The 53,356-nt window shown below is 45.2% G+C and carries 39 protein-coding genes and 1 tRNA gene; 34 read left to right on the top strand and 6 right to left on the bottom strand.

From position 1 onward, the window contains the following. Positions 1–49: 49 nt before the first annotated feature. The 28 genes from AABW11_RS12550 (at position 50) to AABW11_RS12685 (ending at position 42,262) form a co-directional block, all read left to right on the top strand. The gene (locus AABW11_RS12550) at positions 50–301 is read left to right on the top strand and encodes a hypothetical protein (RefSeq protein WP_340105454.1); all 252 of its coding nucleotides are present in this window, start codon (positions 50–52) and stop codon (positions 299–301) included. A gap of 314 nt (positions 302–615) precedes the next feature. Continuing rightward, positions 616–2,235 (top strand): sulfatase family protein, encoded by a 1,620-nt coding sequence (locus AABW11_RS12555; RefSeq protein ID WP_340105455.1) that lies wholly within the window; start codon positions 616–618, stop codon positions 2,233–2,235. Between the two features lie 594 nt (positions 2,236–2,829). Then, positions 2,830–4,083, top strand: a complete 1,254-nt coding sequence (locus tag AABW11_RS12560; RefSeq protein ID WP_340105456.1) for a Gfo/Idh/MocA family oxidoreductase — start codon at positions 2,830–2,832, stop codon at positions 4,081–4,083. Between the two features lie 58 nt (positions 4,084–4,141). After that, complete coding sequence (locus tag AABW11_RS12565) at positions 4,142–8,104, top strand: family 16 glycoside hydrolase (RefSeq protein ID WP_340105457.1); 3,963 nt, start codon at positions 4,142–4,144, stop codon at positions 8,102–8,104. A 176-nt stretch (positions 8,105–8,280) separates the two neighbouring features. After that, positions 8,281–9,231, top strand: a complete 951-nt coding sequence (locus tag AABW11_RS12570; protein ID WP_340105458.1) for a 3-keto-disaccharide hydrolase — start codon at positions 8,281–8,283, stop codon at positions 9,229–9,231. Between the two features lie 868 nt (positions 9,232–10,099). Continuing rightward, on the top strand, positions 10,100–10,987 hold the full coding sequence (locus AABW11_RS12575; protein ID WP_340105459.1) for a sugar phosphate isomerase/epimerase family protein: 888 nt from the start codon (positions 10,100–10,102) through the stop codon (positions 10,985–10,987). A gap of 238 nt (positions 10,988–11,225) precedes the next feature. Continuing rightward, on the top strand, positions 11,226–12,392 hold the full coding sequence (locus AABW11_RS12580; protein ID WP_340105460.1) for a mandelate racemase/muconate lactonizing enzyme family protein: 1,167 nt from the start codon (positions 11,226–11,228) through the stop codon (positions 12,390–12,392). Between the two features lie 158 nt (positions 12,393–12,550). Next, the gene (locus AABW11_RS12585; protein ID WP_340105461.1) at positions 12,551–13,051 is read left to right on the top strand and encodes a VOC family protein; all 501 of its coding nucleotides are present in this window, start codon (positions 12,551–12,553) and stop codon (positions 13,049–13,051) included. A gap of 87 nt (positions 13,052–13,138) precedes the next feature. Further along, positions 13,139–14,101 carry a hydroxyacid dehydrogenase gene (locus AABW11_RS12590; protein WP_340105462.1) on the top strand — a complete coding sequence of 321 codons (963 nt, stop codon included), beginning with the start codon at positions 13,139–13,141 and terminating at the stop codon, positions 14,099–14,101. 398 nt (positions 14,102–14,499) lie between these two features. Beyond that, positions 14,500–15,537 carry a ThuA domain-containing protein gene (locus tag AABW11_RS12595; protein WP_340105463.1) on the top strand — a complete coding sequence of 346 codons (1,038 nt, stop codon included), beginning with the start codon at positions 14,500–14,502 and terminating at the stop codon, positions 15,535–15,537. A 261-nt stretch (positions 15,538–15,798) separates the two neighbouring features. Continuing rightward, the gene (locus tag AABW11_RS12600) at positions 15,799–18,990 is read left to right on the top strand and encodes a PVC-type heme-binding CxxCH protein (RefSeq protein WP_445263772.1); all 3,192 of its coding nucleotides are present in this window, start codon (positions 15,799–15,801) and stop codon (positions 18,988–18,990) included. Between the two features lie 293 nt (positions 18,991–19,283). Beyond that, positions 19,284–20,015 (top strand): (Fe-S)-binding protein, encoded by a 732-nt coding sequence (locus tag AABW11_RS12605; RefSeq protein ID WP_340105465.1) that lies wholly within the window; start codon positions 19,284–19,286, stop codon positions 20,013–20,015. Positions 20,016–20,215: 200 nt separating this feature from the next. Further along, the gene (locus AABW11_RS12610; protein WP_340105466.1) at positions 20,216–21,652 is read left to right on the top strand and encodes a LutB/LldF family L-lactate oxidation iron-sulfur protein; all 1,437 of its coding nucleotides are present in this window, start codon (positions 20,216–20,218) and stop codon (positions 21,650–21,652) included. Further along, positions 21,645–22,301 carry a LutC/YkgG family protein gene (locus AABW11_RS12615; RefSeq protein ID WP_340105467.1) on the top strand — a complete coding sequence of 219 codons (657 nt, stop codon included), beginning with the start codon at positions 21,645–21,647 and terminating at the stop codon, positions 22,299–22,301. Before AABW11_RS12610 ends, AABW11_RS12615 begins: the two co-directional genes overlap by 8 nt. A 630-nt stretch (positions 22,302–22,931) precedes the next feature. Beyond that, positions 22,932–25,550, top strand: coding sequence for a c-type cytochrome (locus AABW11_RS12620; protein WP_340105468.1), 2,619 nt, complete (start codon positions 22,932–22,934; stop codon positions 25,548–25,550). A 341-nt stretch (positions 25,551–25,891) separates the two neighbouring features. Beyond that, positions 25,892–27,496, top strand: coding sequence for a sulfatase (locus AABW11_RS12625; RefSeq protein ID WP_340105469.1), 1,605 nt, complete (start codon positions 25,892–25,894; stop codon positions 27,494–27,496). A 301-nt stretch (positions 27,497–27,797) separates the two neighbouring features. Then, positions 27,798–29,174, top strand: a complete 1,377-nt coding sequence (locus AABW11_RS12630; RefSeq protein WP_340105470.1) for a 3-keto-disaccharide hydrolase — start codon at positions 27,798–27,800, stop codon at positions 29,172–29,174. A 33-nt stretch (positions 29,175–29,207) separates the two neighbouring features. Next, on the top strand, positions 29,208–30,536 hold the full coding sequence (locus AABW11_RS12635; protein WP_340105471.1) for a Gfo/Idh/MocA family protein: 1,329 nt from the start codon (positions 29,208–29,210) through the stop codon (positions 30,534–30,536). A 260-nt stretch (positions 30,537–30,796) separates the two neighbouring features. Beyond that, positions 30,797–32,224, top strand: a complete 1,428-nt coding sequence (locus tag AABW11_RS12640) for a sulfatase family protein (RefSeq protein ID WP_340105472.1) — start codon at positions 30,797–30,799, stop codon at positions 32,222–32,224. Between the two features lie 7 nt (positions 32,225–32,231). Further along, entirely contained in the window at positions 32,232–33,782 is a 1,551-nt protein-coding gene (locus AABW11_RS12645) for an arylsulfatase (protein ID WP_340105473.1), read from the top strand. Between the two features lie 100 nt (positions 33,783–33,882). Then, positions 33,883–35,772 (top strand): sulfatase-like hydrolase/transferase, encoded by a 1,890-nt coding sequence (locus AABW11_RS12650; RefSeq protein WP_340105474.1) that lies wholly within the window; start codon positions 33,883–33,885, stop codon positions 35,770–35,772. A gap of 433 nt (positions 35,773–36,205) precedes the next feature. Next, positions 36,206–36,919 carry a sugar phosphate isomerase/epimerase family protein gene (locus AABW11_RS12655; RefSeq protein ID WP_340105475.1) on the top strand — a complete coding sequence of 238 codons (714 nt, stop codon included), beginning with the start codon at positions 36,206–36,208 and terminating at the stop codon, positions 36,917–36,919. 11 nt (positions 36,920–36,930) lie between these two features. Beyond that, positions 36,931–38,325 (top strand): sulfatase family protein, encoded by a 1,395-nt coding sequence (locus AABW11_RS12660; protein ID WP_340105476.1) that lies wholly within the window; start codon positions 36,931–36,933, stop codon positions 38,323–38,325. Between the two features lie 41 nt (positions 38,326–38,366). Beyond that, positions 38,367–38,960, top strand: a complete 594-nt coding sequence (locus tag AABW11_RS12665) for an ankyrin repeat domain-containing protein (RefSeq protein WP_340105477.1) — start codon at positions 38,367–38,369, stop codon at positions 38,958–38,960. Between the two features lie 67 nt (positions 38,961–39,027). Beyond that, complete coding sequence (locus tag AABW11_RS12670) at positions 39,028–40,629, top strand: sulfatase family protein (protein WP_340105478.1); 1,602 nt, start codon at positions 39,028–39,030, stop codon at positions 40,627–40,629. Positions 40,630–40,666: 37 nt separating this feature from the next. Continuing rightward, complete coding sequence (locus AABW11_RS12675; RefSeq protein ID WP_340105493.1) at positions 40,667–40,894, top strand: ankyrin repeat domain-containing protein; 228 nt, start codon at positions 40,667–40,669, stop codon at positions 40,892–40,894. A gap of 246 nt (positions 40,895–41,140) precedes the next feature. Further along, positions 41,141–41,770 (top strand): multiheme c-type cytochrome, encoded by a 630-nt coding sequence (locus tag AABW11_RS12680; RefSeq protein WP_340105479.1) that lies wholly within the window; start codon positions 41,141–41,143, stop codon positions 41,768–41,770. 201 nt (positions 41,771–41,971) lie between these two features. Next, the gene (locus AABW11_RS12685) at positions 41,972–42,262 is read left to right on the top strand and encodes a hypothetical protein (protein ID WP_340105480.1); all 291 of its coding nucleotides are present in this window, start codon (positions 41,972–41,974) and stop codon (positions 42,260–42,262) included. An 897-nt stretch (positions 42,263–43,159) separates the two neighbouring features. Here the strand turns inward: AABW11_RS12685 and AABW11_RS12690 are convergent. Beyond that, on the bottom strand, positions 43,160–43,879 hold the full coding sequence (locus tag AABW11_RS12690) for an MBL fold metallo-hydrolase (RefSeq protein ID WP_340105481.1): 720 nt from the start codon (positions 43,877–43,879) through the stop codon (positions 43,160–43,162). A gap of 763 nt (positions 43,880–44,642) precedes the next feature. Here AABW11_RS12690 and AABW11_RS12695 point away from each other — a divergent pair. Continuing rightward, positions 44,643–44,716, top strand: a tRNA-Arg gene (locus tag AABW11_RS12695). 766 nt (positions 44,717–45,482) lie between these two features. Continuing rightward, positions 45,483–46,151 (top strand): hypothetical protein, encoded by a 669-nt coding sequence (locus AABW11_RS12700; RefSeq protein ID WP_340105482.1) that lies wholly within the window; start codon positions 45,483–45,485, stop codon positions 46,149–46,151. 280 nt (positions 46,152–46,431) lie between these two features. Here AABW11_RS12700 and AABW11_RS12705 read toward each other — a convergent pair whose 3' ends face one another. The 3 genes from AABW11_RS12705 to AABW11_RS12715 all read right to left on the bottom strand — a co-directional run bounded on the left by AABW11_RS12705 (position 46,432) and on the right by AABW11_RS12715 (position 47,442). Then, positions 46,432–46,608, bottom strand: coding sequence for a hypothetical protein (locus AABW11_RS12705; protein WP_340105483.1), 177 nt, complete (start codon positions 46,606–46,608; stop codon positions 46,432–46,434). Positions 46,609–46,673: 65 nt separating this feature from the next. Next, positions 46,674–46,877, bottom strand: coding sequence for a hypothetical protein (locus AABW11_RS12710; protein WP_340105484.1), 204 nt, complete (start codon positions 46,875–46,877; stop codon positions 46,674–46,676). 250 nt (positions 46,878–47,127) lie between these two features. Then, positions 47,128–47,442 (bottom strand): hypothetical protein, encoded by a 315-nt coding sequence (locus AABW11_RS12715; RefSeq protein ID WP_340105485.1) that lies wholly within the window; start codon positions 47,440–47,442, stop codon positions 47,128–47,130. A 267-nt stretch (positions 47,443–47,709) separates the two neighbouring features. Here AABW11_RS12715 and AABW11_RS12720 point away from each other — a divergent pair, with 267 nt between their 5' ends. From AABW11_RS12720 to AABW11_RS12730, 3 genes are all read left to right on the top strand, one after another. Further along, positions 47,710–48,516: a type IV toxin-antitoxin system AbiEi family antitoxin gene (locus tag AABW11_RS12720; protein WP_340105486.1), complete on the top strand. Its 807-nt coding sequence runs from the start codon at positions 47,710–47,712 to the stop codon at positions 48,514–48,516. Positions 48,517–48,896: 380 nt separating this feature from the next. After that, positions 48,897–49,514: a type IV toxin-antitoxin system AbiEi family antitoxin domain-containing protein gene (locus tag AABW11_RS12725; RefSeq protein ID WP_340105487.1), complete on the top strand. Its 618-nt coding sequence runs from the start codon at positions 48,897–48,899 to the stop codon at positions 49,512–49,514. Beyond that, positions 49,507–50,421: a nucleotidyl transferase AbiEii/AbiGii toxin family protein gene (locus tag AABW11_RS12730; protein ID WP_340105488.1), complete on the top strand. Its 915-nt coding sequence runs from the start codon at positions 49,507–49,509 to the stop codon at positions 50,419–50,421. The genes AABW11_RS12725 and AABW11_RS12730 overlap by 8 nt, the downstream gene beginning before the upstream one ends. A 152-nt stretch (positions 50,422–50,573) precedes the next feature. Here the strand turns inward: AABW11_RS12730 and AABW11_RS12735 are convergent, their stop codons facing one another. Beyond that, entirely contained in the window at positions 50,574–51,185 is a 612-nt protein-coding gene (locus AABW11_RS12735; RefSeq protein WP_340105489.1) for a phosphoribosyltransferase, read from the bottom strand. 218 nt (positions 51,186–51,403) lie between these two features. Here AABW11_RS12735 and AABW11_RS12740 point away from each other — a divergent pair, with 218 nt between their 5' ends. After that, a complete protein-coding gene (locus tag AABW11_RS12740; protein WP_340105490.1) occupies positions 51,404–51,694 on the top strand; it encodes a hypothetical protein in 291 nt (96 codons plus the stop codon). A 551-nt stretch (positions 51,695–52,245) separates the two neighbouring features. Here AABW11_RS12740 and AABW11_RS12745 read toward each other — a convergent pair. Next, entirely contained in the window at positions 52,246–53,016 is a 771-nt protein-coding gene (locus AABW11_RS12745) for an SDR family NAD(P)-dependent oxidoreductase (protein ID WP_340105491.1), read from the bottom strand. Between the last annotated feature and the right edge of the window lie 340 nt (positions 53,017–53,356).

Here is a 53,356-nt window from a genome sequence, read left to right on the forward strand (position 1 = left end):
TTTCTCTATGGCAAAAAAGTAATAGGTGAAACGAAATAGAAAAGCTGACATGGGATTATATAAGAGACTTGGATTCCAAACTCCCAAATTCAAGCGTCACGAGTGCATAACTGATAAGAAGGGGCAGTCATTTGAAATTCGTTTTTTCGAATGGGACTTTGAAAGAGAAGAGCACTACTACTATCCCATGCCGGATACTTTTGCCGGCAAAGTCTACGAAGAGGATGCGGAGCTAACTGATCATCCAAAGAGCACCAGTATGCTGGCTTATGAGTTGTTGTTTGGGAGGAGAGAGGGGTAGTTGCTTGACGGGGAAAAGGAGTATCACTGCTTGTAAACCAAGTGTTCAACCGAAAGGCTACATCTTTCAGATTGGGAGTTATGGTGGCAGTTTGATTTTTATAAATTGGAATTAATATCTAACCTAAAAGGTACAAGTAAATTTTAATGAGTAAAATATTATGTAAATCGATTTCACACCTCTAATATGGGATGTACCGAGCGGTAGTATCCCGGATGATTGATTCCGACGGCCGTCAGATTTTTCTGCAGATGAAAAAAAGCGATATTGATTCCGGAGGGCAAATAGTATTTATCACAATTAAGAAGTAATTCATGTTAGAAAAAAACAGACTTTATATTGTCGCGGCTGCACTGGTGTTTCTCGTTTCAGTTTCAATAACGGGTTGTCAATCAGAAGACAAAATCAGTAACAAGCCGAATATTGTTTTTGTATTTACGGATGATCACGCAAGTCATGCGATTAGTGCCTATGGGTCGGATATCATTGAAACTCCGAATATGGATCGCCTGGCAAATGAAGGTATACTTTTTCGTAATGCTTTTGTAACAAATTCGATTTGTGCCCCAAGCCGTGCAGTATTGCTTACCGGGAAACACAGTCATGTTAACGGTCAGCTTACAAACGGTCAGGAGTTTGATGGAGATCAGTTAACGTTCCCGAAAATTTTACAAGAGGCCGGTTATCAGACAGCCTTGATAGGGAAATGGCATCTGCAAAGTAACCCCACCGGGTATGATCACTGGGATATATTACCGGGACAGGGACATTACTATAATCCTGAATTTATAACTCAGGAGAGGACACACCAGATTGAGGGATATGTTACCGATATCATCACCGACAAAGTCATCAACTGGATTGATGACAAACAAAATAGTGACCAACCATTTATGGTAAGCTATCACCATAAAGCTCCCCACAGAAACTGGAAGCCACACCCTGATGACCTGGGAATGTTTGATGACGTAAAAATCCCGGAACCTGAGACACTTTTTGCGAATTGGTCCGGTGAGCTAACTGATGAACAAGCCAGTGAGGATGTTATAGATGTAGAATTGAAAAATAGAACCTCTGCAGTGGAAACTCAGGAAATGACGCTAATGAATCATTTTTATAAGGGTTGGGATTTAAAATTCCCACCTGATAGTATAGAAATAGAAACGCGCCACTTAGATCTTTGGAAAAGCAGATACAATAGATTCACTGAAGAACAGAAAGCGGAGTGGGATCAGGTATTCGGTAAGTATTACCAGGAGTATAATGAAAGTGAACTTGAGGGCGCAGAGCGTCTGAGCTGGATTTATCAGCGCTATATAAAAGATTACTTATCCACAATTAAATCTGTTGATGATAATCTGGGCAGATTACTGGATTATCTGGATGAGGAGGGTCTTGCGGATAACACGATTATAATTTATGCATCTGATCAGGGTTTTTTTCTGGGAGATCATGGATGGTATGATAAACGCTGGATGTATGAAGAGTCACTTCGATTTCCATTGATGATGAGATGGCCTGATGGGATTGAAGCTGGAATCGAAAATAACGATTTAGTTCAAAATATTGATTTAGCACCAACCGTAGTTGATTTTTCAGGTCTTGATGCCCCTAAAGAAATGCAGGGAATGAGTTTAGTACCACTCACACAAAATTTGACGCCTGACGACTGGCGCTCGTCTATCTACTATCACTATTACGAGTTTCCGGGCGCTCACGAAGTTCAGCGTCATTACGGAGTTCGGACTGACAGGTATAAACTCATTCACTACTATCAAATTGATGAGTGGGAGCTGTTTGATTTACAGAAGGATCCGAATGAAATTCAAAGCGTATATAATGACTCTGAATACAGCGAGATAGTGAATGAACTAAAAGCAGAATTACAGCTCTTACGCGATCAGTTTCAGGTGCCGGAAGAGGACTCTTTATAGCTGTCGTAGTAATTGTATAAAACTGCGAGTAAGCTTTAGGTTTACACTAAGTAATAAATGAAATTACACTCAATCAACCGTAAACTAATTGTTGATTTATCTCCTAAGGTGGATCATATTACTTACCCTGAAACTACTACATTTTTTTAAGTTGGGATTCGTGTATATACAAAAATAAGGTTCTACCGGAAAGTTTGTGGGTTGATGGCAAAATATGTGAATAATCACTCAGAACATGTTCAAAATTTCCCAAAATTATAGGCCATTGCTTTTGCAGATCCTTCTCTTCGCCATCAACGACAATGGCTCGATCAGGATGACGCGCTCATTTGTTAGCAGGTGGGCAGCGTGGGTGCATTCGTCGTTTTCAATATCGCCTTGTCGTCACGCCGCCCGACACCCCAGACGAATCATTGTCATTCTGAATAAAACGGTGGTTTTCCGTTTTGTGAAGAATCTGAAAAAGCAACAGGTTTTGTGCTATAAAATGACTGGAATAATCTCCTTATTGACCACCTGGCTTAATTAGACCATGTATAGGATTATAACATGTACCCGCAAACTTTACCGGTAGAACCAAAAATAATTTAGAATATGAACCGAAAGAAATTTATTAAAAACTCGATACTGGGCATTGGACTATTTAACATAGTTCCGCGACACGTATTGGGAGGAAACGGCTATACGGCCCCGAGTGACCAGCTGACTAAAGCGGTCATAGGCGTGGGTATGATGGGAAAAGGACATCTCACCTATCCGGGGGCGCGACTGGTTGCCGTTTGTGATGTAGATCAGCATCACCTGCAGCAGGCGCTGGATATCACGGGGCCGGATGTGAAAGGATATACAGATTACCGGGAAGTTTTACAGAGAGATGATATCGATATCGTTCATATCGCAACGCCGCCTCACTGGCACGGTAAAATGGCGGTGGATGCCGCTGAGGCCGGAAAAGACATCTGGTGTGAAAAACCGATGACCCGCACTATCGGCGAGGGTAAAAAAGTAGTTGAGGCCGTTCAGCGCAATGGACGTATATTCCGCCTTAATACCTGGTTCCGGTTTAGAGATAATTTTTACGGTATGGGTACACCGGTCAAGCCGATCAAAAAATTAGTAGCAAATGATGTATTTGGCTGGCCCCTGAAGGTGACTATCAACGAGAGCACCGGCTTTAACTGGAAGTTCAACTGGACCGGCCTGGAAAACCTTCAGCCGGAATGGATACCGGAAGATCTTGATTACGACCGGTGGCTGGGACCTGCCCCGGATAAACCGTACAGCGATCACCGCACACACGTCACGTTCCGCGGATACTGGGATTACGACGGGGGCGGATTGGGTGATATGGGCCAGCACTACCTTGATCCTGTGCAATATATACTCGACAAAGATCATACAAGTCCCGTCGCCATAACGGCGGATGCTCCACAGCAACATCCTGACGCAGTGGGCTCGTGGAGGAGAGTTGAGATGACCTACGAGGATGGCTGCCAGATTATCCTCGACGGTGAGAACAGAGATACCAATGCCGCTTTTATTGAAGGCCCTGAGGGTAAGCTGTTTCGTGGATTTCAGTCAGACATCCCCAACATTCGCCGACTGGCTGCCTCCCTGCCTGACCCCGAACCCCAGGTCACCGATTTCAGTCAGGCTGTAAAAAACCGGCAGACGTTTGCCCTGAATGAAGCCAATGGGCATCGTTCGTGCACGCTTGTTAATCTCGGCAAAATCGCGGTGCGGCTCGGCCGGAATCTCAAATTTGATCCCGAAACACAAGAATTTATCGGGGACGAGGCCGCCAACCGGCTTATCAATCAGCCGATGCGAGCGCCATGGAAAATATAGAACTTCCCTGCTAATGGACATTCAAAGGATATTAAACCACACAGACCTACGACGCAAAATGAGACTTTCTAATTTATCTTGTGTTCTACTAGCGATACTGCTTCTGATCTCCTGCGCACCCTTAAAGAAAGCGACACATAACGGGGAAGAGGATGTAATATCAGCCAACCAGCTCACAGAGCTTAAGGACCTGGTACAACAACTTCCCACAAATAATAGCACCGAAAATGTCTGGATTAATGAGCAAATTCTGGATATGGGTTCTTCGGCTACTCAAGCTCTCGTTGGAATGCTCAAGTCGCCGGGAATCGGTAATGACACCTACGCCCGGTATGCCGTCAACGGGCTTGTGAAGTATGTTTCGCGACCCGGAGCAGAAGCTGAACGATCTTCTTTTGAGCACGTGCTTCTCTCAGAACTTCAATCCTCTCATCCAGTAGCCGTAAAGATATTTCTAATGGAACAGCTCGAGCTGGTTGGCAGCAATGCGTCTTTACCGGTCATTCAGCCTTACCTTGCAGATGAACAGCTTTATACTGCAGCGTCTCAGGTACTGCGGAGCGTTAATACTCCAAAAGCTGAAGCAGCCCTGTTGCAGGCATTACCAAAAGCCACGATTCCCCACCGCGCTGTGTTGATTAAAACCTTAGGTGATATGGAGGCCACGTCATCAGAATTAGTACGTCAAGTTCAGACGATGGCAAATAGCACCAATGAGAATCTAAAGATTAATGCACTTTACGCCCTGGCCAACAGTGGAAATCCTGATGCTTCAGAAACAATTAATAATTATGGATCAGTTCAGGACAAGATCCGATTTGCTCATCGACTTGCAGAAGAGGGTTATACTCAACAAAGTGCGCAGGCAGCCAGGGAGATTTATAATTCCGAACAGCCTGCACATCATCGAATTGCTGCCTTGACATTGTTTCATCAGTCGCAGGACCCGGAATCTCCTGATCTCCTTATGACTGCTGCAATAGATACCCATGCTGAGTTACGGTCGGCAGCGCTGGATTTAATCCGCGATATCGAAGGGACGCAAATCACCAGTGAGCTCACCAATTTGCTGAATCAAGCCAACCCGGAAGTTCGTGCCGATATCATTGAAACACTGGGACAGCGAGGCGACCGGCAAGCCTGGTATATTGTGCAGCAGTACATGCGTGATGATAACAGGGAAGTACGTCTGGCTGCTATTGGCGCTTCCACGGCGCTTGGCAGTACGGGCGCCATCGGTTCACTCCTCCGCGCTTTGGATAATGCGGACGAAGCCAATGAGATCGATGTCGTTAAAAAAGCACTGCTCCAACAACCTTCTCAGGCTCTGTTTTCAACGGCTGAGCAACAGTGGATGAATCTCTCGACACAAAGCAAAGTGACCCTAATTGAGGTGCTTGCCCAGCGTCGTGGACGACAATATATGGATCAACTGCTCAGTGAGCTTAACACCTTTGACGGCGATGTACGCTTAGCAACATTTCAAGCCCTGTCAGCCCTGGGTACGCCAGACGATCTCTCCAGGTTTGTGAATCTGCTTCCCAGAGCACGCAATGAAGAGGAGACCAATGCTATTCAGCAGGCCATAGCTTCGGTTGCGGCAGACATTCCAGATGAACAGTCACGAACGGAGCCTGTTATAAACGCTCTCGGGCAACCCACCACGGAACAGGTCCCTGCGCTGCTGGAAACACTCGGAATAATCGGAGGAGAACAGGCCGTTGAGTCGGTTTCCTCCTACACCAGCCACTCCAATACAGACGTACGAGACAGTGCAATTTCAGAGCTGGCGAACTGGCCGGACGCCCGGGCTATCCAGCCGATCCTGGAAACACTTGAAACCACGGACGCAGAAAAGAGCAGGCGACTACTCGATGGACTCGCTCGAATTGTCCGGAGTTCACACTACTCGGATACTGATAAAGTCCAATTCCTGGCTGAAGCTGCTGATGCTGTTTCTACAGAAGAAGCAAGCATATTGGTACTGGGAGCTTTGTCGGGAATTCACTCTGAGGCTTCACTCCGGACAGTTATATCCTTCTTTGAAAACAGCAGTCAGGAAGTTCAAAACAAGGCCTACCAGGCTGCTGCGGAAATACTGGTGCCCTCCTACCGGTTCTCAGAAGATTTCGATGGGGCAGGCCAGGCACTCTCCGTCCTTGAGGCTGCGACCGATTCAACAACCAGGCAAAAGGTTATCGGCTACATTCAGGAATTTCAATCACAGCAGGAATTATCAGAAGGATTCAACGCCCTCTTCAACGGAACAGACCTGACGGGATGGACCGGTGACAAGGAGGCGTACGAGGTACAAGACGGTCAGCTTATTCACCAGCCCGGGGAGAACGGACATCTTTTCAGCCAACAGGAATACGGTGACTTCATCCTTCGCTTTCAATTTAAATTAACGCCGGGGGCCAACAACGGCCTGGCGATCCGCGCTCCGCTTGAGGGGAATCCGGCCTACCAGGGCATGGAGCTGCAGATCCTGGATAACAGCGCTGAAAAATGGAGCGACCTGGAACCCTACCAATACCACGGATCGATTTATGGTGTTGCCTCCGCTGAACGAGGACACCTAAAACCGGCCGGTGAGTGGAATACCCAGCAGGTGATAGCCAACGGGGCCCAAATCACCGTGACGCTTAACGGCGTAACAATCCTGGGTGTCGATCTTAGTGAGATGGATAACTCAGACACGCCCGATGGTGAGGATCATCCCGGCCTGTCGCGCGACAGTGGACACATTGGCTTTATGGGACATGGTGATGAGGTGGCGTTCCGTAACATCCAGATCCGCGATTTGAATGTGTATTATCCGAATTATATGGGATCTGAACAGCAAGCTGGAATGAATCATCCGCCGGAAGGCTACAAGGCCCTGTTCAACGGAGAAAACCTGGACGGATGGAAGGGACTGGTGGGCAACCCGGATACGCGAGCCGAGATGAGCGATCAAGAACTGGCGGCAGCCCGGGAGAAAGCCGATCGCGTGATGCAGCAGCACTGGTCGGTCCGGGACGGCATCCTTTATTTTGACGGTAATGGAGAAAGCCTGGCAACTGTTGAGGATTTCAAAGATTTTGAAATGCTGCTGGACTGGAAAATAGAGCCGGGCGGAGACAGTGGTGTCTATCTGCGCGGCACCCCACAGGTTCAGATTTGGGATATAACCCAGAACCCGGTGGGATCTGGCGGACTCTATAACAATCAGCAGCACCCGAGTGAACCGCTTGTTCCGGCTGACCGTCCGATCAGAGAGTGGAACCGGATGCGCATCAAGATGGTCGGTGAGCAGGTGACCGTGCATCTCAATAATCAATTGGTGGTGGACGATGTAGTCTTGGAAAACTACTGGAACCGCGATAAACGGATCTATCCTGAGGGACAGATTGAACTGCAGTCCCACAGCACCCCACTGTATTTCAAGAATGTGTTTATTCGTGAGATTCCCCGCCCGGAATCCCTTTTCAACGGGGAAGATCTCACCGGCTGGGAGATTGTTGACGGTGAGTCTGGCAGCTGGCAGGTCTTTGGTGGTATGTTAACTGCCGTCAATCAAAGCAGTGGCTGGCTCTCTTCCGCAACATTGTATGACAATTTTAAACTGGAGCTTGAATACCGGCTGCCTGAAGGCGGTAACAGCGGCATTTTTCTGCGGGCACCCCGCGAGGGTAATCCCGCCTACCAGGGTATGGAGATCCAACTGCTGGATGACTATGCTGAGGAATATGCTGAACTGGAACCATCACAATATACCGGCAGCATTTATGGCGTGAAAGAACCATCCAGCCGTGCCACCAAGCCGGCCGGGCAGTGGCAGGAAATGGTGATCCGGGCCGACGGTCCACATATCAAAATTACCCTGAACGGGGAGATCATTACCAGCACCAGCCTGGTCAATCACATGGAAAAAGTAAATGAGCATCCGGGACTCAAACGGAGAAGAGGCTATATAGGCTTGCAGAACCACGGAACGGTAGTTGAATTCAATAATATCCGGATCACTGAAATTGAGTAAATAGCGATTTTTTTCTTCGAATGCCTTTTATGGTTATAACGCAATGTTTTACAAAGCATGCATAATGGTACGCGACGTAAGGCTTTGTAAAACCTCGTTGTATCTTCACAGAACTTTTTGTAATAGTTTACTCACTATTTTTAAACGCAACACTAATTTCGACTTATTACCTGACCATGACTAAATTATTAAAACATGTTCCGTTTCTACTACTATTTTCATTAGTACTAACTTTGGCTGCGCAGGCACAATCCGGTATTCCGGGAGCTGAAGCGGCTGGCAAATGGGACATTACACTGAACACACCCGACGGCGAATTCCCTTCCTGGCTGGAAATAGAAACATCAGGCTCCCAGGCGCTGGTCGGCCAGTTTGTGGGGCCGGTGGGCAGCGCACGCCCGATTTCTGAGATCAACTATGATCCGGAAAGCCGGGTTTACAGCTTCAGGATTCCAGCCCAGTGGGTTCCCCAGCATCCTGACCCACAATTCGTATTCTCGCTGGAAAATGACAAACTTACCGGCTGGACCATCGACCCCAATGGAAATAAGCTTGACTGGACGGCCGTACGAGCGCCCTCACTGAAGCGTGAACAAGAACCAAACTGGGGGGAGGAGATAAATCTGCTGGATCAAAATCTTTCACATTGGATCACTCCCGAAAACAACCAGTTCCAGATGGAAAATGGCGTGCTGGTAAACAATGAAGCCGGCGGCAATCTCATCACCAAAGAAAAATTTAATGATTTTAAACTGTATGCAGAGTTTCGCTATCCGGAAGGCAGTAACGCCGGCATTTATCTTCGCGGGCGGTACGAAGTACAGATTGCCGACAATTACGGTATGGAACCCGAGAGCCACCTTATCGGCGGTATTTATGGATTTATCGATCCCGCTGTCAATGCTGCTAAGAAGGCCGGCGAATGGCAGACTTATGACATCAAACTCACAGGCAGGATGGTAACCGTGGTATTGAACGGTATTGAAGTGATCAGTAATCGGCCGATTCCCGGCATCACAGGCGGTGCGCTTAATAGCAATGAAGGCCAGCCGGGCCCCATCATGCTCCAGGGAGACCACGGCCCCGTTGAATTTAGAAAAATTGTGATAACGCCGGCGCTTAACTAAGATTTAGATTTTAAAAATCAATTAAAGTCTAATATATGATGAGAAAGGGATAAGCCGGTAAATATCTTAAAACAGAACACCATTATTTCTACCCTAAGTGAATAGCTGTTGAAGTAATCCAAACACTTAAAAAGAATGATAGACTAATAATCGCTTCATCTTCTTTAGCTGGCTGTAATGCGAAAATTTAATCTCTCAAGATCTGCAAAAACCCAACATATTTATCATTTACTCCGATGAATAAACACACCTATGATTAAAAATAAATTTCGCAATCCGAAATGCTTTCTCTCGCGGGCTATTATCTTGACCGGCAGGAACTCCTGGCAGCTTGAGGATTTGGGCGGTCTTTGGCCGTGCTACCCGCTAAAAGTTTTAGGTATCTCCGGTGGTTTGCAATATAGCCGTAATTTCGAGCCCGCACGCCGGCCGGTAAACCAGGGTTTCTGAATACCGACGGGAGTCTCAATAAAACCCTCATTTTCGATCACCGGGTAATTTCAGGTTGGTATCACTACCGGAAACAGAATTTCAGGAAGCCCCTGGCAGAGGAGATATGTGAAGTCGCCAAAGATCCGGAAAGTTTTAAAAATATGGCCGATGATCCGAAATAAAGCGAAACTAAACATTACCTAAAATCAGAGCAGTACCATAAACTCAGGATCGGTGCGATTCAAGAGCTTTGACTCGTGAATATATCTTTGATGCGTATCCTAACATAAATGAGAACGCGGCTATTTTTTTTGATAACCAGATCAAACGTGCATTTTACGAATTCTTTATTAGGCAGAATAATCGGTAAAATATTCGTATAGTTAGAGTTGTGGATCTATAAACGAATACATAATCCTAAAAGAATTCTGTACATATGGAACTTGCAATACATAACTGGATGCGTGCCGAGCCGATTGAAACCACAATCGAACGAATGGCTCGTCTCGGCTACCATAAACTTGAAATTGCCGGTGAACCGGAATCGTACGACACAAAAAAAATCGGTAAACTGTTAAAGGACCATAGTATTGGGTGCTGGGGATCGGTTACCCTGATGATGGAAAAACGTAATTTACTTGCTGCCGATGAAGATCAGCGGGCGATGTCTATCCAGTATGTAAAGGATGTTGTAAAAATGGTTAAAGAGCTGAATGGTACCATGGTATCGGTTGTGCCCGGTACGGTTGGAAAACTGGTTCCGGATGGTCGCCCGGAAGAGGAGTGGGAGTGGGCGGTTTCCTCCATGAAAGAGATCTATGACTATGCAGAATCGCAGGAAATACTGATAGGGATTGAACCTATTAATCGATTTGAAACCTACTTTATCAACAGGGGTGACCAGGCACTTGCTCTGGCAAAAGAGGTAGGAACCAATTGTGGTGTTTGCCTGGATGTGTTTCATATGAATATTGAAGAAGATGATATTTACGACGCGATTCTTCGGGCAAAGGGAAGAATTAACGGGATTCATGTTGCGGATAATAACCGCATGGCACCGGGAATGGGTAAGCTAAACTGGCCTAAGATTATGGACACGGTAAAAGAAGCCGGATTCGACGGGGCAATTTCCGTGGAATTCTGTTCTCCGGTTGACCGCACTCCCGCAAATCCATATATAAACTCTATTGATGAGAAGCCTGAAGGACTGAGCGCAGAACAGAAAAAATTTATAGAGGATCACGGAAGCACCTCTGTTTCTGAAGAATTCTATACAGAACTGACACGCAAATCGGCTGAAAAGCTTTTGCCGTTGATTAAATAATGGAGTGTTATTCAGATCAACTGAAGGGTGATAACTCCCGCTTTCCCCGCAAGGGATTCCTTCGGGAGAATGGGAAAGAACCGACGAAGGAGGTTCAAGGGGGATGACCTTATGAGCACTGACAGAGCTTTTACCAATCATACATTCATTCATCCTTAATTGCTCAGTTTCAATAAACCTTTTTAAGAAGATAAGACAATGACAAAATCTTAACTCAAACCCAACCACTTCACACCACATGATTATAGAAAACGTAGAAGCGTATTGGCTCCGATGTCCTATTGAGGACGTAAAGCAACATCGGTCCGACTACGGGTTGCTTACACATTTTGATATGGCTTTGATCGTGGTAACCACAGAAGAAGGGTTACAAGGGTTTGGTGAGGCCAAAGCAGCTGTGGGCTCATCCGGGGTGTGTGCTTCAATTGTTAGTTGTGTCGAGCAGGAACTGAAACCGGTGTTAATCGGCCAGGATGCCAAAAATATTACACGAATTTGGGAACAGCTTTACAGCGGGTCACGCGATCACTATGCCTTGGCAAGAGGCCGGAAATTTCCAATATTGGGCAGAAGGGGGCTCACAATATCAGCGATCAGCGGTGTGGACATGGCCCTTTGGGATCTAAAGGGAAAATCCCTGGACGTGCCGGTTGTTGAACTGCTTGGAGGTGCCTGTCGGGAACAAATGCCTGCGTATGCAAGCGGCGGGTGGGCGGATGTTGATGGTATCGGCGAACAACTTTCCGGTTATGTATCCAAGGGATTTGATGGTGTAAAAATGCGGGTTGGAGTGATGGACAGTACAGTTGCAAAAAGCGTGGCCAGGGTGAAAGCTGCCCGTGAAGTTCTGGGGCCTGATATTAAGATTATGGCGGACGCGCACGGTACTTACAGTGTACCTGAAGCCAAACAGTTCTGCCGGGGAGTTGAAGATTTTGACCTGTACTGGTTTGAAGAACCCATCAGCCCTGATAACCCGATGGGTACTGCTGAGGTTCGTGCATCAACTTCGATTCCCATTGCCGCAGGCGAAAGCGAATATACCTGCTTTGATGTCCGCGACCTGATTAACCACCGCGCGATCGACGTTATTCAGCCGGATGCGGCAATCATTGGCGGAATATCAGAGGCGATGCGGGTCGGTCACCTCGCACAGGCATGGCAGCTTGAACTTGCACCTCACTGCTGGGGATCCGCATTTTCATTTATGGCAGGAGTTACGGTTGCATTCGCCAGCCCTTCAGCTACAGTTATCGAATTCTCACTGGGAGGCAATCCCATGATCTATGAGCTGATTAATGAAAAAATGGAAGTGGAGAAGGGAATGATTAAAGCTCCCGGCTCGACCGGTTTAGGCGTTACGCCAAACTGGGATTTTGTGAAAGAGTACACACAAAGAGTTTAACCTGAAGCAGGTCCGTGATAAATTTAAATAATGCCAGTCATTCCGCACTTGACCCGGATTCTTCAGAAATTGATTACTATAGGAGATTACGGCTCGGGCCGAAATAACTTTAATGAGAACCTGACAACCTGAACCTTGAACCTCAAAATCTGAAAATTATGGCACGAGCAGTTAAAATTAACCATGTAACACTAATTGTAGATAAACTGGAAGAAGCAGGTGAGTTCTACGAAAAAGAGCTGGGCCTCGATCCCCTGCCTGCGTTTAATTTCGATTACCCTGTAATGTTCTTTGATATCAACGATGAACAACAGCTTCATCTTTCCGAATGGGAAGATACTTCCTCATTCAGAGGTCACGTTTGCATGCAGGTAGATGATTTCAATTCCATCTTTTATCGAATGAAGGAGTTAGAAGCGATTGATATCAAGCCGTGGGGCAAAGTTCGACAGTTACCTGACGGTGCCATGCAGATGTTTGTTCGTGATCCCTCTGGAAACCTGGTAGAGTTATCCTCTCATCCGGACGCTGAAATCGACAACTCTATATTTGAAGATGAATTTTATGAAGAAGGATTATATAAATCTAATCGTGAGGATTACAGAGGATATAAAAGTGATGATGCGTCGCTTTATCACGGCAGCAAAAAAAAGCAATAGAACCAGGTATATGCGTATGAATAGAAATTAGCTGCGCGATTGCTTTGATCTTTAAGTTCCCGTTCAACTGAACCCAGATCGTTTAAAATGAAAAAAAATGTCCTTCTCCTTGAAACCGTAGATACGGAAGCAGATGATCTCTTACGTAAGAATGCCGTGGTGCTTGAGGCCTTGCAGGGTAAGGGGTCAGATCCAATCGAAATGGCAAAGCGAGTAACGGTTCACGCTGTGATTACCAGGGGCAAAGGCCAGGTGAACCGTGAATTGATGGAAACCTGCCCGGATCTTGAAGTTGTGGCCCGCTGTGGTGTTGGACTCGATAATGTGGATGTTGCTGAAGCCACAAAACGGGGGGTCAGGGTAATTAACGCTCCTGGTTCCAACTCCTCAACTATCGCCGAACATGCTCTGACTCTGATGATGATGGGTATTCGGGATGCGTGGCGATCTGTGGAGCGTGTTAAAGAAGGAGACTGGCACTGGCGTAATCAATACAGCGGCGATGAACTCAGAGGCAAAACACTCGGCATTTTAGGTATGGGAAATATAGGGCAGCGGGTTGCTAAACTGGCCGATGCTTTTGGGATGAAAGTGATTTACTGGGATAAATTTCCGGTTCAATCAGAATATGAAAGCTGCTCAATGGAAGATGTTCTTGAACGGTCGGATGTTGTGACTTTACATGTGCCGCTTCTTGAAGAGACCAAACATTTGATAGGTGAAAAACAACTCAACCTGATGAAGCCGGATGCCTGGCTTATCAATACGGCAAGGGGGCCCATTATAGATGAAGCGGCTCTTTTGGATGCGCTGGACAACGAAAGAATATCAGGTTTTGCCGCAGATGTTCTTTCGATAGAGCCACCGGGCAGTAATCACCCGCTTGTGAATCACCTAAAAACCCTGATTACACCTCATACAGGGAGTCTGACAGCTGCCACCTATCGGGATATGTGTGTTTTCACGATTCAAAATGTGATTGCAGTTCTAAGTGAAACAGATCCCGATCCGAAAGCAGTATTTAACAGGAATGAATTGAATAGACGGTAGTGGGCATAAAATGCCGGAACACGGATCCGGAACGTTCCTTTTTAGGGTCAATGAATGAATAATTGCGAGTTCCTTTACGGATTTTTTAATCCAATATGTAGTATGGAAAAGTGGATTGAACAGTTTAAAAGAAACAGCCCTGATTTCTGGCAGGTTTATTTGACAGTGCCGGATAAACATTAATTTTGTGGTTAAGATGAATTATACATCTTTAAATATTGCAAATAAGTAGAATGGTAGAAACAGAGGCTTGTTCGACAGGTTTCACGCATATTTAAAATATGGGTGCATTCAGCCTTGATTTCAATGTTGAATTTGTCAACTTATAGCAGTGTATGTTTTTACGGACCTGGACATTTGACCAGTATAAAATATGGACGTTAATTAAATAGCAGGCAATGGACGGATTACTAAATGGTGCAAAAATTTTCAAGTCTGCTGTGATTCTGGTTTTTGCTGCTCTCTTCTGTATACAGAACATGTATGGCCAGGAAGCTGAACAGTGGATTACATTTGAGCCGGCACACGGCACGGATAACGGCCAACACATTGTACTTGTGAGCGGGGATGATGAATATCGATCTGAAGAAGCGATGCCGTTACTCGCCAAAATTTTATCGAATCATCACGGGTTTAAAACCACAGTTCTATTTGCGATTGAACCTGGAAGTGGAGAGATCAAACCAAATTTTCAAAACAACATTCCAGGGTTGGAAAATCTTGTATCAGCTGATCTTATGGTGCTTTTTACGCGCTTTCGTGAATTGCCGGATGATCAGATGAGATACATTGACGAGTATGTTCAAGCCGGTAAACCTATCGTTGCTTTACGAACCGCAACGCATGCGTTTGCCTACTCAGAAAATTCAGAAAGTGAATATGCAAAGTACTCCTACAATAGCAGTGTTCCCGGCTGGGAGGGCGGATTTGGACGAAAAATATTAGGTGAAACATGGGTAGACCACCATGGAGATCATGGGAATGAGGGAACCCGAGGGTTGATTGATGGAATAAATGAGCGGTATGATCACCCAATAATTCGGGGCGTATACGATATTTGGGGTCCGACGGATGTATATGGAACCCGGGAGCTTGAAGGTGAAGTGGACGTACTTGTCTGGGGCGCTTCAACAAAAGGAATGACACCTGAGACACCTATTAACTGGGAAAAATCGATCATGCCGGTAGCCTGGACAAAAATATATAGATTGGAACAGGGAAATACCGGGAACGTTTTTACGACAACCATGGGCTCGTCGGAGGATATGGAAAGTGAGGGCTTTAGGAGACTTTTGGTCAACGCATGCTACTGGGCGCTTGACATGGGAGAAGAGGTTCCCGAAAAAACCAATGTAGATATTATAGGAGATTATTCGCCAACTAACTTTGGCTTTGGAGATTTTATCGAAGGGCTCAAGCCTGTTGATTATAAATAATATTTTGCGGTTCAGGGACCTTCAAGCGTCCTATTTTTAGAAAGAGCGTGACGCTTAGAGGCCCCGGAAAAGCACCGGTGACGCTTCAAGGTCACTTTTCTACCCGAAAAAATATCACCAAATTTCCACTGTACATTAGATACGAAAGATATTTAAAGTTATGGGGTAAGCCCTCACATTTAATAGCTTGAAAAACTTTAACATATAGTTAAATACTGATCTTTCCCGACAAACCGGATCTCAACAACTTAAAATCTGCAGATGATCATTAACTCGAAAATTAATTTTACTCGGATACTTGCGTTTTTAGCCATTGCTGCAATTTCTTTAAGTGCCGTGCAATGCACTCGAACAGATAACACCCTACAGATCAGTAAGGAATCCCATCTTGCATTAATTGGGAATAACCTGGGGTCAAGAATGATGAATTTTGGCCACTTTGAAACCGAGATGCACCTTCGATACCCTGACAGTTTGCTTTTTATACGAAATATGAGCGACCCGGGTAACAGGCCTGGTTTTCGTCCACATTCATCCCGTAATTCACCGTGGGCATTTCCCGGCGCCGAGCAGTTTTATGATGAGTTAGCCACTAATTCGGGAAGTCAAGGACACTTTGAAACACCAGACGAGTGGCTGACCCGGCTCGAAACAGATATCATCATCGCATTTTTTGGATATAATGAGTCGTTCCAAGGTGAAGACGGTCTGGAAAATTATAAGGCAGAACTGGATGCGTTCATTCGCTATACGTTAGACCAAAATTATAATGGAGAAACATCTCCGCTGCTTGCTATTGTTTCTCCCATAGCGTTTGAAGATCTATCAGAGGCACATGATTTACCCGATGGAAGTACAGAAAATGGAAATCTGAGTCTCTATACAGAGGCAATGGAAGAGGTTGTTGAAGAGCACAATGCACTTTCCAAAGGGCAAAAAGTGCTTTTTGTTGATGCATTTTCATCATCAAAAGATTGGTTTGAATCGGGTGATGAACCGTTAACCATTGATGGTTCACAACTCACTGACGAAGGATATTCTAAGTTCGCAAAATTACTGGCTGATCGTGTTTTCGGTGAGGTTGATACGGAAGCCGAAAAATATCGAGATCTGGTTCATGAAGCTGTACTTGAAAAAAACTGGATGTGGCATAATGATTACAAAATTCCGAATGGCGTGCATGCCTACGGCCGTCGCTACAATCCGTTTGGGCCTGACAACTATCCAGCAGAAATTGAGAAAATTCGGCAAATGACCGCTATCAGGGATACAGCAATTTGGCGAGCAGCAAATGGTGATCTGATGGATGTGGCAGCAGCGGATCAAAATACCAGGGAGCTGCCTCAAGTGGAAACTAATTTTAATCCGGATAGGCATGGGAACCCCGAATATCTGTATGGTGATGATGCGCTCGAGACATTTGAAATGGCACCGGGCTACGAAATTGAACTTTTTGCATCTGAAGAGGATTTTTCTGTTCTGGCTAATCCAGTTCAGCTTTCATTTGATACGAAAGGGCGCCTCTGGGTAGCTACCATGCCGAGCTATCCGCATTATAAGCCGGGTGATGAAAAACCTGATGATAAACTGATTATTCTTGAAGATACGGACGGTGATGGAAAGGCTGATAAACAGACAACATTTGTTGATGGATTGCATCTTCCGGTCGGTTTTGAGTTTGCACCTGAAGGCGTTTATGTCTCACAGGGCACAAATTTAATGCTTTATAGAGATACTGATGGCGATAACAGGGCAGACACCAGTGAAATTGTGCTCAGCGGCTTTGATGACCATGATACCCACCATGCCCACAGTGCATACACGACAGACCCGTCTGGCGCTATCTACATGGCGGAGGGTGTATTTCTGCATACGAATGTGGAAACATCATATGGTCCGGTTCGGGCAACCAATGGCGGTTTTTACCGATACAATCCGCAGCGCCGCCACCTGGAACGAACGGCTCAGCTGTCCATTCCCAACCCATGGGGTATTGCATTTGACGAGTGGGGCCAGAATTTCTTTGCCGAAACTTCCGGGCCCGATGTTCTATGGATGATGCCGGGTACGGTTAAGCCGAGATATGGGACAGCCACTCCAAAATCGAGAAACCTGATTGAGGATGATCATCGGGTTCGGCCGACGTCAGGATTGGAATTTGTGTCGAGCAGGCATTTTCCGGATGACGTTCAGGGAGATTTTTTGATCAACAACACGATAGGATTTTTGGGTACAAAGCAGCATACATTGGAAGATGCCGGCACAGGTTATAAAAGCAGGCACAGACAGGATTTGGTACAGTCAAGTGATCGGAATTTTCGTCCTGTTGATATGGAATTTGCACCTGATGGATCACTCTATCTGGTCGACTGGCATAATGTATTGATAGGCCATATGCAGCATAACGCACGAGATCCGCTTAGAGATCACGTCCACGGCCGAATTTATCGAATAACCTATCCTGAACGGCCACTGGTTGAAACAGCAAATGTGGCGGGTGCCACGATCGGAGAGTTATTCGAAAATCTGAAGCTCCCCGAATTCAGAACTCGTGAACGAACCCGGCTGGAGCTGCGGAGCCGGGATGCATCTGATGTTTTACAGCACTTGGATACCTGGATTAACAACCTCGATGAGAATGAAGAAAGATATGAGCATCACTTGTTAGAGGGATTATGGGTAAGCTGGGGATTGAACCGGGTGGACGAGAAGCTGCTTCGACGGTTGATTGAAGCAGAAGATCATCGGGTCAGAGCCGCTGCCGCTCGGGTGCTTCGATATACGGGTCACCAGGTGGATGACCAGGCAGACCTGCTTGTTCAGGCAGCCGGGGATGAGCATGGCCGGGTTCGCCTGGAGGCAATTGTAGCAGCTTCATGGCTGAATCAGGATGACGGTTTATCCATTTTAAACGAAGCCGGTAACTACCCTATTGATGACTGGATGAGACCTTCCTACGATACATCTCTTGCGCGACTGCTTGGAGAAACCGTTCAGGACGAAACACCCGAAGAAATTGAAACCAACCTTACGGGAACCGAACGAGATCTTTTCATGAAGGGGAGGGAGATCTTTGCCATGGATGGCTACTGCGGTACCTGTCATCAGCCTGATGGCAAAGGGTTAACGGCTTCAGGGTTTCCTCCCCTGGCCGGAACCCAATGGGTAACCGGGAATGAAGAACGGCTGATTAAGTTAACCTTACACGGGCTGTCCGGCCCTATAGAAGTGCTTGGTGAAGAATATCCTGGCAATGTTCCAATGACTCCTTTTGGTGGAATGCTCAACGACGAAGAGGTTGCAGCAGTTCTTACCTACGTCAGAAATGCATTTGGGAATGAAGCATCACCAATAACTCCTGAGAAAGTGAACGAGGTACGGGCAGCCACCCGGGATAAAACGGGATTTTACTCACCCGAAGAACTGTTGGAACAACATCCTTTGGAAGAGTGACATGAGAAGCGGTTTTCAGAATTTTACAAGTGACTGTTTACAATGTGAATCGCAGTATATAGAGCCCATACGATGACCGGTATGGGAATATTACCTTGTAACTATTAACCAGTTAAACAGGTTTCTAAAGCTTGCTTACTCAACAAGCTCTGTGCAGAAGTTTAGTCTTCGATTGAAGAACCAGCAGTATAAAATTAAACTCTGGCGTTACTACATTTAGGAGTAAACCCCAGTTTAAGATGATTTAAAGTAATGTTTGCCTCAATACCCCATACCCGCTACATTGGACTCAAATGAAAATTTCCCTCTTTATAACATGCTTTAACGACACACTTTTTCCAGAGACTGGAAAGTCAATGGTGCACCTTTTAGAGCGACTGGGTCACTCGGTTGACTTTCCGCTAGAACAAACCTGTTGCGGTCAGATGCATTACAATACTGGTTACCAGGAGGAGGCAATTCCATTAGTGCGGCGATTTGTGGATGTGTTTAAAAATGCGGAAGTGATCGTTGCACCATCAGCGTCGTGCGTAGGGATGGTTCATGAGTTTTATGGGAAAGTTGCGGAACGGTCCGGTGACCAGGCGTTGAAGAACAGAGTGGAAAAGATTGTGCCTAAAGTGTTTGAGTTGACACAATTTTTGGTTGAAAAACTCAGAGTGAAAGACGTGGGTGCCTACTACCCGCATCGGGTGACATATCATCCAACGTGCCATTCTCTAAGAGTATTAAAAGTAGGAGATGCTCCCCTGGAGCTGCTTAGAAATGTTAAAGGAATTGATCTTGTCGAACTTCCAATGGCTGAAGAGTGCTGTGGTTTTGGCGGAACATTTGCCATAAAAAATGCAGATACATCGATGGCGATGTTAGGTGATAAAATTCGGCATATTAAAGAGACCGGTGCGGAAGTTTGTTCTGCCGCTGATAACTCTTGCCTGATGCATATCGGGGGAGCGCTAAGCAGGCAGCGGAGCGGTGTTGAACCAGTTCATATTGCTAAGATATTAGCCTCGACGGAGGAATAGAAAATCTCCCCTCTTGAGGGGGGACAGATAACGGAGCGTTTAGCGGAGTTGTCAGGGGTGTGTTGTGAACGATGATACAGTTTTTCGTTTGTCGAGGAGGACAGAACGTGAACCCACCCCTCGCTTATTATGACTGCTTACGCTGTCATGATTACGCTTTCCCCTCCCGAGAGGGGAGGAATTAAAATTGAAAACCATCAATGATGAATAGATCCAATTACGACCCAACTTTCGAAGAGTCCGCTAACGCCTACTTATCGAATACACAGCTTCGGAAGAATATTGGTCATGCTACACACGCTATTCGCGAGAAGCGTAAGGTTGTTGTGGATGAGATGCCGGACTGGGAAGCACTTCGAACAGCAGGGAGGCAGATTAAAACAAGAGTAATGCGACATCTCGATAAATATCTTCTGCAACTGGAAGAGTCTGTTAAAAAAGCAGGCGGATGCGTTCATTGGGCGCGAGATGCGGATGAGGCCAATCGTATAATTGTGGACCTTGTAAAACAGAAAGAGGTGCAGAATGTCGTAAAAGTTAAGTCGATAACCACCGATGAAATACAGCTTAATAAAGCATTGGCAAAAGAAGGAATTCAGGCACTGGAAACTGATCTGGCTGAATTGATCGTGCAGCTGGCCGAAGATGAACCATCACATATTTTGGTCCCTGCAATCCACAAAAACAGGGCGGAGATTCGGGAGCTCTTTCGGGAGAAACTGGGTCAAAAAGAGTTGAGTGACCGCCCGGAAGATTTGGCGGAAGCGGCACGAGCATACCTGAGAAAGAAATTTTTAAATGCAAAAGTTGGTATCAGCGGGGCCAATTTCGGAGTGGCAGAAACGGGGACGGTTGCTGTTGTAGAATCCGAAGGAAACGGACGTATGTGCACAACGCTTCCCGATACGCTGATAACTGTAATGGGGATTGAAAAAATCATTCCCAGCTGGAAGGATTTTGAAGTGTTTATGCAGTTACTCCCTAGATCATCCACTGCTGAAAGAATGAATCCCTATAACTCATTTTGGACAGGGGTCACGGAGGGAGATGGCCCGCAGGAGTTTCACCTGGTTCTGCTGGATAACGGGCGGTCAAACGTTTTAGCTGACGAAATCGGCCGGCAAACCTTACACTGTATTCGCTGCAGTGCCTGTTTAAATGTATGTCCTGTGTATGAACGCACAGGCGGTCATGCCTATCATTCTGTCTATCCGGGACCCATTGGAGCCATTTTGACCCCTCAACTAAAAGGCCTCGATAACGAAAGTGCTGCTTCACTCCCATACGCATCAACCCTGTGCGGGGCCTGTTACGAAGTCTGTCCGGTAAAGATAAATATTCCCGATGTACTGGTCCATTTGCGAGGTAAAATAGTCGATCACAAGAAAAGTGTAGGTGGAATTAAACAAAAGACAGATCCGGAGCATATTGGAATGAAGATGATGGCCCGCGCTTTTAAGAGTCGACACAGGTATGAACGTGGACAAAAAATAGCACGAACGGGGCAAAAGTTTTTTATGAAAAATGGCACAATTTCAAAGCTACCGGGTCAGCTTTCAGGCTGGACGGCGATGAGAGATCTTAAGCCAATCCCGAACCAAACCTTTAGAGAATGGTGGAGAGAACGTGATGAGTAATTCAAAAAAAGAGATGCTTAACGCCATACGAAAAGCTATTTCAGATGTGCCGGAAAACGAAAAACCAGACGATATTGAGATATTAAGAACTTACAGGCAAGAAGGAGATCTGCCCGGAAATGAAATCGTGAATTTATTTATGGAAAGAGTTGGAGAATATAAGGCAACGGTGAAACGGGTTGCACAGAAAGATCTCCTAAATGTGGTAGATGAGAGCTGTCAGAAAGAAAATGTAAAGAGGCTGGTGATTCCAGAAGGCTTCAGGCAAGAATTTTTACCCACTACAGTGACGCCTCTATTTGATTTTACTGATAAACCACTTTCTCATTTGGAACTGGACGAATCAGATGGTGTAATAACGACATGTGCTCAAGCAGTTGCTCAAACAGGAACGATTATTCTTAACGCCGGAAATGGCCAGGGGAGGCGTGCGCTGACGCTGGTACCAGACTATCATCTCTGTTTGGTTCATGAAGATCAGATTTTGCATTTAATTCCGGAAGGTTTTGCTGCTTTAGAAGAGAGTATAAAAAAAGGGAGACGTCCCATTACATTTATTTCGGGTCCTTCAGCTACGTCAGACATCGAATTAAGTCGGGTTGAGGGCGTTCATGGTCCGAGGAGACTTGATGTGATTATTTATAAATAGTAGATGAGTACTTCTATTTTATATTGTGAAACCTTATAGAAAAAGCCGGGAAAATGTTGTATCAAGCCTGTTTTAGAGTAGTCAGAGGTCGTTGAAATATTCATCTGTCAGCTGATTTTGCTGGCAGATGGGTGTCCTTATTACACCAGCCCGCACAAGCAGTATGCAGGCGGTCAGTAATGCAAAGTCCTCCTGTTAATAGAATAACTTTAACGAGACAAGTTTTAATAATTGCTTGAAGATCTTGCACAACCCCTTGTATATAATGCTCTCTGCTATAGAGAACGGTGTTGTCGGTAGCTCAATGAAATGAAGTGCGAGCGGCTGTTTGAAAAGAGTTTTGGGTATCTATGCTGGGTGAAAAAATAAGTAGCTACAGAGTGGTGCGGTAAAACCTTAAAATAAAAAATGAGCACACCATATGCTGTATCAGATTACAATACTGAATGACATGATAAATGGATGATCTGTCTAAAAAAGGTATTTAAATGCTACTGATGAAATTAAATAACAGGTAGTAACGGCCAAAATAAACTAAAACAATAAATATTGGAGTCTTATATGAATTTCAAATTCAGTAGACCAGCGAGCTTTTTGAATATTTTCTTCTTCTTATTAACAATGTTTCTGTTGAAAAGTACGGGGGCATTTAAAGCCCAGTACGTACATCCGGAAGGTAGTAATGACCATATAGGGGCGGCAAAAGATTCACTTGCACAAGCGATAGAAGTTCGTCCCGGTTTTGAGGTTCAAAAAATCTATGAGGTGCCACGAGAGCAACAGGGATCATGGGTAGCTTTGAGTATAGGTCCAAAAGGGCATCTGATCGCTTCCGATCAAGAGAAGAAAGGGATGTTCCGTGTCAAAATTAGCGGGGACATCGATGATCCAGATGTTATTGCAGAAGAACTTACAATGCCAATTTCTGGTGCGCAAGGGTTGCAGTGGGTAGATGAGAACTTCTATGTAAATGTGAACGGAAGAGGTCTATTCAGAATGAAGCATGATGAAGAAAAAGGTCTGTTTAATATCCTGGAATACCTTGGCGGTCCTGAAGGCAGAGGTGAACATGGAAATCATGCCGTCATAAAAGCACAAGATAATAACGATCTCTTTGTAGTAAACGGGAATCATACTCCGCCACCTGCCTATACCTCAAGCAGCATAAAAAATTGGAAGGAAGACATATTGTTACCTCGGAACTGGGACGCACGCGGCCATGCCAGGGGAATAACAGCTCCGGGAGGGTATATTGCCCGTATCAATTCTGATGCTACGGAGTGGCACATGATCAGTATCGGATATCGGAATACCTACGATATCGCTCAAAATCAATATGAAGATCTGTTTGCTTACGACTCGGATATGGAATGGGATATGGGGATGCCGTGGTACCGTCCTACGCGATTGCTTCATGCCGTTAGCGGAAGTGATTTTGGCTGGCGGAGTGGCAGCGGAAAATGGAAAGAGTATTATGAAGATAGCTTGCCCCCTGTCGTTAACGTGGGTCCGGGGTCACCTACTGGCCTCTTATTTGGGACGGGAGCAAAATACCCGGCAAAGTATCAGCGGGCGTTATTTGGTCTTGATTGGACATTTGGAACGATGTATGCTTTTCATATTAAACCGGAGGGGGCCAGTTATACGGCAGAGGTTGAAGAATTTCTTTCTGGTTCACCACTTCCGTTAGCAGATGCTGTTATCGGTAGTGATGGTTACATGTACTTTGTAACGGGGGGACGGGATAAAGAATCTACACTTTATCGGGTTGTCTACAAAGGAAATATCTCTGCTGACGAAACAGAATTTTTTGAAGATAGCGATGAGTCAGAAGATCCGCGTGAACTGCGTAAAACTCTCGAAGCCTTTCATGGAATTCAAGATCCTGAAGCTCTTGGTGCGTCGTGGCCTCATCTTAATAGTCACGATCGATTTATACGCCATGCCGCCAGGGTAGCTGTTGAATGGCAGCCGGTCGATACCTGGGCTGAAAAAGCAATGAGTGAGGTCAGAACACAGGCGCGCATTACAGCTTTGGTCGCATTGGCCAGGGCCGGTTCTGAACAGTATAGAGACGGTGCAACTGAATCGTTGTTAGAGTTAAATTTTGATGCACTGCCCACCATGCAAAAACTTGGTTATTTGCGAGGTGCATCTCTTTTATTTATGCGGCTGGGTGACCCAACTGATCAACAGCGGTCTGAAATCAGCGACATTTTAGTCAATCATTTACCCCACGAGGATGTACGAGTGAATACTGAAGCGATAAGGCTATTGGTCTATTTGGAGGAACCGCGTGTTATCGGAAAAGCACTGGCACTTTTGCAGGATAATAAAACGCCCCCGGCTCCCGATTGGGATTCCACACTGATTGCCAGAAGTGAACAATATGGCGGAACCATCATGGAGATGCTCAACAACCCGCCTCCGGTTCATAAATTGGAATATGCATTCATGCTTAGAAATTTGGCTCATGGATGGACCACTGAACAGCGACGGGAATACTTTGCATTTATTAATGAAGCGTCTGAACAGGGAATGGGGGGTAATAGTTACATCGGTTTTTTAGAACGTATGCGTGACGAAGCGCTGAGAAATGCCTCAAAAGAGGAGATAGCAGCAGTATCTGACTTAACGGGCGTAAGCCTGAACAGAACACCTGATTTTGAAATTAATCCGCCCGTTGGTCCGGGACGGGAGTGGACTGTGGAGGAAGCCTTAGAGGTGCTTAATGACGATCAGAACAGCGATGGCAATGAAAGAACAGGTGAGCAAAATTTCGAACGAGGCCGAAGCCTGTTCCATGCGACATTATGCGCATCCTGTCACAGGGCGGGTGGTTTCGGAGGAAATATTGGGCCAGATTTAAGTAGTGTGAGCAACAGGTTTAGTAGAAAAGAAATATTGGAAGAGATTATTCATCCGAGCCGGGTGATTTCTGATCAGTACAGTAGTTATTTGCTAAAGACCGATAATGGAGAATCGTATACCGGACAAATTGTAAAACGTCGGGATACAGTGGAGATTTACACACAGAATATGGATCAGCCTCCAGCGACAGTGCCCCGCGATCAGGTTGTTTCGATTGAAAAAGTTGAAACGTCCCAGATGCCCCCCGGATTGATTAACACATTGAATCCAGAAGAGCTGAGAGTACTTTTCGACTATTTAATAGCAGGGGGAAATCCTGAATCAGACTTATATAACGAAAACGATGGTGGAGCCGGCGCAGAAAATGATGAGGATTGAGATAGATAGCCTGTTTCTAAAGCTGAAAAAAGTTGAATCATAGCGTTGCCTTGTTCAAATCATTCACGCTAATACGCATATTAAAATATTAATCTTCATCAACTCGGTTTTGTAAAATCCTCTTAGAACCAGTTAGGTTTTAAATTGAACTTGATTCTATATAATCAATTGACAATCATAGGTTGAATCTGAGTTCGATTATTAATCTCTATTATAGATCATTGAAAATCACCGCCGTTATCTTTAACGGGATCTTTGCCGGGTATGGAAAGGAGTCTTTTTTACATGTTTTTTTAGAACTAAACGGGCCATGTGGTTAAAAAAATTGTAGAACTTATGTCATGAAAAAAATCACTTATTTTCTTTTTTGGGCAGTCGGAATCTTAGGGGTTTCGTGCACTGGAGAACCGCTTGAACCGACAGCCCCGGAGAAGCCAAACGTGCTGTTTATCATTGCAGATGATTACGGGGCTTATGACATGAGCGCTTTAGGCAGTGAATTCTATGAGACACCGACCCTCGATTCTCTTGCCTCAGAGAGCATGATATTTACGAATGGTTATGCGGCATCGCGAGTCTGCAGTCCGTCAAGAGCCAGCATCATGTCGGGCAAGTCTCCGGCTCGTCACAGTATCACTGACTGGATCGGGGCACCAGCAGGTGAGGAGTGGCGGGCACGGGAACGACACACAAAATTGCTTCCGCCCGATTATCGTCGATCTCTGCCTCATGAATATGTAGTTCTTCCTGAAGCACTCAAAGAAGAGGGATATTCCACATTTTTTGCCGGTAAATGGCATCTTGGCAGTGAAGGGTCATACCCCGAAGATCACGGCTTTGATATAAATCAGGGTGGTTTTGAATCCGGCGGCCCCTATACGGGCGGTTACTTTTCGCCCTTCAACAATCCGAAAATGGAAGATTACCCGGATGAGGAAGGAATGAGTCTTGCTGAAAAACTGGCAAAGGAGACATCCGATTTTATTGAAGAAAATGGCAATGAACCATTTTTTGCTTTCCTCTCTTTTTACGCCGTTCATGCGCCTATTCAAACCACCCAGGCCTACTGGCAGAAATACAGAAATAAGGCGGAGGAGTTGGGAATTGAGGAAAAAGGGTTTGAAATGGGGCACTTTCTCCCGATTCGACAGGTTCAGGACAACCCGGTTTATGCCGGTTTGATTCAGCATATGGATGATGCCGTAGGCCAGGTGCTGAACAAACTTGAGCAGATGGGATTGGAGGAAAATACAATTATCATTTTTACTTCTGATCATGGCGGTGTTGCTGCAGGTGATGATTACGCTACGTCCAACAAGCCTCTCAGAGGAGGGAAAGGATACCAATTCGAGGGCGGGCTGAAGGTCCCATATTTTATTAAAGTGCCGTGGCTAAGTCACCACGGGAATACGAATGATACGCCGGTTACCGGAACCGATTTTTATCCTACAATTCTTGACCTTGTTGGAGCTGAATTGCGTCCGGATGAGCACGAAGACGGCGTGAGTCTGCTGCCGCTTCTGGAGGGTAGGGAGATTGAAGAGCGGTATCTATACTGGCACTATCCTCATTATGGAAACCAGGGAGGCAGGCCTTCATCAGTTATTCGTGATGCCCAGTGGAAATTGATTCGATACCACGCCGACAGCTTGGAAGTATTATACAATCTCCAATCTGACCCGGGGGAAGAAGAAGATTTATATTCAAAACATCGAAATATTGCAGAACGTCTCGGGAATGAACTAACAAAGTATCTCGAAATGACGGGGGCGGCCTTTCCAACAGCAGATCCGCAGTATGATCCTGAAGCGGAGGCCCGTTACCTGGAATCTGTGGAAAGTGAACTGATGCCACGGCTGGAAGAGCAGCGATTGGAATATCTCTCGCCTAACTATTCACCCGGCAATAACTGGTGGGGAAGTCAGCCTGAGAAGAATCAGAGATAATTTTAAAACAGAACGAGCATGCGATAGAAATGGGAATTCCGAATGAAGATTAAAATCTCCGGACGTTAAATGGCCTCACTAAGGCCTTCATAACCTCAAACATGTGAAGCAGAATGATAGCTTTGTAAAAATCTCCACTGACCAAATGTTGGTTTAGACTTTTTATAACAAATTTTTCTTGGATATATGCAATAAGTAGGATTTATTATTTCTACAAACTGAGTGTAAATGATATAATGAAAGCGTTTCCAACCAATTTGATTTAAAAGATCAAAATATTCTTCAAACCTAATTTATCGGTATGCATATCTTCAAAATAGTACTCTTACTTTTTCTGTTAGTATTTCCAATCACGCTAGTTGCCCAGGATGGCTGGCAGCAGCTGTTTAACGGCGAAAACCTTGAGGGATGGACGCAGCTTAATGGTGAGGCGGACTACCGAGTGGAAAATAATGCCATTGTGGGCAAAGCGGTGCCTGATACGCCTAATTCGTTCTTAACGACGGATGAAGACTACGGGGATTTTATCCTTGAATTTGAGGTCTATATGGATACCCAGATGAACTCGGGGGTGCAATTTCGCAGCAAAAGCGTCTCTTCTTATCGGGACGGCCGGGTCCACGGCTACCAGATGGAGCTGGATCCGTCGCAGCGGGCCTGGAGCGGTGGTATTTATGACGAAGCCCGGCGGGGATGGCTTTACCCACTGTCGAGTAACGAAAAGGCGCGGAGTGCTCTTCAGCTTGGCCAGTGGAACAGGGTACGAATCGAGGCGATCGGCTCCGACATTAATACCTGGATTAACGGCGTGCAGTGCGCCCGCCTGGTGGATGACATGACGTCAGAAGGATTTATTGGCCTGCAGGTTCATTCCATTCGTGGTGAATCATTAGTGGGGGCCGAAGTCAAATGGCGCGACATCCGGATTGTGACCGACAATCTGGAGGAGCACCGCCGAACCCCCGATCCGCAGGTTCGTGAAATCAGTTACCTGAAAAACCAGCTGACGCAGTTGGAGCAGTCGCACGGCTGGCACCTGTTGTGGGATGGGCAAACGAGCAGCGGCTGGCGCGGGGCTAAACTGGATCACTTTCCCGAACAGGGCTGGACGATGAACGACGGCGTGCTGACGATCCAGGCGACGGACGGGGCCGAGGCGACCGGTCCGGGCGATATTGTGACCACCGATCTATTTAGTGATTTCGAGCTGGAGCTGGAGTTTAAAATTACCGAAGGAGCCAACAGCGGGATCAAATATTTTGTCGATCCGGAGTTGAACCAGGGCCCCGGGTCTGCCATCGGGAATGAATTCCAGATATTAGATGACCGGCGGCACCCCGATGCCGACATGGGCGTGGCCGGGAATCGGACGGTCGGCTCCCTTTACGATCTGATCGCAGCAACAAATCTTGAATACCCTGAACGCGGCAAACCGTTTAACGGTGTGGGCGAGTGGAACAAGGCACGTATAGTATCAACGGATGGTCACGTAGAGCACTGGCTCAATAATGTAAAAGTGGTGGAATATGACCGGTTTTCCCAGATGTTTGCTGCCCTGGTGGCCTATAGTAAATACCAGGAATGGGAAGATTTTGGCCGGTGGCCACAGGGACATCTTCTACTGCAGGATCACGGGGACGAGGTTCACTATCGCAGCATTAAGGCCCGGAAATTATAAATCAAAGTATTAAACCAATCAATAGGTAACATTATGGGATCACGAAGAGATTTTATCAAACAAGCGACGTTTGGGGCTGGCGGACTGGCGCTGGGAATGTCGGCTAAAAGTTATGGACGGATTATTGGAGCCAATGACCGTATTAATGTGGCGTTTATGGGATGCGGGCGCCGCGTTGGCGCTTATTATGAAAGTCTGGCGGAGCCTTTTAATACCCATCTGAGCTATATTTGTGACGTCAAGAAAAGTCAGCGGGATAAAGTGGCAGAGGCCTTGAAGGATGACCTTTCTTATACGCCCGAACTTACGGATGATATCCGCGTAGTACTTGACGATCCGGACGTGGATGCGATATATAATGCCACCCCCGATCACTGGCATGCACCTGGGGCGATTATGGCGCTGAAGGCGGGCAAGCACGTGTATGTGGAAAAACCGTGCAGCCACAATCCGCGTGAAAGTGAACTGCTTGTGGAAGCACAGAAAAAATATGACAGAGTCGTGCAAATGGGCAACCAGCAGCGGTCATCCCGGCATACCATTGAGATTATGAATGAGATTCATAATGGTGCGATAGGCCACGCCTACAAAGCGGTTGCTTTTTACAGTAATGCACGCGGCAGAGTTGTCAATCCGACCCCTCAGAGCCCACCGTCCGACCTGAACTGGGATCTTTTCCAGGGGCCGGCTCCCCGCGAGGAGTATCACCACAATACATGGGACTATAACTGGCACTGGTATGGATGGAAATGGGGCACGGCGGAGACCGGAAACAACGCCACTCACGAGGTGGATATCGCACGGTGGGCCCTGCAGGTTGACTACCCCGAGCATGTGTACGTAGATGCAGCAAAACAACACTACCCAGACGATGGCTGGACGATGTATGATACCATGTACGCCACATTTAAATTCCCGAATGAAAAAGTGATTAACTGGGATGGGAAAAGCCGGAACGGGCTTAATACCTACGGCAGTGGCAGGGGCACAATTATTTACGGGACGGAAGGCTCTGTGTTTGTGAACCGCGGCGGGTACAGGCTCTACGACCGCGATGGTAACCTGATAAGTGAACAATCGTCGGGTGGAAACGAGCAGGGAACGGCGCTGGGCGGAGGCGGAAGCATGTCGACGCGCCACGTGGTCAACTTTCTGGATACGATCCGGGGAACGGCCAGCCAGCAAAACTCACCAATTGACGAGGGGGCCAAAAGCACCCATCTGTGCCACCTGGCCAATATTGCATGGCGTACAGGCACCCCGGCTTTTGATGTGGATACTGCAACCGGCCGCGCCTACAACCGGGAGGCAATGAAGATATGGGGACGGGAGTATGAGCCTGGATGGGAGCTAACGATATGAAAAAATAAATCAGTACTCATTCGATGAGAACAATAACGTGAGGAATAGAAGAGACTTCCGATGCCTTTCAAGTAAAGATCAATTCTCTGTTTTGGGTGGTGATGAGTTTACTGTAATCCTAACTGGACAGACTTCGGGACTTTTATAATGATTGTCTTTACCGTGATAAGCATCGATAATTGTTTCTATTCGTCTTGCAGCGAAATCAACGTACTGACCAGAGATTTCTAAAATACTTTTTCAGAATAAAATCAGCCTCCATGAAAAAATTGGCAATAGTTTTGACCGCTCTCACCGGATTATGTATTTATTCACCTTCTTTAGCTCAAAACACCGACCAAAAAAAGCCGAATGTCATTGTCATTTTTACCGATGACCAGGGATATGGTGATCTAAGCTCGTATGGAGCTCCCAATATTCAAACGCCTCATCTCGATAAAATGGCGACGGAAGGGCAGAAGTGGACCAATTTTTACTCAGCTGCCAGTGTCTGTACACCAAGCCGGGCAGGTTTGGTGACAGGACGTTATGCTGTGCGAAGCGGCATGGCCAGTGATGTGTCAAGGGTACTCTTTCCAAATTCAAAAGGAGGACTGCCTGAACGAGAAATCACGATAGCCGAACAGGTTAAAAAAGCGGGATATCAAACGGCGATGATCGGAAAATGGCACCTGGGACATCATGAACAGTATCTGCCCACAAATCATGGATTTGATACCTATTACGGAATTCCCTACTCCAACGACATGGATCAAACTGCCGAAAATCCCCAGAGAGGAAAATACATTGACGGATATTTCGAGTTCGCTGATGAGCAGATCCCTATTGATTATTACAACGTACCCCTGATGCGAAACACCAAAATTATAGAGCGTCCGGCCAATCAAAACACCATTACCCGGCGATATACAGAAGAGGGGATCTCGTTTATCGAAGAAAATCACGATCAGCCTTTTTTCCTGCTTTTGGCACACAGCCTTCCGCATATTCCGCTTTTTGCCTCTGATGAATTTACCGGCCACAGCGATGCAGGCCTATATGGCGATGTAATTGAAGAGATTGATCACGGTGTCGGACAAATCGTAAACAAACTGAAAGAACTTGAAATTGCAGAACAGACATTGGTTGTGTTCACTTCCGATAACGGTCCCTGGCTTGTGTTTAAAACGCACGGTGGCAGCGCTGGACTGTTGCGTGCCGTCAAGGGCATGACATGGGAGGGAGGTATGCGTGTTCCCGCTATATTTTGGTGGCCGGGAACCATCAGCCCTGGAATAGTAACCGATATCGGAAGTGCATTGGATATTTATACCACAGTGAGTCATTTGGCTGGAGTAGCTCTACCGGATGACCGGATTGTAGATGGGGCCAATTTAACACATGTTTTGATGGGCGAGGGTGAATCACCCCGAAAAGAGATGCTGTTTTACCGGGGAGCGACTCTGTATGCTGCCCGGAAAGGAAACTTTAAAGCACACTATATCACGGAAGGAGCTTACGGCGAGTTTGGTGAGAGAGTTGTGCATGACACCCCGCTCTTATTCAATCTAAGTGAGGACCCGGCGGAGAGGTATGACGTAGCCGACGAACATCCGGAGGTGCTGGCTGAAATCCAGGAGATGATTGACAGGCATGAAGTAAACCTGGTTGAAGTTAAAGACCAACTGGCTGAGCGAGAATCTGACTGAATAGATTATGAAACCTATTTTTGGGAAGGTACTTTATAACTTTAGGATTTTACTGGCAGGTATCTTGTTGATGACGACAGGTTGCAGCCAGAATCAAAATAGTGCTCCAAATATCGTCCTTATTTTAGCTGATGACCTTGGTTATTCGGACATTGGTGCCTACGGTTCAGAAATTGAAACACCCCACCTGGACCGTCTTGCCGATAACGGGATCAGGTTTACCCAGATGCATAATACAAGCAAATGCTTCCCCTCTAGGGCCGTTCTGCTTACCGGCCAGTATGCACAGCGAGTAGGTATGGGTGAAACACCTGGACATTTGAATAGCGCTGTAATGTTCGGAGAAGTTCTGAGTAACGCTGGTTACACGACTATTTTTGTGGGCAAACACCACGGAACTGATAATCCGTATGAGTGGGGATTTGATCACTACTGGGGATTGCGTGACGGCGCAGCCAACTACTTTAATCCCGGTGAACAGCGGCAATCCGATCACGGACCGCCCGCTCAAAAAGAAAATTACTATCCGCGCACTTTTTTATTCGATGATTCCTTGGCCGCTCCATTCACCCCTCCTGAAGACTACTATGGAACAGACACCTGGACCGATTGGGCGCTGGAGTTGCTGGGGCGCTATGAAAATAACAGCAATCCATTTTTACTCTATCTCTCATACCAGGCTCCGCATGATCCATTACAGGCATTCGAAGAAGATATTAAAAAATATGAGGGAGTTTATGAGATAGGTTTTGATTCAATAGCGAGTGCACGGTATGAACGACAATTAGACATGGGACTTATCGACGAACGCTATCCGCGATCAGAACCAACATATCAGCAATGGAAGACTCTGGATGATTCTACAAAGGCCGACCAGGTTCGGAGGATGCAGGTATACGCCGCTATGATCGACCGTATGGATCAGAATATCGGCAGGCTTTTGGAATACCTGGAGGAACAAGGTGAGCTGGATAACACCCTGATTATGTTCCTGTCCGATAATGGGGCTTCGGCTGAGGTTGTAGAGATTGGGGAAGGAGAAATTGGATCCGTGACCCGCTGGGCTTCCTTAAAAGAAGACTGGGCAAACGTGGCGAATACCCCTTTTCGTTTATATAAAAACTATTCTCATGAGGGTGGAACGGCAACTCCGTTTATTGTCCACTGGCCCGATGTGATTTTCGAAGGCGGGCAAGTCAATCACAGCCTGTTGCACTTTATAGATATTATGCCCACCCTTGTTGATGTAAGCGGTGCCACATACCCGGCTAAATACAAAGGTGAAGATCTCTATCCGATGGAGGGTATCAGCCTGTTGCCGTTGTTAAAAGGAGATTCTGTTGCAAGAAATGACGCTCTCTATTACGAATGGAATGTGGGTCGTGCGGTTCATACCGAAGATTGGAAATTGGTGCAGTGGGGCGATGAGTGGGAGCTCTATGACCGGCGCACCGATCTGACGGAAATAAAGAATCTTGCTGCTGACCATCAAGATACGGTAGCAATACTGCAAGCTCGGTGGGAAGCATGGTCGAAGCGGGTGAAGGTTGTGGAGTGAATTTTTAATGAGAATTGCACGCTTCATGCTTATATCGGCACGGAGTATCATAGATAACATTCTATTATCAGATCCCGGGTAATGTTTAAAACCAGACGGTATGAATTTTATTAAAAATGCTGTTTGTCAGCATATCAAAAATGTAGCTTTAATCCTTATCCTGGGACTCTTTCTGTATGGTTGTGGTGTGCCATACCCTGAAACAAAACCGGACCCGGGGCCGGAAGAGCTGCCAAACATTTTGTGGATTACGAGCGAAGATAACAGCCCGTTTATAGGCGCATACGGAGACGATTATGCAGTCACTCCCAACCTGGACAGGCTCGCAGATGCGGGAACTGTTTATGAGAATTCATACGCTACAACTCCGGTTTGTGCTCCATCTCGATTTACATTAATTACAGGCGCATACGCCAACCGGATGGGGACAGAGAATATGAGAAGCGTCTATCCCATTCCGGATAATATTCGTTTTTACCCGGCTTACCTGAAAGACCTGGGATACTATACCACAAATAATGTGAAGAAAGATTACAATACGATTGACCAACCGGAGGTGTGGGATGAGTCCAGCACAAAAGCCCACTATATCGACCGGGCAGAAGGACAGCCGTTTTTCCATATCAGAAATTTGACAACAACCCATGAGAGCCGGCTGCATGACCCGATTGATACCTTGATTCATGACCCTGCCAACGCACCTGTTCCACCTTATCATCCGGATAACGAGACGGTTCGAAGAGACTGGGCGCACTATTATGATCAAATGACCCGCATGGACGAACAGGTTGGAGAGATTCTGCAGGAACTGGAAGAGTTGGGGGAAGCTGAAAACACCATCATCTTTTATTACGGGGATCATGGCGGAGCACTCCCCGGGGCGAAACGGTTCATGAATCAGCGAGGCCTTAGAGTTCCTTTAATTATATATTTCCCGGACAAATATGAATATCTGAAGCCGGAGGAGAATCGATCAGATCGACTGGTCTCCTTTGTAGATTTTCCGGCTACGTTATTAAGCCTCGCTGGCATCGAACCGCCTGAGTTTATGGACGGAGAGCCGTTTTTGGGGGAGCATGAGACGGCGCCGCGTGAAAATATTCATATGTACCGTGGGCGTATGGATGAACGCTATGATTTGTCCAGGGCAGTCCGCGACCAGAAGTTTCTCTACGTTAGAAATTATATGCCCCAGCGGATATATGGTCAGTATTTATGGTACCTCTGGAAAGCTCCGACGATGCAGGTTTGGGACGAAGAGTACCAGGCAGGAAACTTAAATGAGATACAAAGTCAGTTTTTTGAACCCAAACCGCCTGAAGAGCTCTATTTGATTTCTGAAGATCCTTACTCCGTAAACAACCTGGCCGATGACTCGGCCTATCGGAATGATCTGCTGCGGCTTCGACAAGTGAACTCCGAATGGGTTCGGGAGATCAAAGACCTCGGATTTATTCCGGAAGGGATCCTGGATGATGTGCGGGGCGACCGGCCGCTTTACAATGCCGTTCGTGAAGATGATGTGCCGATTGAAGAAATTATCGAAACTGCTGAGCTCGCTTCCCATCAGCCGGAAAATAATATAGAGGAGCTGGTCAGCCGACTGGATCATTCCGATCCATCCGTTCGCTTCTGGGCAGCGATGGGAATGGCAATCAGTGGAGATCTTGCCAGTGGATATAAAACAGCACTTTTGGAAAGGCGTGATGATCCTTCGGGTGCTGTAAAGGCGGCTATTGCCGAAGCGCTCTTGGAAGCAGGAGAAACGTCAGCAGCGATGGAATTGATCGAAGAATCTCTTGCCGATACTGACGGCCACGTAAAACTCAGAGCGTTGAACCTGATTGAGACCCTTGATGAAAATCTGATAACTGAAGAAATCAAAACCACCATACGCCGGTTTGTGGACGAATTTGAAAACCAGGAAGCTGCTGCTGCCGGATACATTTTTCGGGCTTCAGAAAGACTGGTTGATAAATTTGGATTGTAAGCACCGTGGAAATAGTCTGTGTTGCCAAGCGATTTAGTATACAATTAGACACCGTAAGAAATGAATAGAATAAATGTGTGAATAAAAGACACAGTTTTATGCAATGAAATGAAAAGATATGATTACACTCCATCACGGCATATTTGCTTAACAGTGGCGGAACCGGAAACTGCTTGATGCATATTTAAGATTAACATTTAATTTTTTGTCATGAAAAAAAAACACCAGGCTGACAGCTGTCAGCTATTTTTTTCTCACATTTCTTCTTTTCTCTCTTGTTTCTACTGAAAAGGGGATTTCACAGGCCGGGGCAGCTTCGACAGATATTGAGTCTGTTCAGTTCGACATCCCCGACACCCACCTTATCGGGGGCTTTGCACTCGGGACTCAGGCATACACGTTTAACCGCTACTCTGCATTTGAAGCGATTGAGATGACAGCAAAAGCAGGAGGCAGGGTTATTGAATTGTACCGCCAGAAAGTGTGGCCAGAGGAGGATAATGATATACGACTGGTCCCGGGAGTATCTGACGAGGTGCTTGAAGCCGTAAAAAAGAAGCTGGCCGAGCACGATATTATAGCGGTAAACTACGGGAATATTCCTCTTCCAAATGATGAAACAGAACTCAGAAAAGTTTTTGATTTTGCTGAAAAACTCGGAGTAAAAGCCGTTACATCAGAACCCTCTCAGGAGGCTATGGACCTGATTGAACAGATGGTGAAGGAGTATGGAATAGCAGTCGCCGTTCATAATCATCCGCCTCGCCCCGACCGCCCGAACTACCGCCACTGGGATCCGGAATTTGTACACAGCCTTATTGAGGAAAGAGATTCGCGTGTGGGTGTCTGTGCAGATATCGGTCATTATGTTCGATCCGATATCGATCCGGTTGAAACATTAAAGTTACTTGAAGGGCGAATTGTAAGCGTGCATTTTACAGATGTGGATCAGTGGGGAGCCGAGGGTGAAGATACGGTTGCCGGAACCGGTGTGATTGATCTGCCGGCAGTTCTTTCCGAACTGAAACGTCAAAATTTCGGGGGAAATATCTCTATCGAGTATGAAAACAACTGGTATGAAAATATTACCGATGTCGCTCAGTTCATAGGGTTTGTCAGGGGATGGGAAAAAACCTTAAATAATTAATTTGGCTTTTAATGAGAACTCTTTGCACAATATTATTAGTCATTTTAACTATATTTTTTACGACGGGTTGCAGCGGGTTACCTGAACAAACACCTGCTGCATCCACTGAAACTCCCCCCAACATTGTTCTCATTTTCCTGGATGATGCCGGATATGCAGATTTTAAGCCGTACGCAGAAACCCGCTATCCCACACCCAATGTGCAGACATTAGCAGAAGAAGGGCGCACATTTATGAATTTCTACGTTCCACAGGCGATCTGTTCGGCCTCAAGGGCTGCTTTGATGACCGGAACCTACCCAGAGCGAAACGGTCTTTTTAATGCTCATCCGCCGAAAGACCGGGGTTTGAATCCCGATTTTATGACGATGGGTGAAATGCTTAAAGCGAATGGATACACGACCGGTTTTTTTGGAAAGTGGCACCTGGGTGATCAGGAAGAAACCCGGCCACATAATCGAGGGTTCGATGAAACGGCCGGAATTATGTACTCTAATGATATGTGGGCAGGCCATCCCGAAAATCCGGAGTATTGGGGACAATTTCCGCTGCACTATTGGAAAAATGGTGAAATAGAAATTGATTCGGTAACGGCGGAACATCAAACAGAATTCACAACGTGGTTCACCGAAGAGTCGGTCGATTTTATTAACCGCAACAGCGATGGCCCTTTCTTCCTCTATGTGCCACATCCCCAGCCGCATGTGCCGCTCTTTGTAAGTGAAAAGTTTGATGGAAAATCGGGGACGGGGCTTTACGGTGATGTGATGATGGAGATAGACTGGTCGGTTGGTGAAATTATGAATACCCTGGAGGAGAACGGTGTGAGGGATAATACTATGATTCTGTTCTCATCGGATAACGGTCCCTGGTTGTCGTATGCTAATCACTCCGGGCAAACTCCGTTTAGGGAAGGAAAAGGAACCTCATTCGATGGCGGAATCAGAAGCCCTATGATTATTTCTTTTCCATCAGAAATTGAAGCCAGTACTGTTTCTCATAATACCTTCTTTTCAATTGATTTGATGCCAACTATAGCTGCACTCACGGGATCAGAGCTGCCAGATTATGAGATTGATGGCAAAAACGTTTGGAAACTGCTGCACGGGCCAGAAGGATCTGAATCTCCGCAGGAGTATTACGCCTTTACAAACGGCACTGAATTCCAGGGAGTGATGAGCGGTGATGGTAAATGGAAGCTGCACGTTCCCCACGGCTATAGAACAAGCCCTGTTGGGGGGAGAGACGGGCTGCCAGGTCTTTATCAGCAGGCCCGCATTGATACAGCATTGTTTGATATGGTTCGGGATCCATATGAAAAAGTGAACGTGATCGATGAATACCCTGGAATTGCAAACGAATTGATTCGCATCGCCGAAGAGCACAGGGCGACTTTCTTTGAATAGATGGGCGAAAGTTATCCGATTAATTACTTAGAATGAACCCAATGAAGACTACACTCTTGCTTTTAGTACTGGTTTTTTCTTTTGCGGCACTCTCGTGTGAAAGCAATGAACAGATAAGTGAATCGAATACTGGCTTTGCAAATCAACCGGCTGCCGGTGAATGGACTGCGGGCGATTTACGTGCCGCAGCACTTAGCGGCGATATCCAGATAGTAAATGAATCTATTGAGCAAGGTATTTCTGTGGATGATACCGATGACCTGGGACGGACGCCGCTGATGTTTGCCGCTTTTAACGGACATAATAAAGTTGTTGATTTGCTGATTGAAAACGGGGCAGAAGTAAATTTGGAAAATGATGAAGGCCGGACATCCCTGATATTCGCCGCAAGCGGACATTTTCCGGAAACGGTGCGCCTGCTCATTAAAAATGGAGCAGAACTCAATGTGCAGGATTCGGTGGAAGAGTGGTCTGCACTTATGTATGCGGCGGCTGAAGGAAATAATGATGTCGTAGAACTTTTACTGGCCAATGGCGCAGATCCATCACTCGAAGATAAAGATGGCGAAACGTCTGCAGATTTTGCCTCAAATAATGGCCATACGGACACAGTAAATCTGCTTAAAGAGAACTGATAATATGAGAACTATACAGCAGGAGTTGCATCAAATTTTGAAATGCAAAATGTATAAAACCTTAGATATGAGTAACTCCTTCGCTGTATTGCTGCTCCTACTTATTTATATGTTTGGCTTATCCGGATGTGCCGAACATGTATCTGATGAAAAATTCGGTAATGGAAACGAAGTAGAACGGCCCAACATCATCATCATTTACGCTGATGATGTGGGGTATGGGGATATAGGCGCCTACGGATCGGAACTGATTCCCACGCCACATATCGACCAGTTGGCGGCAGACGGAATTCGGTTTACCTCTGCCTATGCCACGGCAGCGACCTGTACGCCCAGCCGCTACTCACTACTGACGGGCGAATATGCCTTTCGTAATGAACGCGCACAGATTCTGCCGGGAAATGCTCCCCTTCTGATTGAACCCGGCAGTTTTACGCTTCCAGAAATGCTGCGCAGGGCTGGCTACCGAACATCGGTGGTCGGGAAGTGGCACTTAGGCTTAGGCGAGGGCGATCTGGACTGGAATATCGAAATCAAACCAGGTCCGCTGGAAGTGGGCTTTGATGAATCGTTTTTGCTGCCTGCGACCAACGACCGTGTTCCAACAGTATATGTAGATGGCCATTATGTAACTGGATTAAGTGAGGAAGATGATCCATTACGCGTCAGTTACAGCGAGCAGATCGGGGACCTGCCTACCGGCCACAGCCATCCGGAACTGGTCCACTATCCAGCCGATGATCAACATTCGGGCACGATCGTAAAAGGCATTAGTCGAATCGGCTGGCAAGATGGCGGGCAATCGGCTTGGTGGGACGATCAGGAGATGGCGCCGTTGTTTATTGAGCGATCACAGGAATTTATTGAAAGGGAAAAAGAGGGTCCGTTTTTTCTGTACTTGTCGCTGCATGAGAATCATGTTCCTCGCTGGCCGAATCCGCAGTTTGTTGGACAGAGCCAGACCGGGTTAAGAGGAGATACGGTAGTGGAACTGGACTGGGTGGTTGGCCAGATTATGGAGACTCTGAAGGATCTGAGTATCCGGGAGGAGACGCTGGTGATTTTTACCAGTGATAACGGGCCGATCTTTGATGACGGTTACGAAGATGGTGCGATAAAACATGCAAACGGTCATCAGGCAAGTGGTCCCTTTCGGGGAGGAAAGTATACTGCCTTTGAAGGAGGAACTCGTATGCCGTTTATTGCCAGCTGGCCGGCAGGAATTGACCGGGGGCTGGTTACCGACGGAATGTTCAGTCAGGTAGATTTAATGGCAACCCTTGCTGCACTCAGCGGTGCGGAACTACCAGAAGAAGCTGGCCGCGACAGCCAAAATTTGCTGCCGGTGCTTCTTGGTAAAAGCAGTGAAGGGCGTGATTTTCTGGTGCAACAAGGAGCAGGATCTCAATTATACGGATTTAGGCATGGTGACTGGAAACTGATTCCTGCGTCAAGTAATCGGCCGGCTTTTATAGAAGACAAGCATAATTCACGGGACAACCCCCTGACAACAACACAGGTTTCGACTGAGGCCTATCTGTTCAATCTGAAAAATGATTCCGGCGAGACCAATAATTTGGCAGAGAAACACCCGGAAAAAGTCAGACAGATGACAGATTTTTTTGAAAAGATATTGGAAACTCCTGAAAAGCTACTAACCAATCGTTAGTCGAACTAAAAATTCAAAATGATGACTATATATTATTATAGAAGATAAAAAAGGAGCTAAGGTCAATCGTTCTGATATAGTGGGAAAGTGGACACCGCTTATGTACGCTGCTGCGGAGGGAAACCATGAGGTAATCGAACTGATCTTTGAGCACTGTGCCAACCCGAAAGAAAAAGATAGTGACGGTGAGAAAGCCACAGATTTTGCAGAAAATAACGGGCATACACAAACGGTAACGCTTCTTGATAGCAGTTTGACGCAGTGAGGAAAAAGCTTTGAAGGAGACTCAGCATAATTTTTAGAATCGTCATGCTAAACAATGCAAAAATATCGCAACTATTTCGGTTAGTCTCCTATCGAATACTTTGACTTATCAAAGGACATTCCTGAGGATTCGGATGTATAAGGACAGAATACTAAAATTGTTGATGAGATGGACAGCCTGTTTCGGGAAGCTCATGTTCCTTCGGAACTGTTTCCGCTATTCAATGAATAATATTTTTTAGGTAGGATGATGAGAATGATACAGCTTCCTTATCAAAACCCGATTGTTACCGTTGGTTTTTTGATGGTTAGCCTCGCTTTATTTTTTTTAATGTACAGCTGCGGTCAAACCGGCGAAGACCTAAAAAATAACAACCAGGACGTTTTTGAAGTAACGCGAGATCACGCCTTTGTCGGCGATCAAACCTGCCAATCGTGCCACGGGCAAGAGTGGGACGCATGGAAAGGGTCACATCACGATTATGCCATCGGGGAAGCAGATGACGAACATGTACGCGGAGATTTTGAGGACGCAGAATTTTCGCAGGGAGAAAATAGCTATCGTTTTTATAGAGACGGCCAAAACTACATGGTGGATGCCACTGAGCAGGGAGAATCTGAAACCTATACAATTGACTACACCTTCGGCTGGGAACCGCTTCAGCAGTACCTGATTAATATTGGGGACGGCAAAATACAGGCCCTGCATATTGCCTGGGATACGGAGGAAAACCGATGGTTTTCCCTGCAGCCTGATGAAAAGTATGCCTCTGATGACTGGATGCACTGGACAGGGGGCTCCATGAACTGGAACACGATGTGCGCGGACTGCCACTCGACCAATCTGAAACAGAATTATATCGCCGAGGCCGATTAAAATGCAGCTGTATAAAGTATCATTCCGTTCACCTTAGTTAACCATTGGCAGGCTAAAGCTGACCACTACAAATTGTGATGAGATCCAATTTCTGGAAATGAGCAGGAACTGACACAAACGGAATGCATCCTATTTAAAATACATTCTTATAAGTACAAGAGGTACTTAAATAATCAGTTCGAACTCCAAAAGAGGACCATCATGAACAGAGGAGAATATATCGATAGAATGGCTGCTAAACTGAAAGAGTGGAATTCGGAAATTAAAAATCTGGAAGCAAAAGCCCAGGAAGCCGGCGCTGACGCCAAAAAAGAGATCAGCAGCGAAGTTCAGGATCTTCGCGCTAAAAGACAGGCGGCAGAATATAAACTCGAGGATATAAAAGAAGCCGGTGAAGAGTCTTGGAAAGAGCTTCAGGCTGAAACAGAAGATGCACTTGAGGATATCAAAAGTTCGCTGGAAAATGCGATGAACAGATTTGAAAATGTCTGAATAACATTTAAATCAATTCTCTTCAAATTAAGGCGATGACGAAAATATCTTCGGCGGGTCTTCAAAAAAGGGATAATCACGCGGGCTTCAGAATACAAGCTTTATAAGCCTGACGCTTAACCGCTGGCATAAAGAAGATCAGTGATTAGGCGATGGCTGGGACTTATGCAGTCCGTATACAGAAAGCATGAGAGGTTTAACAATTTCTGTTCCAATATGAATATCATTTAGAAGTGATGGTAAATTCCGGGAGAAAAAGGCTGGCCGGACCTTGCAGGGGAAAGGCATTGCAGTATTGCAGGCATTGATAATCAGGTAATTTATTTAAGCATTGATTTATAATAATGATGGTGTACCGGCGCTGTATTATGCCTGCGTAAAAAAGCCGGCATGCTTTTAAATAATTCAGGTAGCCTTTTTTTGTTATAGGTCTGTGAACGATTTTAAATTTTAGTCTGCGTGAGTTCAAAGCCCTCTTTTTACCACCTGGCAATAAATCTTTGGAATTTGAGAACCGGGCAAAATGGTATCCGTTAGCTTGAGCTCAATTTTTCATAAATGTATAATTCCTTTATAGTTCTTAGGGAAACTGAACCGACAGTAAGCATCAAAATTTATATAGAGACAGCAGCCTGATAATCAATCTTCCGCAAGAGATCCGGAATGAAAAACAGATCTCATTTCAATTTTATGATAGGGCCGGGTAAAAAGTGCGGGATTAGCCGGCGAGAGATGCGTGGTGTTTATCTGCCTGATAATGTGATGACGAAAAAGGGTTTACCTTACATATGCGAAGTACCTTGAAAAGATGAAAGTCTCCTGAACAGATGATGAATAAAATGATGCTTATTACTTTAACTCAGGTATTGTAAATACCAAAATCAGCGGAGATGACGCTCATCGGGGTATGTGCTCCATGCCGTCGGTTGCAACCACTGCTTCAATGTTCCGCTGCTGTGCTTCCTGCATGATTTTCTCCTTAACCTTTTCTCCTCCCTCCACGATTTCAGAACCGCAATGTGTAATAAAAGCTTTCGGGATATCGAATTTTCTGCACCAGGTCAGCTGTGTGCGAACGGGAGTATGGCCTATCAAGTTTTCTCCCTGCTTTCTTACGAAGCTGGTGCTCACGGTGGAACCGTCCCCTATGTAGGCATCACAGCCGCTTAATGCATCTTCACGATCGTGGATATAAACCACATCAGGTACGTAAAAGACCGTTTGAGTTCCCGCCTTTATTTTGTAGCCCACACTGGGAGCTTTTGTAGAGTGTTCCACGGAATATGCCGTAAACGTTATGCCCCGAACGTCAAATGGTTTCCCCGGTTTAACTTCAAACGTCTCATCCAAACCATAGTCACTGATCTTATCTAGTGTTTCCGTTGTCGCATAAACCGGACAGGGGGCTCCGTTCTGAAGTCCGAAAGCGTGATCGGGATGGGCGTGGGTGAGCACAATTGCCGGAGGGTTGATCTCTTTCAATCTCTGAATCCAGTCGAGGCCGCAGTCGATCATCACCTCTTTCCCTTTGTATGAAACCATCAGGGAGCTGTGCATTTGATGACCGGAGCTGGTTTCTTCAATATATCCGCGCGTGCCTAAAAATGTAAGTTTCATAGTAACGATTCAGTTCGGTTTATTTGGTCAGCATGCAATATTTTGCCGGTCATTTGCTCTTTCAAAGGCCCTTGAAATATACAGTACCCTGATAAACTTATTTCCGAAAAGCACTCCTGCAGAACAATCAAGAGATATCAATATCTGACATAGCCTGACCACAATTTAAGCAAGTTTTAAATAAACGGATATTGAGCAAAAATTGACGATGCAGTGGGCAGGGTTAAGTAAAGAAATAGCTGATCAGATATCTATATGTTTGCCTGAATCTTTTCTGTATGACTCTTTAGCACGATATTGCGTCACTCTTTAAGTTCTGATGGGTGTTATTGTCCCGTAAGCCCTTACAAACAGAGTGCATGTGTCAGAATTACAAGGCACTCTTCCAGAAGTCTGAAAATGAATCAACTGCAGGAGCGATGTATCTAATCCCGGGGCAGAGATGGATTTCACCATAAAACATCCAAAGGGTATTTTTGGGCCACTTAATGGTGAAATTTTGCAAAAGGCGTGCTTTTCTTCTAACGTTGCATAAAGTTATAAAATAGGAGTGAAGGGAGAGCTGTTATGGGATTGCTGAGCAAGCTATAAAGTTAATCTTCAGACTTGTACTATTTCTGTATAATTCCTTACATTAGCTATTCTTGGCAACAAATGAAATGTCAGGATAGCCAATGCATTATTAAATTGGGCGTCCAGAAGAGAAGAAATGACTTCGGGGAGTAATATGTCCCGAATCAGGTAGTTTCTTGCCCCTCTGAATGCACCCGTAGCTCAACTGGATAGAGTACCTGACTACGAATCAGGCGGTTACAAGTTCGAATCTTGTCGGGTGTACATATAAAAGGCTCCGATTTCTAACCAGAGATCGGAGCTTTTTTGTGTCTTGATGTTATTAAGATGATCCGGGCGTTGCTGTTGCGAAGCAGTACTTCGCGGTTCTCGCCTGTCGGGTGTACCACTAAAAACCTCGTTTAATTCGATATAAACGGGTTTTTTATGTTTTGGAGTGATTCTTCACAGGTAAAGTTTCTCCCTGGTGGTACATGAAGTCTTTTTTTGGTGGTACATATGATACTACAATCGGAATAGATGTTATGCCCCTATTGGATTTCGGGCCGATGGTTTGTCTTGTGTGTTCTCTGTGACCTGGGCGCTGACCCAGGCTGGGTTCTATGACCCCTTCAGGGTCTGGAATTTATACTGAACTCGGGATTCGTAGCCGGGTAATATACTCTTGGATTTGTGAATACAGAATCATCTGTAGCTGTACCTCTTAATATTTTTGGAATCTAACATCAAAAAAAGAACCGAATTTTTGCTCAAAATTCTGTAAAAAAAATTCGTTTATGATCGCCTTATAAAGCAACATGCACACGGAAAAAACGGAGAGAAATATTCATTTTGTCAGCCGTGTCTTCAATAGAGTGACTGAATGGCCTTTAAACCGGTGATTTTTAAAGTCGTTCGTTTGATAAAAAACTGGGTGACAGAATCATCCGGAAATTTACGCATCTACTTACACAGGATACATCATAGAAAGATAACCTGATCGTAGCATCGTACTTCCCCGATTGCCTTATTCAAACTGACGATAATCCATATGAAACCAACTCAAGACAATCAATCAGAACCCGCCAATAAACAAACCGGTGAGGCAAACTCCAGTCCATTATCCGCTTCTAAACTAACACCAGAGACCATCAAATGGACACCGATGAAAAAGGGAGGGTTCAATTTCCGCACGCATACCCTGGTTAGGGTCAGTGACTTGAAAATGGAGTTTCGGCCGTCTATTACCGCCAAACTGGTTTGTGGTGCTTTTGCGAGTCTTGGGTTCTTTATTCCCGTTTATCATCATGCTGTAGAGGATATCATTGATTCCCAGCTTGGGTCACTAACCGAATCGCTGCTGGCCGTGGGGCTGGGCTGCATACTCATCTTTGGCGGATTCAAATTCTGGTCTATGATTAAGGGGAACCGAGTATTTGACAAATCTTCGGGCCGTTTTATCAACAATGGTCGTGATTACCGGTCCGTCAGCCTCGATGAGATTGTTGCACTCCAGCACCTCCATGAGAATGTAAAACGCTCAGACAGTAGTCTTAGGAGCAGCCACAAAAGAACTTCGTTTGTAAGCAATGAACTCAACCTTGTGCTGCGCAGTAGCAACCGCGTTCATGCGATTGATCACTCAAACCGGCGAAAGCTACGGGATGATATTGAATCACTGGCCGAGTTTCTTGGCGTACCGGTTTGGAATCACCCTTGATGATTTAACTCACATTTTGTGTCTCATTCTGTAATATGGGATCACCGACACCAAGCTCCATAATGTTTGAAGGCAACTGTTTAGAGATAGATTTCTAAATGTTAACAAATCACATAGAGATAACCCACGGGCCTCGCTACTTTTCCTTTACCTCATCACGGTAGTTGAGATAGCGATTATATGTTCTGCGAGGATACAGAAGTGGATTCACCAGGTCGTGAAAGAATTGATGGCTAGGCCTTAAGCTTCAACTTAATTGCTGAACTCTCCGGTTATCCATTTAAGGCCTTACCGTCACGTCTTCCTCATCTCCTGCCAGATAGCGCACGATAATTGAAACAAACGCAATGCCGATACCGGGTCGCACCACATGCGTCCAGGCAATCTTTTCAAAATAAGGGTGACCTTCATCGCCTTCCATCATGACCGGTGGTGGTTCCTGGTTTATGTCTGACATAATCAGAGGTGTCTTCACTTGGTTCGCCAAACTCATCGGCAGCTCCAAACGGAGCATACGCCCTGTTATAAGCCGCGTTCGCCGAATGTTGCGTCAAATGCCTCAGCAATGCGCTCACCAGAGATTCTTCGAGCCAGAGGCTGCTCTCCGGGTTCAATTTCTAAAGTCTCAGAGAGAACAGTGCCATGAAGTTTTTTCTCTGTCGCCAAAGAATAAAATGACCGCTCGTCCCACTGCAGGTTTGGCGCCACCATAGCGAGGGTGAGCACCCCCAATACTCATTTCAGCGAGGGACTTGCCTGCCAAATTCTTTTCAGTTTCACCAATCATCTCCTCTGACGATTCCTCAAATTTGACGTCGAAAATGCTCTGGGCGTGTGTATCTGTGCTCCACGCGACTAATAGTAGAAAGATTCCAAGTAGTAGGTGAGCTATACGTTCTAATCCGAAATTCATAGCGTCAATTGATTAATTTGAATTAAAGAATACCGAAAAGCTTTTGGCGATGAATTATGACATTCATGTAGGAGCTATATGGGTATTCCAGGTAAAATCATTGCATTTTTGATCTGTTTGGTTTCCGGAAGTTTGCCTATTAGAGGCTTTATTATTTGGTTTGATAAAAAGAGACGGTCTGGTTGAGTAATAAAACTTTATTGGTGATTGGAATACAACTTCTCCGATGAGTAATGAGTAATATGGAATAAAGCAGTAGTTCTGGCAGTCTTTAAATTCTCTCAATATAAAAGTTCGACCAACCCATTTTCGATTACCAGTAATGGCATCAACAAGAGATTTATTTGAGTTGATAATAAAAGCCAGAATGTTCTTCATGTTGCTATTCATCGATTTTGTTCATTAGTTAAGATTGTTCACGACTCGTGAACACAATAAAATAGTGAACAAATGAATCAGGCTATCCTCGAAAAAGCACTTGCGAATCTTCCCACAGAGATCGGTCATAAGACGGAATGGGAGGCCTATGTTCCTAATAAAAATTACGAAATTGATGCACGGGTAACATTTAACCCAAATACAAAGAAAGCAATTGTCAGACATGCGGAGATCAAAAAAGAGATTCGTAAACACCATATTCCACGATTGAAGGAATTACAAGATAAAGTAGGTCCCCTAATGCTGGTGGCCGAACGTTTATATCCCAACATTAAAAAGCTATTGAATGAAGCGGGGATTGATTGGATAGATGTGGCTGGAAATATTCATTTAGAAGAAGGGGATACGCTTTTATGGATTGATCGTCACACCACAACTCCCATTCAGCAAAAGAAAAACCGGGCCTTTACCAAAACCGGATTAAAAGTCGTTTTCCTTTTTCTTCATGATGAAACTTGGCTAAATAAAACGTATCGGGAAATAGCTGAGACTGCGGATGTCGCATTGGGAAACATCAAGCACATTTTGGATGGGCTGAAAGAGCATGACTTTGTATATGCTAAAAACAAAGATGTGCTCAAGCTTAAAAACAGGGATAGACTTTTAGATCAATGGATCACGGCCTTTGCAGATGAACTTAAACCTCGCATCCAAAAAGGCAGATATAAACTTATAAATAAAGAGACCGAACAAAACTGGAAGAACCTACGACTGGGTGAGCAGGATCAATGGGGAGGTGAACCGGCAGCTGATCTGCTAACGAATGATCTCAAACCTGTGGAGTACATACTCTATACAAAAAAGAATCGGGCTGAACTTATGAAGGAGCTTAAACTGATACCTGAAGAAAACGGGAAAGTTGAAATCAGAGAACCTTACTGGACGGTTGAGAATGAGCTTCCAAATATAGCTCCTCGCCTTGTTGTTTATACTGATTTAATGGTTACTGGTGATCCAAGAAATGTCAAAATAGCTGAAGAAATCTATGCGGAAGCCACTACAGATAAAGCTTGAAGATCTCCGGCAAGACCAGCTCAAAGAACTACTACAAGTAGTAGAAAAAGTGTTTATAGAATACTAAAGGCTAAATTTTAAGAAGCGTCTGGTCGCATTTATCCCTTTGATTAAACCGGCAAATGAACCGGCAAGAATTAAAGACATCAGGTTCATAAAACATTGTACTACAATATTTTATATAGATATAAGAACCGGCAAAATAACCGGAATAGTTGAATCGAATGTACGGTCCTTTCCAGTTGTTGGCAGTAAAATTGATTCAACTAAGAATGCTGAGCCCCCTAAAATAAATGTAGGATAAGCGATGAATATAAATTGCAAATATGGATAAAAACGCATACACTTATTAATAAATGTATGCGTTTTTATCCATAGTCATGTACACGTCAAAAGAAAAAATTCGGAAAGCACTAAGCGTTTTTAAAGATCAGGAGGGACTCCTTCGCACGTCAGAGGCGCTTTCTACCGGTATACATCCCAGAACGCTCTACAAGCTCAGGGATGAGGGTTACATAACAAAACTGGGCCGGGGTCTGTATAAACTGGCAGATGATCCTCCGCTTTCTAATCCGGATGTTGCGATTGTGGCTGCCAGGGTTCCAAATGCAAAAATCTGCCTGCTCTCAGCGCTCGACTTTCATGAGATGACCAAAGAGATCCCTCACAAAGTTCATATTGCAATCGCCAGAACTCAAAGAGATCCAAAGATAGATTATCCGCCTATTGAGGTATACCGGTTTACTGACGAAAGTTTTACGGAAGGAGTAGAAAAGCATGAGATAGACGGACAAACGATTCAAGTTTATAGTCCAGCCAAGACCATTGCAGACTGTTTCAAATTCCGAAATAAGATCGGCAAAGATATTGCGATTGAAGCACTCCAATCGGGACTTGAACAAAAAAATGTTGAGGTAAAAGAGATTCTGAGATTCGCTAAAATCTGCAGAGTCGAGAACATCATGAAACCATATCTGGAAGCGACTATAAATGGATAAAGATAAAAAACGGAAAGCCGCATCTGTTCATCAAAAACTTTTGAACAGAGCGCGTGAAACAAACCGGCCGTTCAATGAGCTTCTTCAGTATTACGCCATGGAGAGGTTTCTGTACAGAGTGAGCAGATCTGAATATGTTGAACAATTTATACTGAAGGGAGCACTGCTGCTACGCATATCCGGCATATCAGAAATACGTTCGACTCGTGATATTGATTTCCTGAGCATGGATGATGAAGGAATTGAAAATGTGAAAGCTGTAATATATGACTGCTGTAACGTACAAGTAGCAGAAGATGGTTTGGAATTTGAATCCGATGATATCGAAGCGGATGAAATCAGAGAGAATCAGGTATATCAAGGATATCGATTTAGAGTAAGGGGAAATCTCGGTAATGCGAAGATATATATACAGGTTGATATGGGTTTTGGGGATATCGTTACACCAGATCCGATTTGGGTTGAGTTCCCGACAGTACTGGATGAAGAGAATCCAAGAATTCGAGCTTACACATTGGAAACTGCTGTTGCTGAGAAGTATCAGGCCATGATTGATCTTGATCTTCTTAACAGCCGTATGAAGGACTTTTATGATGTCTGGTTTTTGAGCAGCAATCTCGAGTTTGATGGTGCTATCGTTCAGAAAGCAATTGAACATACTTTTGAGAGAAGAAGGACAGAACTTCCATCCGAGAAACCGGTCGTGTTTAAAGAACTTTTTTATGCAGATGAGAATAAAGTCATTCAATGGCGAGCCTTTAAAAAGAAAATTGAACAAGTAGAGTTAACTTCCAATTTTCGAACAGTAATTGAAGAGGTGGAGAACTTTCTATGGCCGCCGACGAAAAGCATAAACCAAAGAGAAAATTTCACTAAGAAATGGGAGCCTGGTGAAGGGTGGAATTAGTAAACGGTCACTCTCAAAATTCAGCCTAATCCAAAAATATTTCGTGAACCAAATTCACATATTTCAATGGCGGTGGTACATGAAAATCCAAAAAACGCCTTTTTGATATTATTAGGACCACTATTACTGACTACAAATCGAGGCGGTAGATTTTATAAGTAGTTGTTCTTCAGGGCAAGCACTTTTTTCAAGAGGTCACGATCAACCTCAAGGCCGTATTTATCAGAGAGGTGTTTGCGTATGTCATCTTCACCGGCTTCCAGCATGTCATCCTTGTCAAGAAACTCCAGCAAATCTTCTGTTACCGCCCAGTGATATATCAGCCACTTCCATTCGCCAAGATAATCTCCGGCGTAGTCTGCTTTCAGTGAGGTGTTCTCTTTTTCATGCAGCACGGCCGTTTTAATCACCGCTGCTCCTTTTGTAGTTAGATGATCCACGGCAGCCTGAAGGGTTTTCCCGGAATCATTAACATCATCCACGAGAATGACATTTTTCCCATTCAAATCAATATCTATAGGATCGGTGATGTCAACCTCTTCCTTTTCCTCGGCGCCACCAGTGCAGTGGCGGATCTGTATAGCGGTTAAGGTTTTAATATTCAGAAAGTCACATACAAGGCGTGCCGGCGGGAATCCACCGCGGGCAATGCCGACAACCATATCAAAATCAATGGGGGAGGCACTGATTTTCCGGGAAACACGGTAAGCCAGCTCATATGCCTCTGAAAAACGTACTATTCTTGCCGTAAACTTTTTATCCATTATCTTTTAAACCGGTTATTGAGATTAGTATTAAAGTTAAGTGACCCCATTCATCATTCAAAAATATTCAGCAAGGCTCCCATGGGGTACAGGCAGTAGCTGACGCTGCAGCTCAGTGAAAATCATCGATTTAAGGTTCTTTTAAGTATTCGGGCCTTACATTATGAGTAGAATTTCAAAAAAAAGAACTAATTCAGAACGACAAAAAGAAGAACAACATGGTATATGCTACATCAAAAACAGTAAGCCTTTCTTATGATCAGGCCATCGAACAAGTGACGTCACTATTCAAAGCGGAGGGGTTTGGGGTACTTACTGAGATGATGCAAGCCATGATGGCAGATGGAGAAATGGATCAATCGAAAATGATGGAGATGGCCGGCATTCCCTCCATGATGAAAATGCATATGATGTGCATGCAGATGATGCAGGGAACGTTGATGGGTAATCAGGGAATGATGAACCAGGATTCAATGAATGGGAATACCCATCAACAGCATCATAATTGACCATCGACCTGCTTAACGCACTAAATACCTACTCCCTCGCTCCACGGTGTGGGAGAGTAACAGGTATTGGCACGATCCTGTAAGGCAAAAACCTGACAGGTCTTTTGTACCAACCAGAAAACCAATCATCCAAAACCTAAAGAGTGGTTGATATGGCAGCAAAAAAAACACATTTCGAAGTTTTAAATTATGTGAGCAACCGTCGCCGATTTTTAATAGCTTCTTAAGGATTTAGAGATTGTTGGGCTGTACAGTATAGAGTTGAATAAAATCTCAAATCTCACTAAAGAACGAGAAAAGACCCGGCAGACTTTAAATATATCTTTAGCACAATATCCCGGCTAACCACACATCCAATCGTCGGGACATAATTTAAGCTTCACGTTTTCAGAAACTGCGCCAAGAGGGGGGCAAATAAAAATCCCATTCCACCTGTAGATGAAATGGGATTATTTTACACTATCTGGTGAACACGCTCCATTAAATAAATGGTAAATTCGCTACCGGTTCCAATTTATTTAAGAGGTGGATTCCGATTCAGATATATGGACTTATTTTGCTGTATATCCTCCATCAATAACCAATTCGCTACCGGTCACGAATTTTGATTCGTTCGATGCAAGATATAAGATTCCGTTTGCGATATCTTCAGGTTCGCCAACATGACCTATAGGATGGAGGCTATCCAGTTCTTTACGGAATTCATCCACTCCTCCCGGAGATTCTTTGCCAAGCTCTTCTACCAGTGGTGTCCAGATAAACCCAGGATGTACTGAATTCACCCTGATGTTATCTTCTGCATAGAAAAGGGCGTCTGTTTTGCTCATTACACGTACGGCTCCTTTAGAAGCGTGATATGGTGGCAGATCCGGTGCACCCACGAGACCATAAATTGAGGAGAGATTGATGATACTTCCGCCGCCTGATTTCTTCATAGAAATCACAGCGTATTTTGTACAGTAAAAAACGCCATTCAAATTCACGTCAATTACCTGCTTCCACTCATCCTTGGTTACCTCATGGGTCGGTTTATCGATCCCCGAAATTCCTGCGTTACTTACCAGAACATCCAGCGGACCAAATTCCTCTTCTATCTCTTCAAAAACCTTTTTGACACGGTCTTCATCGGTTGTATCCAGGTTCCAGTACTTTGCTGTTCCACCGGCTTTTCCTATTTCTTCAACAACTTTTTTCCCTTTTTCATCATCGATGTCGGTTACAGCAACTTTTGCTCCCTCTTTCGCAAGCAGTTGACAGCTTGCTTTTCCGATACCGGATGATCCTCCTGTTACGACTGCTACTTTACCTTCTACTCTTTTCATTGTGAACCCTCTTTTCATTTATATTGTCATTTTTAAAGCCTGCGAATGAGCTTTAATGATTTAATAAAGAGCCCCATTCTTAAGCTTTTATAGGCTACGATTAAAACACTATTTAGAGATTTTTAATTCGAATTCATTACCCGGGCTCCGTGCTTGTTTTATAATCAAGTAGAATTTCTACCTGCTCTTTTACAGCTTCATATAAACGAGTTTGGTACCCTATGGAAAAGGTAGGGAATGTTTATTCAAAGCCTTTCAATCTTTGTTTTATTAAAAATTAATCTAAAGTGGTTTAATTCCCCGACCCTCTGGGTCGGAAAGGATAAAAGTCCCCCTTTGA

This window comes from Rhodohalobacter sp. 8-1, assembly GCF_038150125.1.
GTDB lineage: Bacteria > Bacteroidota > Rhodothermia > Balneolales > Balneolaceae > SW132.

Coding starts and splice junctions, on each gene's coding strand:
- AABW11_RS12640 (WP_340105472.1), top strand. CDS start 30,797: ATGAAAAAATTGGCAATAGTTTTGACCGCTCTCACCGGATTATGTATT.
- AABW11_RS12700 (WP_340105482.1), top strand. CDS start 45,483: ATGAAACCAACTCAAGACAATCAATCAGAACCCGCCAATAAACAAACC.
- AABW11_RS12650 (WP_340105474.1), top strand. CDS start 33,883: ATGAATTTTATTAAAAATGCTGTTTGTCAGCATATCAAAAATGTAGCT.
- AABW11_RS12630 (WP_340105470.1), top strand. CDS start 27,798: ATGCATATCTTCAAAATAGTACTCTTACTTTTTCTGTTAGTATTTCCA.
- AABW11_RS12555 (WP_340105455.1), top strand. CDS start 616: ATGTTAGAAAAAAACAGACTTTATATTGTCGCGGCTGCACTGGTGTTT.
- AABW11_RS12625 (WP_340105469.1), top strand. CDS start 25,892: ATGAAAAAAATCACTTATTTTCTTTTTTGGGCAGTCGGAATCTTAGGG.
- AABW11_RS12680 (WP_340105479.1), top strand. CDS start 41,141: ATGATGAGAATGATACAGCTTCCTTATCAAAACCCGATTGTTACCGTT.
- AABW11_RS12690 (WP_340105481.1), bottom strand. CDS start 43,879: ATGAAACTTACATTTTTAGGCACGCGCGGATATATTGAAGAAACCAGC.
- AABW11_RS12580 (WP_340105460.1), top strand. CDS start 11,226: ATGATTATAGAAAACGTAGAAGCGTATTGGCTCCGATGTCCTATTGAG.
- AABW11_RS12575 (WP_340105459.1), top strand. CDS start 10,100: ATGGAACTTGCAATACATAACTGGATGCGTGCCGAGCCGATTGAAACC.
- AABW11_RS12645 (WP_340105473.1), top strand. CDS start 32,232: ATGAAACCTATTTTTGGGAAGGTACTTTATAACTTTAGGATTTTACTG.
- AABW11_RS12725 (WP_340105487.1), top strand. CDS start 48,897: ATGTACACGTCAAAAGAAAAAATTCGGAAAGCACTAAGCGTTTTTAAA.
- AABW11_RS12685 (WP_340105480.1), top strand. CDS start 41,972: ATGAACAGAGGAGAATATATCGATAGAATGGCTGCTAAACTGAAAGAG.
- AABW11_RS12610 (WP_340105466.1), top strand. CDS start 20,216: ATGATGAATAGATCCAATTACGACCCAACTTTCGAAGAGTCCGCTAAC.
- AABW11_RS12735 (WP_340105489.1), bottom strand. CDS start 51,185: ATGGATAAAAAGTTTACGGCAAGAATAGTACGTTTTTCAGAGGCATAT.
- AABW11_RS12635 (WP_340105471.1), top strand. CDS start 29,208: ATGGGATCACGAAGAGATTTTATCAAACAAGCGACGTTTGGGGCTGGC.
- AABW11_RS12655 (WP_340105475.1), top strand. CDS start 36,206: ATGACAGCAAAAGCAGGAGGCAGGGTTATTGAATTGTACCGCCAGAAA.
- AABW11_RS12740 (WP_340105490.1), top strand. CDS start 51,404: ATGGTATATGCTACATCAAAAACAGTAAGCCTTTCTTATGATCAGGCC.
- AABW11_RS12565 (WP_340105457.1), top strand. CDS start 4,142: ATGAGACTTTCTAATTTATCTTGTGTTCTACTAGCGATACTGCTTCTG.
- AABW11_RS12595 (WP_340105463.1), top strand. CDS start 14,500: ATGGACGGATTACTAAATGGTGCAAAAATTTTCAAGTCTGCTGTGATT.
- AABW11_RS12605 (WP_340105465.1), top strand. CDS start 19,284: ATGAAAATTTCCCTCTTTATAACATGCTTTAACGACACACTTTTTCCA.
- AABW11_RS12665 (WP_340105477.1), top strand. CDS start 38,367: ATGAAGACTACACTCTTGCTTTTAGTACTGGTTTTTTCTTTTGCGGCA.
- AABW11_RS12615 (WP_340105467.1), top strand. CDS start 21,645: ATGAGTAATTCAAAAAAAGAGATGCTTAACGCCATACGAAAAGCTATT.
- AABW11_RS12600 (WP_445263772.1), top strand. CDS start 15,799: ATGATCATTAACTCGAAAATTAATTTTACTCGGATACTTGCGTTTTTA.
- AABW11_RS12560 (WP_340105456.1), top strand. CDS start 2,830: ATGAACCGAAAGAAATTTATTAAAAACTCGATACTGGGCATTGGACTA.
- AABW11_RS12730 (WP_340105488.1), top strand. CDS start 49,507: ATGGATAAAGATAAAAAACGGAAAGCCGCATCTGTTCATCAAAAACTT.
- AABW11_RS12705 (WP_340105483.1), bottom strand. CDS start 46,608: ATGTCAGACATAAACCAGGAACCACCACCGGTCATGATGGAAGGCGAT.
- AABW11_RS12670 (WP_340105478.1), top strand. CDS start 39,028: ATGAGTAACTCCTTCGCTGTATTGCTGCTCCTACTTATTTATATGTTT.
- AABW11_RS12590 (WP_340105462.1), top strand. CDS start 13,139: ATGAAAAAAAATGTCCTTCTCCTTGAAACCGTAGATACGGAAGCAGAT.
- AABW11_RS12585 (WP_340105461.1), top strand. CDS start 12,551: ATGGCACGAGCAGTTAAAATTAACCATGTAACACTAATTGTAGATAAA.
- AABW11_RS12715 (WP_340105485.1), bottom strand. CDS start 47,442: ATGAAGAACATTCTGGCTTTTATTATCAACTCAAATAAATCTCTTGTT.
- AABW11_RS12570 (WP_340105458.1), top strand. CDS start 8,281: ATGACTAAATTATTAAAACATGTTCCGTTTCTACTACTATTTTCATTA.
- AABW11_RS12550 (WP_340105454.1), top strand. CDS start 50: ATGGGATTATATAAGAGACTTGGATTCCAAACTCCCAAATTCAAGCGT.
- AABW11_RS12660 (WP_340105476.1), top strand. CDS start 36,931: ATGAGAACTCTTTGCACAATATTATTAGTCATTTTAACTATATTTTTT.
- AABW11_RS12745 (WP_340105491.1), bottom strand. CDS start 53,016: ATGAAAAGAGTAGAAGGTAAAGTAGCAGTCGTAACAGGAGGATCATCC.